Source organism: Dethiosulfovibrio russensis (genome assembly GCF_021568855.1).
GTDB classification, from domain to species: Bacteria; Synergistota; Synergistia; order Synergistales; family Dethiosulfovibrionaceae; genus Dethiosulfovibrio; species Dethiosulfovibrio russensis.
Genome location: NZ_JAKGUG010000010.1, coordinates 1 through 57,671 on the forward strand (window position 1 = coordinate 1; position 57,671 = coordinate 57,671).

The window sequence follows — 57,671 nt, forward strand, 5'->3', positions numbered from 1 at the left end:
CACACCGCAGGAGATCTACTTCGAAGAGGAAGACCTATAGCAGTCTGACCTAAACTAATCTAGGCTAAAAAATGGTCTTGACAATGGGGTCCACCATAATGATATGACCTCACTTTTTGGAGGTTGTCTTGAAGAAAGAATGTGGCTTTCTTTCGGGAGCATCTTCCGGTAATCCCTTTTCTTTTCTGGGACTGTCTTTTTTCTTGTGCCACTCGTACCAGCCGCCGTCGTAAACTCTTATATTATCCCAACCCATAGCGTAGGCGTAGAAATAGGTTTCGCTGGCTCGCCATCCGGTTCCACAGTGGAAAGAGACAGCTTTATCGGGAGTGATTCCCCATTTCTTCCATCTGTCTGCTATCAATTCGTAGTTAAACATGGTGTTGTCCAGGTTCCGATAGTCTTCCATAGCGTAAGGATCGGATCCGGCATATCCAAACCTGGATTTGGCGATATCTCCAGCTTCTCCTATATAGGTATAGCCGCTTATCTCGCAAAGATATTCGGGCCAGCTTCTTATGGAGGCGATGACGGCATCGGGGTTTTTCACCATGGCAAGCTCTTCGTCGTAATCAATCAAAACCTCGGGGTTTTGAGGAATTTGGACTCCAAAGTTATCAACAGAGGTCCATTCATTTTCGCCTTTTTCCAGCGGTAGGTTTTCAAGCTCCCAAAGAGGCTTGCCACCGTTCAAAAAACGAATATCCTTTACTCCGGCATAATGCATTATCATACCGGCTCTGTAGGCTGCGGTAGTTGCGGCTACGGAGCCGTAGAGAATTACCGTGGTATCTGAGGTAACGCCCATTGCCTCCAATTTTTTCTTTATATCGTCGTCGTTAGGGCGATTCCAAAACTTGAGCTGTTCCGTCATCGGAATGGACTGATAATCGGCTAGGATTCTGACCCCTCTGACGTGGTTGATAGTGTCGTCGACCGTTATGGCGCCGGGGATGTGTCCTCTGAGGAAATCGTCCTTCTCGAAAGGTAGATTAACCTCTACTACGCGAAAATCTCCGCCCTTAAAGGTCTTCGGAGACCGTCCGTTCACGAGTTCCTCGACCCATTCGGGATAGACGAGCCTCTCGTATCGGGCCATCTTTTTCACGGTATGCCCCGATTCGATCCACTTTTCGAGTCCTCCCTCGAGAATCTTGACGTGCTTGAACCCCGCGCCTACGAACAGATCGTAGGCGTCCGATCCTAGGGTGTCGTTACCGTACAGCACGGTGTCCATATCTTTCTTTAATTCCCGTCGGGTCAGTTCGTTGTCCAGTTCCTCGGGGCTTTTCGCCAGGTCGAACCAGCTGAGTGGAAAGTCTTTGGCTCCTTCTATATGGCCGCCCTTGCCTTTCTCGGTGTCCCATCCGATGAACTGATGTTCCGGACGAACGTCCACGAACTGTACCGGTTGGATTTTAGACGCCTCTTTTACCGAAATTAAGGGTAACGAGTCGGCAATAGCTCCTGTGACGGCGAAACAGATCATGGTTATCGATAAAAAGATTTTTATCATTCTAGATCTTATCTCCTTTTTTTATCTTTAAATATAGGGCTGTGAAAATCGAATAGGCTAAATAACATGAAAACATGTAGCTGAAAAAGGATGTCGCTATAGGGCCTGAGAGGTAAAATGCCATTTCGTCCGATAGCCAGCTCCAGTAACCTGTTGATATGCTAAATCCGCCAAAAAAATAGGCCAAAGTCGAACTGATGGGTTTTTGGACTGCGGCAAGGACCATAGCACAGATAAAAGGAGCCCACCAAGATTTTGATTCCCCTTTTAAGAAACAACCGATAAATGCCGCTTCTATGGCTTTAGAGAGCACAAGGTAGCCTATTATGCCGTTTCCCATCCTGAAAGTGCTTGAAATTAGGTTCAAAAAAATGGCCCATATCGCACCTGCTAAAGGTCCGAGGGCAATGGAGAAAAGAGCCGTCCCGGATATGTTGATGTTTATGAATACGGGAAAGCTGAAAAAAATCGGTCCTAAAACGGTCAGCACAGTTAGAGATGCCGAGAGAAACACGATAGCCGATGTGAAAAGAAGCTCTTTATTGTAGGTCATTGAATAACTGGTCTCCCCCCTATCTTAAGAACCATGTTTTGTCATCTCGGCGGATTTAGGATCGAGTCCTTGAGAAAAAACGGTAGTTTGTTCATGGCCCGAGGGGATTATACGTTAGCGTTCTAAAATTCTCAACGAGAATAGTAAATATGCCAATATTTTTGATGTGTTCTTTTGCGAAGCTGTAGGAGTTAGGAAGAACGTGATTTTTTAGAGGTGCTCGTAAATGAGACAGGCCCGGAGAAAATCTCCGGGCCTGTCTCATTTATATGGTTTTATTTATTTCGGGAGGGTCACCTCGAAGGTGGCTCCGTCCACGAATCTGGTCAGATCGATTCTGCCGTCGTGTCCCTCCACTATCCTCTTGGCTATGGCCAGTCCAAGGCCGTATCCTCCCTGTCCCCAGTTCTTTCTGCTTCTGGAGGGATCCCCTCTCTGGAACCGTTCGAAGATGGAGGAGGCCAGGCTTTCCTTTATACCCACTCCGTTGTCGGACACCGTGACCGTCCAGAGGTCTTCGTTCTCTTTCAGCTCCACGACTATCTTCCCGCCCGGTTCGTTTTCGAAGCGTCTTTTGACGTATTTCACGCCGTTGCCTATTAGGTTGCCCAGGGCCCGGTAGAGCTCGTCTCTTCGTCCCACCATTGGGGCCTTTTCTGGGGCTTCCAGAGTTATCTCTACCTCTGAAGCCATGGGGTGGGATCGGTGTTCCGATATCACCTCGGACAGGACCTCGGTAAGGTCGAGGGGCTCTCTTTTTTCCTTGGGAGGTTCGGCTTCCAACCTTGAGAGTAACAGCATGTCGTCCACGAGGGAGGTCAACCGTCTCTGCTGTTCCAGAATGGAGTTGAGGTATCGTTTTCTGGCGTCGACGTCCTCCTCGTCCATGAGGAACTCCGCCGTGACCCCTATGGAGGTCAGAGGGGTCTGGAACTCGTGGCTTGCGTCTGCTATGAAATTACGCCTCGCCAGGTCCAGCCTGTGTTCTTCCGTCATGTCCTGGAAGACCAGCAGTATGCCCGTCTCTATCGATTCGGCAGAAACGGTAAGGAACAGTCCCCTCTCCGGCAGGTCCAGAGTGACTGGGTCGGCTTGTCCGGACTGGGCCACCCTGTCTATCAGAGGGTGGAGGCTGCCGGGAAGGAGTACGCCGGTCTTCAGGTCCAACAGCTCTCTGGCGCAGCGATTTATCATCCTTATGGATTTTTTCCTGTCCAGAAGTATCAGTCCTACCGGCATGGATGCTATCAGGGTCTCCAGGTCGCCTCTTTCATGACGCAGTTCCTCCATGGTCTCGTGAAGCTGCTGGGACATGTCGTCCAAGGCTCCCGACAGGCTTTGAAGCTCCCTGTCTGCCATTATGGGGAACCGGGATTCCCTCCCTGTCGCTATGTCGTCCGCCGCCGCGACTATCCTCTCCAGAGGTCTGAAAAATCGCCTTATCATGAACTGGGCCAGGGCCAAAACGGCGAGGGCCGCCAGTATGGATAGCCCCAACAGTCTTTTGCGCCCTTCAGCCGCGGCCTGGTCCAAGGCGGACAGCCTGTAGGCCAGCCGGACCACCTGTAAGTTCCCGTCTACCGACAGGGCCCTGGCGGAGTAGACCATGGTGGAGTCCAGGCTTCTGCTGTATCTTATCTCCGATCCCGCTCCTGATGAGAAGGCCCTCTTTATCTCCGGTCTGTTGCTGTGGTTGTCCAGTCTCTCGACCGATGCCTCCGTGTCCCTAAGCACCGTGCCGTTTCCGTCTATCAGACTGATCCTGCATTCCAGCTCTTGGGCCAGCTCTTCGAGGTCGAGAGATCCGTCGCTTTCCTCAACCAGCCGGGCTACGAGCCCCGCCTGTCGGGACAGCTCTCGAACCGCCTCGTCGGCGATATGATCTTCCACTATCCGGCTCATCAGCAGCCAGGATCCGAAAAAGGTCAGCAACACCGCGGTCGCTGCGGCCAACAGTGTCTTACCCTTCAGGCTTTTCATTCGATTCCTCCACGATTATCCTGTATCCTCGGCCCCTGAGGGCCGTTATGGTAGGAGCCGAGTCTCCTCCGGCCTGAGCCAGTTTCTTCCTCAACCTTGATATGTGGACGTCCACGGTTCTAGTGTCGCCCCCGTAGACCCCCCATATCAAGGAGAGAAGTCTCTCCCTCGGGACAACCTGTCCCGGCCTCTCAGCCAGGGTTCGGAGCAGCCTGTATTCGGTCAGGCTCAGGTTGATCTCCTCTCCCTTGAACTTGGCTATCTGGCCCTCCAGGTCTATCTCCAGGTCGCCTACCGATACGGTCGGTTTGGTCTGGACGAGCTGGGTGCGTCTTATCAGGGATTTCACCCGGGCCATCAGTTCCACCAGGGAGAAGGGCTTCCGGATGTAGTCGTCGGCGCCCAGTTCTAGCCCCTGTACCAGATCTCGCTCGTCCCGTCTGGCCGTCATCATTATTATGGGGAGAGCCCGACTCTCCGGAGAGGACCTTATCCGTCGACAGACCTCCCAGCCGTCCATGCCGGGGAGCATCAGGTCCAGAAGCACCAGGTCGGGCAGCACGGGATACAGCATGTCCAGGGCGTCGTCTCCGTTGTCGGCGGTCATGACGTCGAAGCCGTATCTCTTCAGAGCCTGGGATACGACGTCCACTATGGAGGATTCGTCCTCCACCAATAAAATTCTCTTGCCCTGTAAGCTCACGGGCCGATCCCTCCTCCGATTATCGCCGTGTTTTTCCGTCTTCGTCTACGATATCGCTTCCCGGCCTGGGACGTCTGTAGCGGCTTGAACGTACGGTATCGCCGGTGCAGATATAGACGACTCTCTCGGCTATGTTGGTCACTCGGTCTCCCGCTCTTTCGAGGGTCCTGGCCACGGTCAACAGCTGGGATGCCTGTTCTATCCGCTCCGGCCGGGCCATCATGAGGAATAACAACTCCCTGAGTATCTGACTCTCCAGGTCGTCCATGTCGTCGTCCATAGGAAAGATAGCCTTGGCCTTCTCGACGTCGCACCGGTCGAAAGCCTCCATGCACTGGTCCAGCATCTGGGAGAACAGCTGGGACATCCTGGGTATGTCTATGAGAGGCTTTATGGGAAGCTGGTTCGACAGGTCCAACGCTACCCTGGCCACGTTGTCGCCGTAGTCGCCTATCCTCTCCATGTCGACGGCCATGTGCATTATGGACAGCACCGTCCTAAGATCCTCTCCCATGGGCTGGAAACGGGCCAGGAACTGGAGACATCTCTGGTCGATGGATCTGGTCAAATCGTCCATCTCGTCGTCTTTTCGGACGACCTCCAACGCCGCGTCCCGATCCCTTTCCTTGAGAGCCCACACCGCCCTGTTGAGCGATTCCCTCGCCAGGGCCGCCAGGTGGAGTGTTTCCCTCTTCAGGGATCCGAGTTCTTCCTCTATGTGGTTTCTCGAGTCTATGTTCATCATATCAGATAGCCTCCCCGACGGGTCTAGCCGAACCGTCCAGTTATGTAATCGCCGGTTTTCTTGTCCTCAGGCGAGGTGAAGATCTTCTCCGTGGGGCCGTATTCCACCAGGTCGCCCATCAGGAAGAAGGCCGTGTCGTCCGATATCCTGGCCGCCTGCTGCATGTTGTGGGTCACTATTACCACGGTGTATCTTTCCCTGAGCTGGCGGCAGAGTTCCTCTATGCGGGCCGTCGCCATAGGGTCCAGGGCCGAGGTCGGTTCGTCCATAAGGACCACCTCCGGCTCGGTGGCTATGGTCCTGGCTATGCAGAGCCTCTGCTGCTGTCCCCCTGACAGGCCGTTGGCCGGGGAGTGGAGTTTCTCCTTCACCTCGTCCCATAGGGCCGCCCCTCTCAGGCTCGATTCCACTATACCGTCCAAACGGTCTCGGTCCTTTATGCCGTGGATCCTGGGACCGAAGGCGATGTTGTCGTATATGGACATGGGAAATGGGTTGGGTTTCTGAAAGACCATTCCCACTTTTTTCCGTAGCTCTATAACGTCCGTTCCCTGGGAGTAGATGTCCTCTCCGTCGACCAGCACGGTCCCCTTGACCGATGCGCTGGGGATGAAGTCGTTCATCCTGTTAAGGCATCGCAGGAAGGTGCTTTTCCCGCATCCCGAGGGACCTATGAAGGCGGTCACGGAGTTCGCGTTTATGGACATGGATATGTCCTTCAAAGTATGAGCCGTTCCGTAGTGCAGGTTCAGATTTTTTATCTCTATCGCGGTATCCCTTCCGGTCATTGCCTTCACCTCTGAGTTATCGTCTGTTCCGGCGTAGCCGGGCCCTGAGGATTATCCCCAGGGAGCTTACTCCCATGACCAGGAGAATCAGCACCAGCACGGTTCCGTACTGTATGGGCCTGGTCTGCTCTATGTGGGTCCCGGCGGTTGCAAGGACCATTATGTGGTAGGGGAGGGCCATGACCTCGTCGAAGAGGCTCGTCGCCACCTTGGGGGTGAAGAACGCCGCCCCGGTGAAGATTATCGGTGCCGTCTCTCCCGCCACTCTTCCGACGCTGAGTATCGCCCCGGTCAGTATGGTTGGAAGGGCCGCCGGGAGCACCACCTTCCGGACTGTCTGCCACTTGTTGGCCCCCAGGGCGTAGGAGGCTAGCCTGAAGTCCTGAGGCACAGCCAGAAGAGCGGTCTCCGATGCCGTCACTATAAGGGGTAACGACAGACAGGCCAGTGTAAGCCCCGCCGACAGGAGGGAGGACCCGAAGTTGAGGAACACCACGAACAGAGAGAGGCCGAACAGACCGTATACCACCGAGGGGACCCCGGCCAGACATCTGACGCAAAGCCTGAGCGCCGTGGTAAACGGCCCCTCCGTGGCGTATTCGGCGAAGAATATCCCGGTGACGACTCCGACGGGAATGGCGAAGACCATTGAGACGATCACCAGCTGTAGCGTTCCTATTATGGGGGTGCTTATACCGCCCTTGGTCATGTTGTCCCTGGGAGGTTTGGTGATGAACTCCCAGCTCATGGACTCCGCCCCGTTGGTCATCAGGTAGGCCAGTATGGACAGCAGGCCCAGCACCAGAAGGGCCGCCGAGGTCCAGAGCAGTATGGATGCTCCTCTGTCCACCAGTTTTCTGCTCATGCCATCCAGCGCTCCTTTCCTTTTTTCTCTATCCACATGGAGATCAGGTTGATTCCAAGGGTCATTACCAACAGCAGAAGTCCGGCGAAGAACAGGGCGTGGTAGTGGGCGGAACCTACCGGGGTCTCTCCCATCTCCGCCGCTATGGCCGAGGTCAGAGGCCTTACCGGATCGAATATCGATATGGGAACCAATGCGGCTCCCCCTGCCGCCATCAGCACCACCATGGTTTCTCCCAGACCTCTCATTATCCCAAGCAGCGATGCGCTGAGAAGCCCCGGAAGGGCGGCGGGCAGGACTACCTTTCGGATCGTCTCCCATCTGGTGGCTCCCAGGGCGTAACAGGCGTCTCGCAGTTCTCTCGGCACGGCCTGAAGGCTTTCCTCCGCCAGGGAGGCCACTATGGGAACTATCATGGCCCCCATGAGCAGAGACGCGTTGAATAGGTTCAGTCCCGAGAGGAGGTCGAACCTCTCCTGAAGCCATGGGGCCAGTACCACCATGCCCAGGAATCCCAGGACTATGGACGGCAGGAAGCCCAGAAGTTCCAGCGCCGGTTTGAGTATCTCCCTGAACCAGGACGGAGCTACCTCGGACAGGAATATGGCTATGAGGAAACTGAAGGGGACTGCCATAACGGCGGACAGCAGCGTCACTGTCATGGATCCTACGATCAGAGGCGCCATCCCCAGAGCCGGAGGTTCCTCGGTGGGGTACCAATCGAAGCCCAGCAGTAGTTCCTTGAGGGAGACCTCTCTCAAGGTGGGTATCCCTTCCTGGAGGAGGAAGTAGATCAGGAAGAGTATTATGAAAAGGCTTACGCTAGCCGTAAGGGTGATCAGCCACCCCGGAATTCTTTCGTCCATCGACAAAACCTCTCGTGTTCTGGATATACTCCAGCCCGCCGCCATCTCGGGCGGCGGGCTGGAGTTCCTGGTATCCTAGTTTTCTCTGAATCCGTATCAGCGAAGAGGGATGTAGCCGGTGTTGCCTACGATCTCCTGTCCGGCGTCGCTGAGGACGAAGTTGATGAACTTGAGGGTGTCGCCGGTGGGCCATCCTTTGGTGAACATGTAAAGGTAGCGGGAGACGGGGTAATCTCCGTCCAGGACGGACTTGACCTTTCCCTCGACTCCTCCGACGGTCAGGGAGTTGACCGACTTGTCCAGGTATCCGAGGCCGATGTAGCCTATGGCCAGCTTATTCTTGGCGACGGTCTGAACCATGGCTCCGTTGGAGGCCACCACAAGGGCTCTCTGGGTCACTCTGTCTTTGTTCATGATCTTCTCTTCCCAGACCTCGTAGGTGCCCGAGCTGGTGTCACGTCCCACTACTGCGATCCTGGCGTCGGCTCCTCCGACTTCCTTCCAGTTGGTTATCTCGCCTTTATAGATTTTCTTGAGCTGCTCGATGGAAAGGTCCTTGATCTGGTTGGAGGGGTGCACCACCGGGATCAGAGCGTCCATGGCCACTGCGAAGGGTACGGGGTAGGTGCCGTTTTCCACCGCCGCCTTGACCTCTTTGTTCTTGATGAATCGAGATGCGTTGGCCACGTCGGTGGTTCCGTCGATTATTGCCTTGATGCCGTTGCCGCTTCCTCCGCCGGACACGGTTATTGCTACGTCCGAATTGCTCTCCATAAACTTCTCCGCCGCGGACTGAGCTATGGGAAGTACGGTGGTGGAGCCCTTGATTACCAGGTCGCCGGCGAAAGCCGATCCGACCAGAGACAGAGTTGCCGCCAGTGCCAGTGCGATAGCCGATTTTTTCATCTTATACGGATCCTCCTTGGATGATCTAGCGAGGGTACCTTCCCCTCGGTCTGTGACGTCAGTATAGGGCGGCTGTGTAACGGACTTATGTATTTGAGGTAACGATAAGGTAAAAGAGATGGCCCTCGGCAGGGGTGAAGATACGAACTTGAACGGCATGAACTTACGGAAGAGTTTCGTTGCTTCTTTGGGTATCGAGGCCCTTTTGCATCGTGTTTCTTACCCCTATAATTGAATGTAAAGTTATAAAAGAGGAGGTCGACCCCTTGGCCGAGGACATGCATTCTTCGCTGCTTCTTCAATCTCCCATACCGATATTGGTCCTGTCCAGAGAGCTGAAGGTCGTTCTGGCGAATCGGGCCTTCCTGGACATGTCCGGCTACGACGAGTCGGAGGTGCTTGGCGCCGTTCCTCCCTACCCCTGGTGGGGCCACGGAGAAGAGGATGTTCCTGTCCCGACCGTAGAGGATCAGAAGGTCCTTTACATGAAAGGCGTGTCCAGGCTGGAGAGACGATATGTGGGAAAAGGCGGCTCGTCCATATGGATCGAGCTCAGCGTTACCCCCATAACCGGGATCGACGGCATAAGATCTTACCTGTTGTCCATGGTTGACGTTACCGACAGAAGGGTATCGGACTCCGATATCAAGGACGGAGACGACCCTAGGCTGGAGGCCCTGGAGAGGGCCTACGCCGCACTTCAACAGGAGCTGGCGGAACGATCCGAGTGGGAGGAACGACTGGAGCTGGAGGTCGCCAGGAGAACCGAGGAGCTGGAGAAGAGCAAGAGCTTCTGGGAGGCTCTGTTTCAGGAGTCGCCGGAGGGGATCGCCTTTTTGGACGACCGGGACAGAATAATCCAGGTCAACGGGTCCTTCTGCCGTATGTTTCTGTGCGAAGCCGATTCGGTGCGGGGGACGGCCATAAACGACATAGTCGGAAAGGCTCCGGGAATACAGATAGACGCCGAGAGAATGACCAGAAAGCTCTTCAGCGGTGAGGCCTTCGTGTACGATACATACCGAACCAGGACCGACGGTACCGTGGTGCCTGTGTCCATCCACGCATCTCCCTTTCGTTTCGGGAATAAGACCTTCGCCTACTGTGGTTACAGAGATATAACGGAGAGAAAACGGGACGAGGAGAGGCTAAGGTATCACTCTACCCTACAGAACCTGCTCTCCAGGGTATCCTATCGTTTCGTTTTTCCCTCGAACGATATAGACGGCGCTCTGAGACAGGCTCTCGAGGACTTCGGGTCCTTTTTCAGGGCGTCCCACTGTAACCTAATACAGTTCGGTCCCGATGGAGAGGTCGTAAGGTCCATTTGGTGGCATGGAATTCCTATGGCTCCCGGTTGGGACCATTTTACGGAGAACTTTTCGTCCCGAGATATCCCCTGGCTTTGGAATCGCCTCCACGAGGACGACGTCGTTATGATAGCGAACGAAGATGCCATTCCCGCCAGGGCCTGTATGGAGCGAAGGTTGTTCGATCTCCTGGGTGGAGGAGAGGTCTACGTTTATCCCCTTTTTATCCGTGGTGAGCTAAGCGGCATGATTTCTCTTATACGATCCGAAAGGGACGACTCCGGTTCGGACAAAACCACCGACTTCTATGTCTTCAGCAGCATAATATCCGCCGCCCTGGAGCGTCACGAAGGGGAACGGTCCATAAAGGCCAACTACGAAGTTCTCCATCGGACTTTCGAGAGCAGCATAAAGACCATGGGGGAGATGTTGGCCGTCAGGGATCCCTACACGGCCCGGCATCAGAGAAACGTGGCGGTGCTGTCCGACATGATCTCCGAAAGGCTGGGCATGGACGAAGAGAGAAGAAAGGGATTGAGGATAGCGGCTTTGGTCCACGATCTTGGAAAGATAAGGGTTCCGGCGGAGATACTGAACAAGCCGGGACAGCTTTCCGATCTGGAGTTCGAGATAATAAAGGAACATCCCCAGTTGGGGGAGGAGATCCTCTCTAACATCGAGTTCCCCTGGCCGGTGGCTACGATAGTTTCGCAGCATCACGAGAGGCTCGACGGTTCCGGATATCCCAGGCATCTCGGTGGCGGCGAGATACTTCTCGAAGCCCGGATACTGGCCGTCGCCGACGTGGTTGAGGCCATGACCTCCCACCGTCCCTATCGGGCCGGACTGGGGCTGTCGGCGGCTCTGGACGAGATAAGGCGGGGTCGCGGATCTCTCTACGACCCCGACGCGGTTGGAGCCTGTCTGGACGTTCTCGAGGGAAGATCCGATCTGGACGATCTCTTCGCGGATCAGATCTGATCCGTTCGGGACTGGACGAAGGCCCCTGTGAGGGCGGTCAGAGGGGCCACCGTGACCAGGCCGAAACTTCCCACCATCGTGTGGAGTATCTCCGCCGCAACGTAGTTGACGTTCAATATGTTGGACATCGGTATTCCCTGGGCCATGAAAACCATCATCATCGTCAGGTATCCCCCCGAGTAGGCCAGCAGCAGGGTGGTGGTCATGGTTCCTATGACGGCTCTTCCCACCTTGAGCCCCGACTTGAAGAGCTTCCATCGGTCTATATCGGGCCTGTGCTCCTTGACCTCCGCCACGGCGGCGGATATGTCCATCGCCAGGTCCATGACTGCCCCCGATGAGGCCAGGAAGATCCCGGCCAGAAAGATCCTCGTCAGGTCCAGATGGGGATAGCCGGAATAAAGCAGCATCTCCGAGAAGGGCCTCACAGCTCCGTGGATCCCGAAGGGTCCGGAAAAGACTTCCGCCAGAATACAGGTGAGCCCCAGTCCCGCCATGGCGCCGATCCAGGCGGTGGCCCCTCTGCGGTCGAAGCCGGCCACCAGAAATACTATGGCGAATGTCAGTGCCGATACCACCCCGAAGGCCACGAAAACCGGGTCCCATCCCTTGAGGAACAGGGGAATCATGACCTTCCAGATCATGAGGGCCGAGAAGAGGAAGGACACCATGGCCTTCACTCCGGTGAAACCTCCCACCACCGCCAGAGTGGCCGCGAATAGCAGCAGCAGCAGTGCCTCCACTCCCAGCCTGTATTTCCCCGAAGCGTGTACGCCTACGATCTCGTCGTCGACGGTGGTGACGTCCAGAAGCACCCTGTCCCCCGGGGCGTAGAAGCTGTCCAGCTCGAGCATGCCGCTCAGTACGTTGCTTCCCTCCACGGTCCGGTCCTCGAAGGGGCCTTCCTCTATCTTCACTGTCAGTCCCTGGTCTCCGGTCTTGATTATGCCGCACTGCACCACCGTGGAGTTGTCGACGGCGATCACCCTGCCCTTGTGGTGTCCCACGTTTCCGTCCAGCTTGTCCTCGAAGCCGGTGGGCATAGTCCAGAGGGCTGCACACATAAGCGATACCATTGCGGTGAAGGCCAGGTCTTTCGCCGATGTGCCGTCCAGAAACCACCGGTAGAAATGTCTCAGCATGTTGTTTGCTCCTCTCGTGTTTTCTCCATAAGTAAAGGGAGGGACGAGCCATTCAGGCTCGTCCCTCCTCGTTCAGGGGGGAAGAAAAGGGGCTTAGAGGCCCATGGCGGATGTCATCTTGTGGAACACGTCGGTGTTGTCGTAGTAACCGTTGAAGGTCTCCTGTCCGATTCCGACGGCGCTTACAGGAACCGGTACTCCTGTGTGGGCGTAGCTGGTCCAAGCCAGACCGGCCCTGCGGTTGAGAAGATGGGTCAGGGCTATGGAGAAGGGCTCGTAGCCTCCGTAGAGGAGGTAGGTCTCCTGGTCCTCGGACCTCTTCTTGGATCCCTTCATGCTCTCGGCGAAGGCCTGCTTGAGGGATGCCAGTTCCGAGCCGGTTACGGCGTCCTGTCCCTTCAGGCTGAGGCCGAAGGCCTTTTCCACCTGGGGGAAGAAGGCCTCCAGAGATCCCTTGCCTTCGGTGGATTTTCTATAGTCGGCCAGGACGAGGTCGAACGCCTCGTAGGACATCTTCTGTCCGTCCAGCTTGCCGAAGAAGGTGTCGTACTTGGTTCCTGCGAAACCTATGGTGAGACCTCCGGTCTCGTGGTCTCCGGTCACCACCACCAGGGTTTCCTCGGGGTGATCGTTGTAGAAGTCGAGGGCTACCTTGACCGCTTCGTCGAAGGCTATGGTGTCGCCTATGGAGGAGACCGCGTCGTTGGCGTGGCAGGCCCAGTCTATCTTGCCGCCCTCGACCATCATGAAGAAGCCTTCGGGATTGTCCAGGAGCTCTATGCCCTTGGCGGTGAAGTCGGCCAGGGAGATGGACCGGTCCGTCTCGTCCACGGCGTAGGGCATGGCCTTGCCGGACCACAACACGGGGTTGATCGCCACGATCTTTCCGTCCTCTTTGGAAAGTTTCCGGAAGTCCTCGGTTGTCTCGGTTACCCTGTAGCCCGCCTTCTCTATGATTCCCATGACGTCGGGCTGATCTCCCTTGGGGCCCTTGGGTTTCTTGAAACCGCCTCCGGCGAAGTACTCGAAGCCGCTTTCGGGAAGCTGACAGGCCAGATCGTAGTAGTCGTTGCGGGACTCGTTGTGTGAATAGAAACAGGCGGGGGTGGCGTGTTCTATGGACACGGACGACACTATTCCGACCTTCATACCCCTCTTATGGGCCATCTCTGCGATGGTCTCGTGGGACTCCGTGCCGGTGGGGTTCATGGCTATGACCCCCGATTTGGTCTTGTTCCCCGTGGCCAGAGCCGTCCCTGCCGCCGCCGAGTCGGTTATGATCGAGTTGGTCGAGTAGGTGGTGCAGAACCCCTGGGCGGGAAGGGTGCTCATGGCCAGCTTGATTATTCCCGGTCTGGCGTCCTTCCCGGCCATGGAGGCCAGGTATATCTCCGCCGCGTTTCTCTGGGGCATGGCCATGCCGTCGCCTATCATCAAAAAGACGTACTTTGCCCTATCGGCCCAGGCTCCTCCCGCCAGGACCGTCACCATGACCGTCGCAAGGACGAACTTAGCTAAAAAGCGTCTCCCTCTCGTAAATATCACCGCGAATCACCTCTGAAAAAGAATGGGAACGGCCTCCTAGGAGGTCGTCCCCATTCTGTTCTCTCGACGTAACGACAGAGTTCCCTCAGCGTAACGATTTCATTCCATATGCCGCAAGGCAGCTCAGAGCGGCTATGAGGACTATGGCGGCCCCGGCGGTGACGTCGAACCGCACGGACAACCACAGTCCGGCCATGCAGAAAGTTCCCGCCGCCAGGGTGGATCGGATCATCATCGACGCCAGTGACCGGGAGCCCTTCTCGGTCAGAGCGGAGGGTATGGTGAAAAGGGCTATGACCAGTATCAGACCGACCACCCTTATAACCGCCACCACCGCCAGGGAGGTCAGGACCGTCAGGATCCAGTCCAGCTTGCCGACCGGGATGCCTCTGGTGGCGGCGTAGGTCTCGTCGAAGAGAAAGGCCTCGATGGAGGAATAGCGAAAGATCGTCAGTCCGATAGACGCCAGGGCCAGGCAGGCCATAACAGCCAGGTCCGAGGAGGACACGGTCAATATGCTGCCGAAGAGGTAGCTGGTCAGCTCGGTTCCGTATCCCGGGGTCAGGTCTGTGAAGATTATCCCCACCGCCATTCCCACCGCCCAGAGGATCCCCATGATCGAGTCGGATCTGTCCGGGGCCTTCCTGTTCAAATAGGTGGCGATTCCGGCCAGTATCAGGGCGGCGCCGTAGACCCCCGCCCTTGGTGGCCATCCCATGAACCAGGCCAGGCCGAGTCCGCCGTATGCGCCGTGGGCCACCCCTCCGGTGGTCATCACCGAACGCCTAATGACTGTGATGGGTCCCAGTATTCCCGATATAAGGCTGGCCAGGACCGCCGCCGCCAGGGCGTTTCTCATAAACTCGTATTGCAGAAGATCAACCATGGCGATGCTCTTCCAGCACTCTGTGGGGAAGGCCGTGCCCTATTATCTCCACCGGACAGGAACAGCTGGCCTTGAAAAATAGCTCCTCGGTCAGCTCCCCTCCGTCGTGGTAGTAGATGCTTCGGTCCACGCAGGCCACCGCGGAGGCGCAGGCGGGAATTATCGAGTAGTCGTGGCTTACCACTACGACCGTTCGTCCCTCTGCCACGTCGTTGAGGCTGTCGAAGATGGATTTTCTGGCGTCAGGATCGACGCTGGCAAGAGGTTCGTCCAAAAGCAGCAGCTTGGGCTCGCTGGCCAGTGCTCTGGCTATGAGGGTTCTCTGTCTCTGCCCCTGGGACAGGGACCCTACCGGTCTGTCCGAAAGGGGCACCAGGTCCATGGCTTCCATGGCCCGGTCGACCGAGTCGTTTCCTCCGGATCGGGCTCCCAGTCTGCCCATGGAGACCACCCTTCTTACCGTTACAGGCATGGAAAGGCCCTTCTCCACGTCCTGAGGGACGTAGCCCACCTCGGAGGTTCTGCCCGGAGGTTTGCCCAATACGTCGATTCTACCCTCCGACGGGGAGAGAAGCCCGAGCATAAGCCGGAGGAGGGTGGACTTGCCTCCTCCGTTGGGGCCGATCACCACCAGAAACTCCCCGGCTGGTACGGAGAAGGAGGCCCGATCGAAGATCGGGGCTCCCTCGTATCCGAACGAGACTCGGTCGAACTCTACGGAGTTCACCGCAGGGCCTTCCTGAGAGCCTTGGCGACCTTGCGGAGGTTGAAGTCCCAGTCTTCCGCAAGGGGGTCCATAGGGGCGACCTGCCCTCCGATAGTCTCTGCCAGAGTCTTGGCCGCGGCGGTGGAGAACTGAGGCTGTACGAATATAGTGTCTATTTTCTCATCCTTAGCCAGCTCTACCAGTCGTCCCAGTTCCGCCGGCTTGGGCTCCTTGCCCTCCAGCTCCACCGCTCTCTGTCTGAGTCCGTAGGCCCTGGCGAAGTAACCCCAAGACGGGTGGAACACCATGAAGGACCTCCCCTTCAGGGGGGCGAGTTCCTGGGCCAGGTGGCGGTCCAGATCCGCCAGCTCTGCGGCGAACTTTATGTAGTTGCTCATATAGACGTCGCTTCGAGGGGGGTCCGCCTCGGCCATGGCCATGGCGATGGATCTGACCTGGAGCATTACCTCCGGCGGGGAGAGCCATATGTGGGGGTCCAGGGCTCCGTGGCCGTGATCGTCGTGGTGGTCGGCTCCCTCTATGGGGTAGAGCTTGATTCCCTGGTAGGTGGGGACCTCCTCGAGATCCGGCAGGGCCGCCAGCAGCCTGTCCTTCTGGGCTCTCTCGAAGGGAACACCGATCGTGAACCAGAGTGAACAGCTGGACAGCTCGGCCATCTGGGAGGGCTTGGGCTCGTAGGTTGCAGGGCTTGCCCCTTTGGGAACCACGGTGGTCACGTCCACGTAGCTTCCCCCGATCTTCTCGACGAAGAATTTCTGAGGCAGTATGCTCACCGCCACGTGCAGATTAGGACTTGCCAAGGCCGCTCCGGCGGTCAGACATAGGATCGCCGTCAGGGACCATAGAAAAAATTTTCTCATAGGTTGTATCTCTCCTTTCCCGATGGTGCAGCCTTTAAGTATAAGAAGGTGCTAACTTTTTTGCAAGTCCTTTCCGAACCAGCGGCGTTCCAGTTCGTCTCGCTTTTCCTTTACCACTTTGGCTATAAGGTCATACAGATCCGAGGAGGTCGTCAGAGGCATGACCACCCCGTAGTTTTCCCGGTCCATCTGGGATCCCACCATGACGAGAGATGGGTCGTTAGATCCGTATTGGAGGAAGACCGGCGTCTCGACTATGGCGCCGTCGGCCTCGCCTGCTTTCACCGCCTGGAAGATGTCGTCCCAATTGTCCTTCTCGATGATTCTGCCGTCGGGGAATAGTTCCCGGGCCAGGTCGGATCCGGTGAGTCCTCCGTGAACCGCCAGGGTCTTGCCCCTGAGGTCTCTCAGATGGGTCAGTTCTCTGTCAGAGGTGGATACGGCGCACTGGCCGCTGGCGAAGGAAAGGGGCGAGAACAGGACCTTTTCGCCTCTTTCTACCGTCTTGGTCACGGCGGATGCCATGATGTGGACGGCCTTTCCCCAGAGGCCTCGGTTCAGTATCCCCGACCTGGTTCCGGCCTCGCCGTTTCCCTGGGGAACCGGCACTATCTCCAGTGGTACGCCTATCCTCTCCGCTATTGCGCGGGACAGATCGACGTCGAATCCCTTAGGGCTGCCGTGCAGGTCGAAGTGGAACAGGCCGTAGTCGGTGTCCAGCATGGCCACCTTGAGCCTTCCGTCGTCCAATATCGATCTCACCGAAGGATATCCATCTAGGGAGAGTTCCTCTCTCTCCAGGTCTCGGGCGATGGGGCTCAGCTCCGTGGTCCTCTTCTCCAGGCACCTCATTATGACCCGTTGTTCTCCTATGGCGGCGGCGAGAGACTCGACCCTGACCGATTCCTGGGTCACTACCGATGCGGTTTCCTGGAGGGACGCCACGAAGTTCTCAACTCCTTCGGCTTGGTCGTTCACGTTGGAGGACGCGGTTTCCAGGCTGTTTTGCACCTTAACCAGATCGTCCAGCATGGACTCCAGGTTGAGTCTGCTCTCTCTGGCCTGTTTTCCAGCCTCCGACACGGATCGATCCGCCTCGGAGATCCTTTCCTGTCCCCTTTGGGCCAGTTCCTCTATGGAGTGGGCCAGATCGCCGATCTGCTTGGCAGCCAGGGAGGATTCCTCCGCCAGCTTTCTAACTTCCTCGGCTACGACGGCGAAGCCTCTTCCGTGTTCTCCCGCCCTGGCGGCCTCTATGGCGGCGTTGAGGGCCAACAGGTTGGTCTGGGTGGCGACCCCTGCTATGACGTTTACGAAACGGCCTATGTCTCCGCTGACGGAGACCATCTTCTCTATAGCCTCGCCCAGCGCCCTGGCGGTCGTATCGACCCTTTCGTTGGCCTTCTCCGTGTCGACGGCGAGATCCCTGTTCTTCTCCGCCTTCTCCCTTACGGAGGCGCCTCCTTGGGCTATCTCCTTCAGTATCTCGGCGGAGCCGTGATGCAGTTCGCCTATTTTCGTTACCTCTTCGCTAAGTCGTCCCGTTATGCGGTCCAGCTCGCAGAGGGACTCGGCTATTCCGTCGGCGTGTTCTCCCACTTTGTCCATGGAACCGCTGCCGTCGGAGACCAGGGCCTCCAGGTCCTCCGAGAGGCCCTGAGCTCTTATGGAGAGGGATAGCCTCTCTATGGATCGGTCGTCTTCGGCGGGGCTGTGTGCCGTCTCGATCGATGGGCGTCTTGCCTCCGATTTTCCGAAGAGACTTAGCGGCATGAGTCCTCCTCTTTTCATCGTTCTTCCTCCTTCAGGTATTCCTCTATGACAGCCTCGTTTCTCGCCTGCTGATGGGCGTCGAAATCCCTGTGTTCGTTGTCGTATGGCAGGGATATCAGAGGCGAGGAGAATAGGAAGTCCGCCGAGGCCATGTTGCAGGCCATGGGGATGTTGTATAAGGTCGCTATGCGCAGCAGTGCCTTTATGTCCGAATCGTGGGCCTGGGTGTTGAGCGGGTCCCACAGAAAAACGATGGCGTCCAGCCTCTCGCAGGCTATTCTGGCTCCGAGCTGCTGATCTCCTCCGAGAGGTCCCGATTTCAGCTTGTCTATCGGAAGACCCAACGCCGCCTCCAGAAGGGCTCCGGTCGTTCCGGTGGAGCATAGCCGATGAGCCGCCAGCTGCTCCCTGTGTCTTTTAGCCCATCGTATCAGGTCCTTTTTCCTGCTGTCGTGGGCCACTAGGGCGAGTTTCTTGACTGCTTCCAAGGGTATCCCCTCCTATATAGGTGATATTCCATCGATATTGTACCTCCATGAGGTTATAATCGTGAAGATTGGTGCTTAAGTCGGGAGGTGTTTTTTTCATGGAACGAGAGGTGTCAGTTTCTGTTCCATTCGAGATCGCCATGATTCCAGTGGCGACCTCCGTGGTGGAAAGGTCCTCCGAGGCCTTCGGCCTGGACCGTAGAGGACAGCTGGGACTCGCCCTGGCGGCGGAGGAAATTCTGGCGTTTGCCGGTTCCTCCGGAGGGGGAGGAACCATGGAGGTGGTCTGTTCCGACAGAGGAGTCTCCATAAGGGTGGAATGCAGGGTCCCTCGGGAAAAGCTTCCCCTGGAGGCCTTCAACATGACCTCTAGAGCGGACGATCCGGACAGGATGGGTCTGGTTCTGGCGGCGAGATCGGCTCACCGGATGGAGGTTTCCCTGGAGAAGGGGAATCTGGCGGTCATATCCTTCGAGAGGGAGAGGGAGTACAGGGAGATCTCGGCGGAACCCCTCTATCCCGATCAAGACGAGTCGATGGATATAGGGATTCCCAGGCCGGACGAATGGCCTCATCTGGCGGCCCAGGTGGAGGAGCGTTACGGTTGCGGCGGAGATCTCAAAAAGGCGGGACTTATGGCCCGCTCCCTGGAGCTGGGCCTTATAGGGGCTCTGGTGGCCCGTTCCCCTAGAGGACGGCTGGGAGGACTCGTACTCTGGAGGCCTATGGGTAGGGTCATAGAGCTCAGAGGGCCGTTTTGTTTCTCGCCGGTGGGCAGAGAGCTGGTCGAGGAGGCTTTGAAGGTCCTGGGCAAGAGCGACGCCATGGGTATAGTGGTCGACCGGCCTGTTTCCGATGTGCCCGAGGGGTATTTCGAGCCTCTGTCCTCGTCGGGAGGGGTTCTTTTTCGACAGCTCAGGGAGGACAACGGCGCCCTTATCTGGGTGCCGAACGATCTTCGTCCCTTCGTGGAGGACGCCGTGGACCGTCTGGAGCTCCCGCGGGATATCCGTTCGGCGGAGCGACGGGAAGGACTGGACGAAAAGTCTCTCCTGGCCGTCTCCACCGAGGTGGACGGCTCGGCGGTGATAGAGCCTCTTTTGGCCGGTAACGACGTCGGTGAAAACCTCCTGGCCCATCTCGACGCCCTGATCGAGAGGGGCGTTCGGTCCGTATCTTTCCACCTGGATCTGGGACGGCCCGACTTCGCCTATATGGCCCAAAGCGCACTGGAGGCGGGTTTCGTTCCCAAGGTGCTGATCCCCTGGGGAGGCAGGGGAGACCTGCTCGTTATGGAGGGGTTGAGGTGAGGGTTCCCTTTCCCCCTCTGGATCGATTGGTGCCGGATCACGTCAGGGGATTCGAGGCCTATATACCCAGTCGTCCCGACGACGTCCTATGTCGTCTGTATCGTTGCGAGAGGCTCCACAGGCTAAACAACAACGAAAATCCGCTGGGCCCTCCCGAGGCGGCGAGGAAAGTGTTGGACGACTGGCCCCCTTCGGATGCCTCGATCTATCCCAGCGGCGACGCCTATCACCTCCGCTGCCGTCTGGGAGAGAGGCTGGGGCTGGATCCGGACTGTTTCATCGTGGGCAACGGCGCCAACGAGGTGATAGCCTTCGTCATCAAGGCCTTCTGTCAGGAGGGGGACAATATCGTCACGGTCGACAGGACCTTCGCCGTCTACGAGTGGGTGGCCCAGTTCTCCGGCTTCGAGGCGAGGGTGCTTCCGCTTAAGGACGATCGTTTCGACGGCGAGGCCATGCTCGCTGCGATGGACGAGAGGACCAAGGTCCTCTTCCTGTGTAATCCCAACAATCCCACCGGGACCTACTGGTCCGAGGACGAGCTCAGGTCCTTTCTGGACAGGGTGAACGGCCGGTGCATAGTCGTGGTGGACGAGGCCTACATGGAGTTCGTCGAGGCATCCGACTTTCCCAGGACAGTCTCCATGCTGGACGATTACCCCAACCTGGTGGTGTTTCGCACCTTCTCCAAGATGTACGGTCTGGCCGGACTCCGCATCGGCTATCTGTTCGGCGACAGGAGGGTGGTGGACGATATCCGGAGGACCTGCGTGGTCTACTCGGTGAACGGTCCGGCCCAGGTGGCGGCTATAGCTGCCCTGTCCGACGACGGACCCCATATAGAGGCCACCAGAAAGATGTGTCGCGAGGCCCGGGAATATCTACTGGAGGAACTGGCCGACATGGGGCTACCCCACACCGCGAGGGAGGGTAACTTCGCCGTTGCGTCCCTTCCCATGAGCGATACCCTGGCATACAGAAAACTGATGCGGAGGGGTATAATGATACGTTCCATGACGGGCTTTCGGGCTCCCAATCAGATAAGGGTAACCCTTTCGACCTTGCCTGTGATGGAGGAGTTTGTGAAGGCTTTAAGGGGGATAATAACTTGACGAGGAGGTGTATGGCTTGTCGGATAGACCGGAGATAAGAATAAGACGACTGGAAAAGAGCTCGGCCGGAGAGGTTCCGAATCTCTACAGGGCCATATACGGCGACGATTTCCCGGCACCGGTGGTCTACGATTCCGAGGCGATTCTCAAGGCCGACAGAGAGGGCGATCAGGTTACTTTGCTGGCCTTTTCCGGGGGTCGGGTGATCGGACAGGCAGTCGCGTCCAGGTCCGCATGGAACCCCGGCCTCTACGAGCTCATGGGGCTCATGGTTCTGCCCGAGTTCAGGTCCTCTCCTGCGGCTTCTATGCTTGCGAAGGCTATCACAGACGAGATTTTGCCCTCTCTGGGATGGGAGGCCCGCTATACCGAGAGCACCACGGCACATGACCGTTCTCAGAGGATCGATCTTCGAATGGGGCACCGTCACTGCGCTTTGGCTCTGGATCTTCTTCCCGGAAGGGCCTACGGTCACGACGAGCTGTTCTCCGTCTCCGGCAGGGTGAGCTGTGTCATGAGCTTCATGGAGAGACCGGGGCTCCCTCCTTTCGAATCGGTTTTACCCATCGGATATGCCTCGGCTATCGAGGCATTGGCCGAGGGTTTCCCCAGGACGTTCCGACGGGACGACTGTTTCCCGAAAGGGGAAGCCTGCCTCAGGTCTGCCGTTTTTCCTGTAGCCGGAGTGGCTTACACCACTGTGACCGATTTGGGCGAAAACCTGGCCGACAAGATGGAGGAATCTCTGGAGGAGATGGGAGATCTGGACGCGATCATGTTGCAGATGCCCCTCCTCCCGGGTATCGACCGATCGGTGGAGGTCGTTCGAGAGATGGGATTTCGCCTGGGGGGCTATCTTCCACGATGGTTCCAGGGGGCGGACGGCATTCTGCTTCAGAGAACCGGCGAGCCTAAGTGGGAGGAGATAAAGGTGCTCCCACCGCGGGGCACGATGTTGATGGATCTGGTCAGATCCGACCGGGAGGGATCGCTTTGATAGGCACTCTCTGTTCCGCCGGGGCGATGGTCACGGTCACGGCGGAGATACTTTCCCGATATTCCTACAGACACCGTTACGGCATACCCTACAGACCCAGGATCTACGGCGACTACAGATACAGGGATTTCGTCGTGAAGGACGACGGACCTCTGAACAGCAGGCTTCTGAGGGGATACCGTTCACGATGCGTCTCCATAAACCGTTGGGGCCTGAGAGGGCCTGAACCCCTGGAGGGCAGAAAAAAGCTGGTCGTCATAGGCGAATCGGAGATCTTCGGCGTGAAGCTCTCTCGGGAGGACATGGTCTGGCGCAAGGTGCTGCAGAACTCGTTGGACCGGAGTCGTCCGGGACGGTGGGAGGTCATAAACGGCGGCCATCCGGGCTACTCGTCGGAGCAGCATCGGCTTTTGTGGGATGGCGAGCTGATCGAGTCGATTCGACCGGACGTGGTGTTGTTGCGCTTCGGAGGCAACGACCTGTCCATGGCCTACGCCATGGGGCGGAGGTGGAACAGGGAAAGTCGCTGGCCTATAAAATTTCTATGGGGCATGAACTCCGCCCAGACACCTCTTCAGATTGCCATGATGCACAGCTGTCTCTATTATCAGGGGAAGGGGCGGGATTTCTACAGGAGGGCCTTCGGAGACGTCCTCAAGACCTTCCCCGAGGAGAAGCGGAACGAGGCCCTGGCGGTGGTCATGGACAATCACCGAAAAATCCTGAAGATAGCCGAGGCGTCGGGAGCCAAGGTGGCGGTCCTATCCGCCGCCGGATTGGAGCAGTGTCTCAGGGACGGGGAGGACAAGGGGCCTCTCGATGCCCTCAACGAAAACTGGAGGGCCTTCTCCGAGGGGTACGGTCCCACCCTGGACATATGCCAGGACCTCCTGAGGGACGATTTTTGTTCCGATGCCGGAATCCCTTTTTTGGACCTGAGGGAGCACCTTTCCCGGAGGGAGGATCTGGGAACGCTTTATTTCGACGGGGTCCACTGGAACGACAGGGGACACGCCGCCGTCGCGGAATACATGGAAAAGGCCCTGGAAGACCTGGGATGGCTCGACCTGGACCGTTGAATAAGGAGGAAAAAAGAGATGAGCAGAGCGGATATAGAGCTTAAGGTACGTCAGGCTGTGGCCACCGAGCTGGGCATGTCGGTGGAGGACATCCCGGCGGACGGCGATCTGGAGGCCCTCGGGGCCGATTCGATGAACGTGGTGGACATAGTGATGGAGCTGGAGGACGCCTACGGCCTCGAGGTTCCCGAGGAGGCCATGGAGGCGGTCAAACTTGTATCGGACCTAACCAACTACGTGGCGGCCCGGGTTTCGTGATATGAGAGGCCCCTTGGTCGCCGGGATCTCGGTGCCCAGGATCGAGGGTATGGCCAAGATCCGAGGCGAGGAACGCTACGCCTCGGACATAACCGGGCCTGGAATCCTATGGGCGGTAGCCCGCCGTGCCGGAACTCCATCGGGGATCCTACGATCTCTGGGGGGCGAGCCGGCCTCGATGGATGGGGTCGTAGCCTTCTGTAAGGCCGATTCGATAGGGGGAGAGAACCTCCTGGGGATACTGGAGCCGGATCAGCCGGTCCTGGTCCCTCTGGGAGGGAGGATAAGATATTGCGGAGACCCTGTCGCCGTGGTCGTTGCCGACACCAAAGAGAGGGCCGAGGCGGCCGCCAGGGCTTTGACCGTGGAGATCGACCCCCTTCCGGCGGTCTTCGATCCCCTGGAGGCCCTGTCCCCTGAGGCTCCCGTTCTCTATCCCGGCAGAGAGGGCGGCAATCTCCTGGCGTCGGGATGGGTCAGAAGAGGAGACGTCAAGTCGGTGTTGGAGGACTGCGATCTGGTGGAGGAGGACGTCTTTCGTTTCCCCATGCAGGAACACGCCTATCTGGAGACCGAGTCGGGGGTGGCCCTCTACGATGGAGACAATCTGGAGATGGAGGTGTCCACCCAGAATCCCTGGAGGGACAGGGACGAACTGTCCAGGGCTCTCGGCCTTCCCAGGGATAGGATAAGGGTCAAGGCCCCTTGTCTGGGCGGCGGCTTCGGAGGAAAGGACGGAGTGGTGATCCAGGGACTTCTCGGTGTCGCAGCCATGGCCTGCTCGGGCCGGACGGTGAAGATGGTCTTCTCCCGGGAGGAGAGCTTTCTCTGTTCTCCCAAGAGGCACTCCTCTGTGACCGAGATGACCTTGGGTTGCTCCTCCGACGGGACTATCAGGGCCATAAGGTGTCGCTTCACCCTGGACTCTGGAGCCTATGCGTCCATGTCCGTTCCGGTGCTCACCAACGGTCTGGACCACTGCTGCGGAGGTTATCGGTTCGAGGCGGTGGATCTGGAGGGTCGGGCGGTCTACACCAACAACCCTTTCGGAGGGGCCTTTCGAGCCTTCGGTGCCCCTCAGGTGATGGGTGCTCTGGAGCAGCTGGTGGACCGTCTAGCCAAGAGGCTCGAAGCGGATCCTTTGGAGTTTCGAAAAAAGAACGGCCTGGTTCGGGGCGATATGAACGGTTCCGGCGTGGTCCTCACCTCCACGGTAGGGGCCGTCCCCTGTCTGGACCGAGCTCTGGAACAGGAGATATGGAGATCCAGAGAGGAATGGCGAAACTCCGCACCGGAGGGCAAGGCTCGTTCCACCGGAGTTGCCCTGATATGTCACGGTCAGGGCTTCGGCCCGGGTATACCGGATTTCGCCAACGCCAGAATAGAGCTGACCGGGGAGGGGCGTTTCAGGCTCTACTCGGGAATACCCGATATGGGGCAGGGCAACGGTTCCACCTACGTCCACCTTGCGGGAGAATCTCTGTGTCAGGAGCGGGATAGATTCGACCTCGTACAGCCCGACACGGACAGGAGCCTCCGCTCCGGCCCTGCTGCCGCCAGCCGCACCACCTACATATACGGCAGGGCCCTCCTTTCCGCGGTGGACGAGCTGAAGAGACGCATGTACGTGAAGGCCGGAATGGTCCTAGGAGCGAGGGAGGACGATCTTGCCCTCCTTCCCGGCAGGGTGAGATGTTTTTCCTCCGGTAGGGAACTGCCCCTGGAGGTCCTCGCAGGTTTTATGGAGCCTCCGGAACGCTGCTTCGTGGCGGGGAGCTTGGCTCCGGTCTCCTTCCCTGGGCCGGAGACGGATTATGGTCCGAAAAGCTCCGGTTTCCCTCACTGTATCTTCTCCTGGGCGGTGCACGTCGCCAGGGTCGAGGTGGATCTCTTAACCGGCCAGGTGTCGGTTCCCCGTTATCTGGCGGTCACGGAGGCCGGGCGGGTGGTGAACCCTCAGATGTACCGTCAGCAGATAGAGGGCGGCGTAGCCCAGGGACTGGGATACGCCCTTTTCGAGGATTTCTCCGTTAAAAACGGCGAGGTTACGTCGAAGGATCTCTCCACCTACATAGTGCCCACCTCCATGGACCTTCCCGAGGTGGAATGTCTGGCTGTGGAGCTGGACGAGCCCTCCGGACCGAAGGGGCTGAAGGGATTGGGGGAGCTTCCTCTGATAGGGCCTCTCCCTGCTGTGGCGAACGGTCTGGCCCATATATGCGGCCCTCTGACAGTCTCTCCCTTCACCGCCGAGAGGGTGTTTTTCTCTTTGTCCGGAGGTGCGAGAGATGAAGATAGCGTTTAACCTGAACGGAGAACCCCTCTCCATGGATCTGTCCGGGGACGAAAGAGTTCTGGATATCCTGAGGGAGAGGGTTGGGATACCGTCCTGTCGGGAAGGGTGCGGTACAGGAGAGTGCGGAGCCTGCACCGTTCTGGTGGACGGGGAGAGTCGTCTGTCCTGTCTCATGGTCTCCGCTCAGCTGGACGGGAAAACCGTCACCACAGTGGAGGGGGTCAGAGACCTCCCCAGGTGGGCGCCCCTTTTCGATTCCTTCGATCGTCTGGGAGCGGTCCAGTGCGGCTACTGCACTCCCGGCATGGTGCTGGCCGCCGTCGACCTTCTGACCAGGAATCCCGATCCCTCCAGAGACGAGGTCAGAGTCGCCCTGAGCGGCAACATCTGCCGTTGCACCGGCTACAGGGCCATAGTCGACGCCGTCATGGAGGGGGCAGAGATAATGAGGGGGCTCCCCTCGTGACGGTATACAGTCCGATCACCGTCGGAGAGGCCCTGGAATGCCTGTCCGGCGGGGCTATCCCCATGGCGGGAGGCACGGATCTTTCGTTAAGGCTCCGATCCTCGGAAAAACGTCCCGATCTTGTCCTGCTCGACCGGATCGAGAGCATGAAATGGATCTCTCTCAGGGGAGACTATCTGGCTTTAGGGGCCTGTGCCACCTGGCAGAGGGTGATAGACAGCCCTCTCATAGCCGATGAGGTGCCCCTGTTGGCCATGGTCGCTTTCTCCGTGGGAGGTCCGGCCCTGCGTCACATGGGGACGGTGGGGGGGAATATATGTACGGCCTCTCCCGGGGCGGACGGCCTCTGTTCTCTCTGGGCACTGGGGGCTGAGGTCTGTATAAGGTCGGTCGACTCGGCCAGGTCCTTGTCTATAGACGATTTCATATTGGGACCGGGAAAGACCGCCCTGGAGCCGGGGGAGCTCCTGACGGAGATACTGGTTCCCCTGAGCCCCGGATGGCGTCCTTTTTTCCGTAAAGACGGCCTTCGGAGGGCCATGGCCATATCTGTGGGGTCCTGTGCGGCCATATGGAAACCCTCGGAGGACGGTGGGTCCGTGGAGGAGATACGGATGGTCCTGGGCTCCATGGGGCCGGTTCCGGTCAGGTCGCTTAGTGCCGAGACCGCCATGGCTGGAGCGAGCCTCTCCGACGAGGGGCTTTTTCGGTCCGCAGGAGATATGCTGAGCTCCGAGGTAAAACCTATAGACGACATTCGGGCGTCCAGGGCCTACCGGGTGGAGTTGGCGAGGAATTATCCTATGATCTTCAGGTCGTCCGCCGTCGTGGCCGATGTATAATCCTTGTCGGGAGGGATTTCATATGACGTTGAACTTTTCGGTTGACCGAGACTCCTTGGTTGAGACGGTCTGGGACGAGATAACCGAGGGGGTTACCCTGACCGACCGATCCGGGACCATCCTGGCGGTCAACAGGGCTTTCTCCGCCATAACAGGCTACGAGGCTCCCGAGGCGGTGGGGCGGAACCCCAGGATATTGAAGTCCCAGCATCACGACGACCATTTCTACAGGAACATGTGGCGGTCCATAAAGGACGAAGGACGATGGGAGGGGGAGATCTGGAACCGTCGCAAGGACGGAGAGATCTATCCCGAGTGGCTCTCCATAAAGAGACTCTCCGGCTCGGACGGTTCGATATATTACATGGCTGTCTTCTCCGATCTGTCCAGGATGAAGTCGATGAAGGAGGGCAAGTCCTTTCACGGCGCCAAGGATGCCCTGACCGGCCTGCCCGATCGTTTCGTCCTTATGGAACGGCTCTCGGCGTCGCTGGCCCGGGGAGAGAGGCAGGGCGAATCGGTAGGGCTGATAGTGCTGAACCTGAACCGCTTCAAAGACGTCAACGACGGCTTCGGCTATCTGGTGGGCGACAAGGTCCTGAGACATATAGGAGATCGTTTCCGGTCCATCGTGAAGGACCACGAGCTGGTGGCCCGGGTCGGCAGCGACGAGTTTGCCTTCGTTATTCCTCAGAACGGGAAATCCGACAGGATACGGACGGTTCTACGCTCGATCGGCGAGGTGTTCCGCAGCCCCATCTCCATCTCCGATGCGGAGCTCAATATTTCGGTCAGCGTGGGGGTCAGCGTATTCCCCGACGACGCTGCCAACGGAGACGAGATGATAAGAAACGCCGGGCTGGCCATGCACAGGGTAAAGAGAGAGGCCTTACTTGGAGGTTTCGCCCTGTACAACGACGAGATGGACCGCGACGCACGCCGCAGGGCCGCCCTTGAGCAGGAGATGAGGCTCGCCATGGATCGAGGCGAGTTCTTTTTGCAATATCAGCCTCAGGTCCTCATGGGAGGATCGGAGATCGTCGGGGTGGAGGCCCTGGTGAGGTGGAGGAAGTCGGACGGAGAGGTGGTCTCTCCCGGAGAGTTCATCTCCCTGGCGGAGGAGACGGGGATAATGATCCCTCTGGGGAGATGGATACTGGAAGAGGCCTGTCGTCAGGGGGTTCTCTGGGAGAGTGCGGGATTTTACCTGAAGATGTCGGTGAACGTTTCGCCGGTGCAGATATACGGAGACGACCTCTACGAAGCCGTGGCCTCCGTTTTAAAGGAGACGGGGTTCCCGGCGGAGCGGCTTACCCTGGAGATAACTGAAAATACCTTGAAGGACAACGGCGGCTATCTTCTCGACATATTCGACAGAATAAAGGAGCTCGGCGTAAAAGTCGCCATAGACGATTTTGGAACGGGCTATGCCTCTTTCGACTTTATAAGGAACTTCCCCTTCTACGGCATAAAGATAGACCGCTCCTTCGTGTTGGATCTGGAGCGGTCTCCCAGAAGCGCGGCAGTGGCGAACTCGGTGATAGCGATGGCCCGTAATATGGCTAGGGCGGTGGTGGTAGAGGGGGTAGAGACGGAAAGTCAGCTTTTCCACATAGGAGGAGATAAGACCGACCTCATAATTCAAGGTTTCGTCTACAGTCGCCCTCTGAACCCGGAGAAGCTGCCGGATTTCGTAGAATCCCTCAGGCCTCCTGTCTCCTGAGTTTTTTCGACAGGCCGGCCAGATCCAGCTCGGTGAGAAGGATGGAGAAAAATATCAGGCCACATCCCAGGGCGAGTCGGGACGTGAGGGGCTCGTCTAGAAAGACGATACCGACCGTCATGGCGAAGACCGACTCCATTATGAGCAGTATGCTGGCGTGGGTGGGAGACGTCAGCTGCTGCGATTTTATCTGTAGGGCGTAGGGGATCAGGGTGCACCCCACGACGAGATAGGCCATCCAGCCCACTACCGCCATCGAGCTGACCTGAGGCATCGGTTCCCATATGAGGGCTCCTACGACGCAGGCCACGGCGCTCAAGGCGGTCTCCACCATGGTGAGTGTGAGGGCGTCGCTTTCCTGGGCCATTCGGTCTATCACCACCAGCTGAATAGCGAATGCCAGGGCGCAGCCCAGGGTTAGAAGTTCCCCGAAACCTATGGCCATATTGACCCCGTCCAGAGTTATGGCCCCCATCCCCAAGAGGCATATGCCCGAGGCAACGAAGGCCTTGAATCCCGGGCTTCTTCTGTCGGCAGCCCAGGTTATGAAAGGGACTATCACGACGTAGCAGGCCGTTATGAAGGCCGACTTCCCCGTCGTGGTGTATTGAAGCCCTATGGTCTGGAGGGCCATGGCCACCAGCAGCAGAGAACCTATTATCCCTCCGACCTTGATATCCCTGGCGGTGAGTTTTTTCAGCCTCTTAGGGGACAGCCCCGCTATCAGCAGGAAACTGAAGGTAAACCTGAAGGCCAGAAGCCAAAGAGGGCCCATGTATTTCATGACCTCTTTGGTGGCGGCGAAGGAAACCCCCCATAGCAGCGCACATGTCAGAATGCCCAGATCCCCCAGGGCCATTTTCTTTTTGTCGTATATTCTCTCTGCCATATCCAGTCGGCGCGAACGCCGTTCCCCCCTTTTCCATAGCTGAACGGATACATCAAGTCAGGACACTGTATCATAAAATGACGGACTTTTGGACCTCCTCTATGGTAAGATCATCTTAATAGTGGTGACGATCGATGTACGGATTCATATTCCCGGGAGGTCAAAAAATGAAGAGAATGTTGTGGGCAGGCAAGAAGATCGCCTTGGCGGTGGTTATCCTGGTGGTAGTGGGATACGGAGGCATGGAGTTTGTGCGTTCCCGTCTCGGCGAGAAGGCCCCGGAGCCGGAGATAGTCCGTCCGATCCGTACCGAGACGCTTGCGCCGGAGGGCAAGGCCTTTCAGGGAATCTATCAGGGAACGGTACAGGCCTCCCAGAAGGTGGACCTTTCCTTTCGGGTATCGGGCCCCCTGGTGGAGTTCCCGATGAACAAGGGACAGGCGGTCAAGAAAGGCGATCTTCTGGCCCGTATAGACCCCAGGGATTTCAAGACCAAACTGGACAGCGCCGAGAGCCAGCTCAGGCAGTTACAGGCGAAACTGGCGGAGATGAAGTCCGGGGCCAGGGCGGAGGATCTGGCATCGGCTCAAGCATCGGTAAGCGCCGCCCAGGCCCAATATGCCGAGGCCGAGTCGAACTACAAGAGATTCAAGTCCCTTTACGATCAGGGAGCGGTCTCTCAGGTGCAGTACGAGCAGTATAAGACCGCCTACGACGTCGCTCGTTCGTCTCTTCGCTCCGCTCAGGAGTCCCTTAAGAAGGCCCGCTCCGGAGCCAGAAAGGAAGAGCTCCAGCAGCAGGAAGCGATCATACAGGCCCAGGAGTCGGCGGTCGAGGGTGCCCGTTCCGCCCTGTCCGATACGGAGCTTCGGGCCCCCTTCGACGGGGTCGTGGCGGATACCTTCGCCGACAACCACCAGTTCGTCCAGGCGAAGCAGACCATACTGAGCCTTCAGAACCTCAAGAACATAGAGATGGTGGTCCACGTGCCCGACGGAGACGTGGTCAGGATAAGGGAAAAACAGATCGGAGAGGTGAAGCTCTCCGCCACCCTGGACGCCATGCCAGGGCGGGTGTTCCATGTTACCTTCAAGGAGTTCTCCACCCAGGCGGATCCCTCGACCCAGACCTACCAGGCGACGGTCACCATGCCTTACCCGGAAAACGTGACCATACTTCCAGGAATGGCCGTTACTTTGAGGGCCAGCGGAGTTCTTGAAGGTCAGGACTCGAAGCTCGAGTCTCTTTTCTCCGTTCCGGTGGACGCCGTCTTCGCCGATCAGTCCGGCAACAGCTACATATGGCTTTACGAGGACGGTACTGTTCGGAAGGTCCAGGTGAAGACCGGCCCCTACATGGGCGACAGGCTTTCCGTGACAGGGGATCTCGAGATCGGAGACGTGGTCGTGACGGCCGGGGTCCATTTTCTGAGAGAAGGTCAGAAGGTCCGCCTGATGACCGCCGAATAGGTGGATGCCATGAACATAGCCGAACTGTGCATAAAGAAAAAAGTTATCGTCCTGTACATGGTGGTGGTCATAGCCATAGCGGGGTTGATCTCCTACTCCAAACTGGGCAAGCTGGAGGACCCTGACTTCACCATAAAGACCGCCGTGGTCACAACCATCTATCCCGGTGCGACCTCCCAGGAGGTGGAGCAGGAGGTAACCGACAGGGTCGAGGAGGCCATACAGAAGATGGGCGAGATCAAGATGGTCCGTTCTCTCTCGAAGGCCAACCTGTCCATAGTGTACGTGGATATAAGGGACGAATACACCGCAGGCGACCTCCCTCAGATCTGGGACGTTCTGAGGCGGAAGGTCAACGACGTCCAGGCGAACCTTCCTCCGGGCGTTCAGAAATCCATCGTGAACGACGATTACGGCGACGTCTACGGACAGTTCTACGCCCTGGTCGGAGACGGGTATTCCTACAGGGAGCTCAAGGATCACGCCGATAAGCTGAAAAAAGAGCTCCTCCTGGTGGACGGAGTCGGAAGCGTCTCCATAATAGGGGATCAGCCCGAGGGCATATACGTGGAGATATCCCGGTCCAAGATGTCGGCCATGGGAATCTCGCCTCAGGACATATACGGCGCGTTGAATCAGCAGAACACCCTCTCTCCTATGGCCCAGGTTACCGTGGGAAACGAATACATAAGGATCGATCCAACCGGAGCGGTCAAGTCGGTGGAGGATATCGGAGATGTGATGATAGGCGGCGGGCCCGGAGGGGTTATCCGTCTCAAGGACGTGGCGGTGGTCGAGAGGAAGTACGTCGATCCTCCCCAGAAGATCATGCGCTACGACGGCCGCCCCGCCCTGGGCATAGGCATCTCTACGGTTAAGGGCGGCAACGTGGTCGATATGGGCTTGGCGGTCGACGCCAGGCTCAGGGAGTTGGTGGAGATAACCCCGGTGGGTATGGAGCTGGAGCCCATATATCTTCAGGCCAGCGAGGTCACCACGGCGGTGAACGGATTCGTGCTGAATCTGATAGAGTCTCTGGTCATAGTGGTCGGGGTTCTGGTGGTGTTCATGGGCATGAGGAGCGGCCTTCTTATAGGGGGGATACTGCTTTTGACCATAGCGGCCACCTTCGCCACCATGCTCTACATGGGTATAACCCTCCAGAGCGTATCTCTGGCCTCTCTCATAATAGCCCTGGGGATGCTGGTGGACAACGCAATAGTCGTAACGGAAGGGGTCCTCATAGGGGTTCAGAAAGGCCAGGGCGGCCCTGCCGCGGCGGCCAAGACCGTGGCGGGAAACATCTGGCCCCTTCTTGGAGCCACCGTCATAGCCATAATGGCCTTTTCCGCCATAGGCTTGTCGCCGGACAGCACAGGGGAGTTCTGCCGCAGCCTATTCCAGGTGGTGGGGATCTCTCTGCTCTGGAGCTGGGTGCTAGGCATAACAGTAACCCCTCTGATAGCGGTCATGGTGCTAAAGGATCCCGAGGGAGAGCCGGACGACCCCTACAAGGGCAAGTTCTTCAGGGTATACAGGGGCTTTCTCTTCTCCGCTCTTAAAAACGGAAGGATATTCGCCGTTGTTATGGTGGTCCTCTTCGCCCTGGCTCTTTTCGGATTCCGTTTCGTCGATAAATCCTTCATGCCTCAGGACGCGTCTCCCCGTTTTACCGTGGATCTCTGGCGTGCCGAGGGGGCCGATATATACGAGACCTCCGAGAACATGGCGAAGCTTGAGGCCTATCTTTTGAGCCGACCGGACGTGGAGTCGGTGGCCACAACCGTCGGAGGGGGAACCCTCAGGTTTACCCTGACCTACACGGCGGAGGATCCCGACTCGGCCTACGGCCAGGCGGTGGTCAACCTGAAGGGCTCGGACACCCTCTTCGACGCCATGAAGGGGGCGGAGGATTTCGTGAGCAAGAACCTTCCCGGGGCCGTGGCTCAGTCAAGACAGTTCAGCAAGGGCGGTGGCTCGGAGGCTAAGATACAGGTCCGTTTTCAGGGGTCGAACCCTGCGGTATTGCGATCTCTGGCGGAACGGGCCGAGGCGGTCATAGCGGCCGATCCCAAGGCGGGTTTCGTCAGGCAGGACTGGCGTCAGTTGGCCAAGGTCATCAGGCCCAAGGTCATGACCAACCAGATGAGGAATATGGGGCTCTCCCGTCCACAGATAAACGAGGCCCTCATGAACAGCTATCAGGGAGACCCGATCGGGGTGTATCGGGAGGATAACAGGCTTCTGACCATATACTCCCGGCTTCCCGAGAGGGAGAGGGACGGAGTAGAGGGGCTGAAGCTGGTACAGATATGGAGTCCCCTCACAGGAAAGATGGTTCCTCTGGGATCCCTGGTCTCCGGGGTTGAGACCGTCTTTGAAAATCCCATCGTTCGACGGAGGGACAGAGAGAGGACTTTGACCGTGAAGGCCGACCCGATCATAGGGGCCAACAGCAACGCCCTATTCGAGAGGATCCGATCCGGCGTGGAGGCCATAGAGCTGCCTTTGGGCTATTCGATGGAGTGGGGAGGCGAGTTCGAGAGCAGCAGCGACGCCCAGAAGGGCATCAAGCGGATGCTGCCTCTCAGCCTTGTTGTCATGCTCTCCATCATAGTCATGCTGTTCAACTCTGTGAAGCAGTCCGCCATCATAGTGGCCTGTCTTCCCCTCTGCATAATAGGGGTTACCGTAGGGTTGCTGCTTTTCGGCAAGTCCTTTAGCTTCATGGCTCTGTTGGGGGTCCTGAGCCTGATCGGCATGCTGATAAAGAACGCCATAGTGTTGATAGATCAGGTCAACATAAACCTGGAGGACGGAATGATCCCCTTCGACGCCGTGATGGACTCCGGCGTCAGCCGTCTAAGGCCGGTCATGATGGCGGCTGGCACCACCATACTGGGCATGATTCCCTTGATCAGAGACGTGCTGTTCGGTCCCATGGCGGTGACCATAATGTGCGGCCTTGGTTTCGCCACCGTATTGACCCTTCTGTTCGTGCCGGTGCTGTTCGTGCTGTTCTATGGAATAGATGTGCCGGAAGGGGACCGGTAAAAAGCGATTAGCTAGACGATTTATTTTGTAATTCTTAACCCCATGAATTTTCTGCTTTTCGTTTGGCGGAATTTTCGTGGGTTTTTTTATGGAATCTCGCCCCTGTCTATGCTATCATCGAAGTGTGTTCGGAGTCTTCAATCGTTTTAGTCGTCTGTGATTGTAGGAAAACGGGTACAAGGAGAGAGAAGAAGGGATGTGTTGTGAGGATGAATAGAGGTTTTATGAAGAGGTGGGCGGTTTTTCTGGTCCTGATAGTGGGATCGGCCTTCCTGCTGGGAGGTTGCGGAAGCAGCGGTGACGATCCGGGGCCGACCCCTGCACCTACTACGTCGGGGGTAGTGTCTATCTCCGGTCAGGTTGCAAACTCGGTTCCGACGGAGATCTCTGTCGCTGCGACGGAGAGACTCAGTGCCATGAAGGTGTCTCGTATCAAGAGTGGATCTGGGCTTGCCGGAGTCGACATATCGGCAAAGATGGAAGGTTGGGAACTTAAAAAGACCTCCTCCGATAAATCCGGCTTTTACGCTTTCGATGTGCCGGTTCCGTCCGAGGGAGGACGATTGGTCCTTACCTTCTCCAAGGACGGCAGTATCACCTATCAGAAGGCGATAACTGTCAAGCCGGAAGAGAGCCATTCCGTCCACGCTACCCTTCTACCGGTGGCGGTGGATAAAGAGGTGAAATCAGGCGATATCGTATCCGACGATAACGGGCGTATAGCCATAGAGGCTCCGAAGGACGGCAATCTGACCTTGTTCGTTGGAGATCCCACCAGTGCCGACGGGGCCGCGGTTTTCCCCGGGGACTATATGGCCGCTACCAGTGCCGACGATGTTCCTCTGGTCAGCATGGCTTTCTTCGAGGCTACCTTGACCGACCCGAGCGGGGATAAGATCGAGAGGTTCGATCCCGTAGAGGTCTCCATGCTCTTGCCCGAAGACTATCGAAACGGTACGTTGAAGGACCCCCAAGGAAAGACCTACGTGGCCTCCGGCGACAGCAAACTTCTTTCCAGTCCCGACGAGTTCACCTGCAGGATAGAGTGGTGGTCCTACGACGACGATGGAGCCATGTGGGTTCAGGAAGACGCAATGACTCCCGGATCTCCTTCGGATCCCATGGAAAAGGCATGGATAACTTCCGGAGATGGAGGCAAGCTTTACGTCAACGCCAAGGTCAATCATTTCAGCTGGTGGAATGCCGACTACCCCCAGGAGTTCTCCTATCTCTGCGTCAAGGTGGTCGACGGAGACGGCGAGCCCATGGAGAACGTGGCGGTCTATTCCTCCGGCGTGACATACAAGAACACCTCTCAGACCAAGAGGACGGACAAGGACGGTTGGGCCAGAGGAATAGTGGTGAAGAAGTCCACCTCCAAGGCCGATCGGGAGAGAGCCCAGGTCTACGCTCTCGCAGGTAACGTCAAATTCTTCTACGATGTTAAATCCGACACGGAAGGGGTCGTGGCTTCCGACGATATCTACACCCCTTACGATGAAAATGAGTGCGAAAGGACCGATAAAAGACCCTCTATCGAGCTGGACGAGGTTATAAGGATAAGCTTCGAAGGGGTCGTAAAGGGCACTGTCACCAACGATTCCGGCAAGGCGCTGTCGGGAGTAAAGGTGTATTCCAGCGTGGGCGGAGTGGTCGAGACCGATTCCTCCGGAAGCTACAGCTTGAACGTGCCTGTAGGCGCCGAAGTGACGGTTTATATCGCCGGTGTCGAGGGAAAGGCCGCTACTGTAAGCGATAAGGACACCCCGAAGGTTCTGGATTTCACCGTGGCAAACCAGCCTCCGGTCATAACCAAACTGAGCAGAACTCCCGAGGGCAACATACCTGCAGGGTCGTCGACCACCTTTACCGGAGAGGCTATGGATCCGGAGGGTGGCACCGTGACCTACGGCTGGACCGCCTCCGAGGGGTCCCTTTCCGGAGCTACCGGAGCCTCCACAGTGTGGACCGCTCCTGCCGGTTCGGGCAGCGCTCAGGTGACCTTTACCGCCACCGATAGCGACGGAAAGACCAGCGCTATGACCGTTCCCGTCTCGTGGGGGAGCCTTCCTTCTCCCGGACGGTTGGTGGTAAACCTCAAGGACGACGACGGAGATCCCGTAGTTGGTGCCTGCGTGGTACTTCATAAGGATGACGGATCGGTCGAGGATTACAGGAATACCGATGCGAGAGGAAAGGCGAACTTCGGGGATATAGGGCGAAAGACCGCAACAGTCTCCTATGCTTACGAGTCTGATAGCGAGACCGTTACTGATTACGGTTATCAAAAGTATCTCAGCCGCAATATAGTGACCGCGGTAGGCGTCCCGGTCGCGGAACTGACCATAGTTACCGAGGTTCTGGGAGACGAGGTCGTAGAGGATAGGGAGGATCCTAACTATAACTTGAACATATCGGTAGACCCCTCCGATCTTTCCGACGAGACGACCGTCACCTGTCAGCCTCTCGAGCAGCTCTATTTCTACAGCTCGAGAACCAGTCAGGACAACGTTCCGGTCTATCCTGACGATCTGCAGAGCGACGGTAAATTGACCCTTCTTTCCATGGCCAAGGTTTGGGAAGACGAAACGGAGACGATGACATCCTGGGGCGTCCTTTACGACGAGACTCCCAAATCGGGAGATTCCTACACTTTGCCTCTGGATCGGTCACCCGTTAACCTGCCCTGGTCTTCCGAAAAGGACATCATTTCCCTTTCGGTCATGGCGGAAAGAAAGGGCGTCGAGTACGACCTGTTCAGTCTTTTCCAGCACGGGTTCACGATGGCTGGATTACCGAGCGAGTATCGTGAAATCGAGAAAAAGACTCTTCCCGAGATCCTGAACAGAGCATCGAAGTCCGGTACGGCACAGCTTCCCGATTTCGACGGCGATGTGTTCTTCCAGTCCGCATCGGCTCTCGTCAGAGACGAAACCATAAGCACCGATATCACCTCGGTGGAGGAGAACAAGCGTCTGGGTTCGTCTCTGCCCAAGGAGTTGTCCGTATCGCTTCCGGATTACTCCTTTACCAACGTCAGTGTTGACAGTTCGGGAACCACTCCCGAATTGACCTGGACTCTCAATACCACTCAGGACATAGACGCTATGAGTATGGGAGTGAAAGAAGAGGCCTATTCTTATGTCACCTCCGGTGATGAGACGGTGAACACGCGTACGCAGGTCAACTGGGATGTATTCTTCGAGAAGGGTAAAGGAACCCAAAGCTACGCCTTCCCGTCTCTTCCCAAAGACCTGGAGGCCTGGTTCGACGATATCGAAGGGGACCCGACTTTCACCGTTTCCGTCATAGATTACGATAACCTCACAGGATACAGTTCTCTGATGGACCTGGTCCTCAGTGGGCAGGATCCGGAGAAGTCGGCCTTGCGGATTCTGGAGGCGGAGTTTCCGGGAGCTCTCTACTGGTAACTGAGATATAAGATCCCGTTTTTGATCGAGAAAGGGACAGAGGATTTCCTCTGTCCCTTTCTCTGTTAGGTATAAACACACTTTCCCGCAAGGGGGCTTTGAGTTATATTATGACTCATATCTGGCCTTCTACAGGTCGTATCGACTTTTCTAGGCTATAGGATTGGAGCGGGTGAGATGCTTGAATCTCTGATAACGTCCAAGACGCGGGTGCGTCTTCTTCTAAAATTGTTTCTGAATCCCGGATCCTCTGGATACCTTAGGGAACTGGCCGACGAGTTTGGCGAGTCGACCAACTCGGTCAGGGTGGAGCTGAACCGCCTGGCCGAAGCGGGATTGCTAGAGTCCTCCACGGAAGGCAGGACCAAGGTCTATCGGGCCAACAGCGGACATCCGTTGTTCCCGGAGATACAGGGGCTCGTCCGAAAGACCATGGGAATAGATCGTCTGGTCGAGTCTGTCGTGGCCAAACTGGGTGACGTAAAACTGGCTTTCGTCACCGGCGATTACGCCAGAGGGGTGAACTCCGGGCTTATGGACCTGGTCCTGGTGGGATCCATCGACAGGGAGTACCTACAGGGACTGGTTTCCCGTCTGGAATCGGATCTGGGAATAAAGATAAGGTGGCTGGTTCTGGACGACGACGAGTTCGAAAGGCTAAAGGTTACCTTCGAGGGGCAGGATGCTTTGGTCATCTGGAAGAGAGAGGAGAACCGGTCATGAAAGGGAAAAAAGCCCTCGTAACGGGAGGAGCGGGTTTCATAGGGTCTCATCTCTGCGATCTTTTGATCGACAGAGGATGGACCGTATCCGTTCTCGACGATCTCTCCGGTACGGATGGTTCCAATATAGAACATCTAGAGGGTAAGGGAGTGGAGCTCTACAGAGGGGATATTCGGGATCTTGCTCTGATGGAACGTCTTCAGGCGTCGGTCGACGGGGTCTTCCATCTGGCCGCCATGGTATCGGTTCCCAGGTCCGTACGGGAGCCTAAGGAGTGTTACGAGGTAAACGTGACCGCCTTTTCCGATATGCTCGAGCTACTGAAAGACAGGCCCGTTCCGGTGGTATACGCCAGCTCCGCCGCCATCTACGGAGAGGGAGCCGACGACGGACCGAGACGGGAGACCGAGCTTCCTATGCCTCAGTCTCCCTACGGTGCAAGCAAGGCCATGGACGAGCTGGTGGCAGCTGCGGCTTCCCGCTGTTGGGGTATCCCTTCGGTGGGGCTTCGGTTCTTCAACGTCTACGGTCCCAGGCAGAATCCGGAGGGACCCTACGCCTCGGTCATACCTCGTTTTACCACGGCTCTTCTGGACGGTCGTGCCGTGACGGTATTCGGAGACGGAGAGCAGACCAGGGATTTCATCCACGTTAAAGACGTCGCCAGGGTTATGGTGAGGGCCGCCGAGGAGGCCCAGTCCATAGGCGGTTCGGTCATGAACGTGGGAAGCGGCCGCAGGGCGTCGGTGAACGAGGTCTACACGCTGTTGTCCCGATTGGTTCCGGAAAAAGAGTCTCCTTCTTTCGAGCTGGAGAGGCCCGGCGACATCAGGCACAGCTTCGCCGATCTATCCAGGCTTAGGAGCCTGATGGACCTTTCTTCCTTTCAATCCCTGGAGGGCGGCATAGACGACACAGTCTCCTATTATCGACAGAGAGGCGGCCTCTGATGGCGAAAGGCAGGAATAAGGTAGTCGTCCTGGCCTTCGGGACCAGGCCGGAGGCCATAAAGATGGCCCCGGTCTACAGGGCCCTTTCCATGCGAGACGGCCTGATTCCCAAGATACTGCTCACAGGGCAGCACAGGGAACAGCTTCGCCAGGCATTGGAGATCTTCGAGATATCCGCCGACGCGAATCTGGACGTAATGACAGACCGCCAGACCCTTCCGGATCTGGCGGCCAAGATTCTTCCCCAGACCGCCGAAGCCCTGAGGGAACTTGAGGCGGATTACGTCCTGGTTCACGGAGATACCCTGACCACCTTTGCCGTGGCCTGGGCGGCCTTTCTTGAGAGAATTCCGGTGGGGCACGTCGAGGCGGGGCTTCGCTCCGGATCCATGTCCGAGCCCTTCCCGGAGGAGGCCAACAGGGTGTTGACCGACGTCATATGCGATCTGTACTTCGCCCCTACCGAGACCTCAAGGGACAATTTGCTTCGGGAGGGAAAGAGGGAGGACCGTATAGTGGTGACCGGTCAGACCGGCGTGGACGCCATACTATACGCCGCCCGAAAGGGGACCCTGCCTGTCGAGATGCCCCGGTCGGAAAGGATCGTTACGGTGACCCTCCACAGGAGGGAAAACTGGCCCGTTCTGCCAGGCCTGGCCGAGGCGGTGGCCTCGATAGCCAGGGAGCATCGGGACCATCTCTTCGTCTATCCGGTCCATCTCAACCCTGCCGTACGTGAGTCGGTGTGGCCGATTTTGGAGAAAGAGCCCAACGTTCTTCTTCTGGATCCTCTGGGATACGGGGCCATGGCGGCGTTGCTGTCCGCCAGCCGTCTCATACTGACCGATTCGGGAGGGCTCCAGGAGGAGGGTGCTTCTCTTGGGGTTCCTGTGGCCGTCGCCAGAAACGTCACGGAGAGGCCCGAGGGGGTGGAGGCCGGCATACTGACTTTGGTCGGCAACGATCCTAAGAACCTGAAGGAGGCCGTGTCGTCTCTTCTGGACGACGATGTCCGTTTGGCCCGTATGGCGTCGTGTACCAATCCCTACGGGGACGGAAGGGCGTCGGAGAGGATAGCGAAAGCCCTCGACTGTATGGTCGAGGGCTAGCGAACGGGTCTGGCAGGCGTTCCCACCGCTGTGATGCCTCCCGGCAGGTCATACACGACGGTGGCTCCCGCTCCGACGGTGGTCCAGGCTCCGACTGTGACGCCTGGGACGGCTCGGCTTCCTATGCCCATGAATGCCCCCTCCTCCAGGGTCACGGCCCCGGCCAGGTTGCATCCCGGCGCCACGTGGACGAAGTTCCCTATGAGGCAGTCGTGGTCCACCGTGGCTCCGGTGTTTATTATGGCGTGGTTTCCCAGAACCGAGTTCGGCTGGATCACCGCCCCGGCGAAGACCACCGTGCCCGGTCCTATTTTTACCGAGGGATCGACGATAGCGGACGGGTGAACGGCGGAGATCCAATCCACCCCCTCCATTCTCCGGGCGATTTTTCGTCTGGTCTCGTTGATCCCCACTGCTATAACAGCCGAGGGGTTCTTAGATTCCCTGACGACATCCATAGGACCCGCTACGGTTATTCCCGATACCTCAGATCCCCACAGTTTTTCGTCGTCGTCCAGTACGGCGACCACTTGGTATCCCAGGGCCTTTAATGTGGCTATGACCACCTTGCCGTGTCCTCCCGCACCGAGAACGAAAACGTCTCTCATCGGGAGCCTCCGAAAGGCGGCATGGTGGCGTGGTCTCCCGAGCTTATGCCTTCCCTGAAGAACACCGATTTCACCGTCATGAAGAGTATCTTCCAGTCCAGTTTTCTGGACCAGTTGTCCACGTACCATATGTCCAGGGAGAACTTATCCTCCCAGGACAGGGCGTTTCTTCCGTTTACCTGAGCCCAGCCGGTTACACCCGGTCGGACCAGATGGCGTCTGGACTGTTCCGGGCTGTAGAGAGGTAGGTATTCGACCAGCAGAGGCCTGGGCCCCACCAGGCTCATGTCTCCCTTCAGGACGTTGAACAGCTCGGGCAGTTCGTCCAGGCTGGTGCTGCGGAGGAACCGTCCGAAGGGAGGAAGCCTCTTTTCGTCCGGCAGGAGCTCTCCGCTTTCGTCTCTGCCGTCGGTCATTGTGCGGAACTTTATCATGTGAAAGATCCGTCCGTTAAGCCCCGGCCTTCTCTGCTCGAAGAATATGGGACGGCCCAGCTTGATCCGAACAGCCAGGGAAACGGCTGCCAGTATCGGAGACAGTGCCACGATGCCGGCAGCCGCCAGGCATATGTCGACGGCTCTCTTGATCGGATCGGTTACGGATGGATGGGGATTTTTCACCGTTTCAGGGCCTTCTTTACCGTCTCTATGACCCTGTCTTGCTGCTGTTCCGTCATGGAGGTGCCGGAGGGAAGGCACAGGCCGTTCTCGAAGAGTCTGTCTCCGACGCTTATACCGTCGTCGTGGGAGGCGTAGCCGCAGCCCTCGAATACCGGCTGAAGGTGCATGGGTTTCCAGACCGGTCGGCTCTCTATGTTCTCGTCTCCCAGGGCCTTCCATATGTCCATGGCGGTGGTGCCGGTCTCGTCGGGATCGACGGTTATGGAGGTGAGCCACATGGAGGATCTTCCCTTCTTGGCCTCGGGCATCAGGGCGATTCCCGGAATGTCCGAGAATGCCTTTTCGTATCTTTTGTAGACGGCCCTTTTGGCCTCGACTCTCTCGTCCAGGTGGAGCATCTGCCCTCTGCCTATGGCGGCCAGGACGTTGCTCATCCTGTAGTTGTAGCCTATCTCGCTGTGCTGATACCAGGGAGCCTTGTCCCTGGCCTGGGTGGCCCAGAAGAAGGCCTTCTCCCTGGATTCGACGTCGTCCAGCAGGAGCATTCCTCCTCCGGAGGTGGTTATTATCTTGTTCCCGTTGTAGGAAAGAACCGAGTAGCGCCCGAATGTGCCGCACTTTCTGCCGTCGTAGTCGGCTCCCAGAGCCTCCGCCGAGTCCTCCAGCACCGGGATGTCGTGGCGGTCGAAGATAGGCATGAGTTCGTCCCATTTGGGGGCCTGGCCGTATAGCTCCGCCACTATGGCCGCCTTGGGTTTTATTCCCTTGGACGACAGGTCGTCTATGGCGCGCTCCAGGGCCCGAGGCGACATGTTCCAGGTGTCCTCGTCGGAGTCGACGAAGTAGGGCTTGGCTCCCATGAAGGTGACAGGACTGACCGACGCTATGAAGGTCAGACTGGAGCACAGCACCACGTCTCCGGTCTCTACGCCCAGAAGCCGCAGCCCCAGATGGAGCGCCGCCGTGCCCGAGCTGAGTGCCAGGGCCTGAGGCCTTCCTATGTAATCGGACGTCTCCCTCTCGAATGCGTCCACCTGAGGCCCCAGAGGGGCTATCCAGCCCGATTCGAAGGCTTCGTGGACGAAACCAAGCTCGTCTCCGCTCATGTGGGGCGGGGACAGTATTATTCGTTCCCGTTGCGTAGTCAAAAGGTCACCCTCTTCATTTTTGATTTAGACCGGTTTCGATCGATATTCTATCACGCTTTTACGTCCAGATGGCCGTGGACGATTATGGGCTTGCTGGGAGGCGGGGCTTTTTCCGGTTCCCGTTCCTCCTGCTCGTCCTTCTCCTCTTTTTCCTCGTCTTTTTCCCTGTCCTGTTCCTGTCGGAGCTCTTCCTCCAGGGCCTCTTCCCAGTCTTTTTTGCTTCCCTTTCCGTCCTTCCCTCTTCTCTCCACTCTCTTCAATTTAGTAGGGGCTATGGATTTTACCGGTCTTATGCTCTCTATCCTCTCGGTCATCGGATATCCCTCCTCCAGTAAATGGGTTCTCTTTATTTTTTCGTACTCCTCGGAGAGGTTCTGTAGTTGAAGATTTAAACTATAAACGAGTTTATTGGTGTACTTTATTTTTTGACGGCCTGTAAATCGAACGAAGGTTTTCTAAATCGAGGTTCATGGAAGCTGTTTTGGTTTATTCTGGTTTACTATGGGTTTTTAGGCAAGCCGATTTATCTGTGAAAAAGATCGCTGGTTTAGCCTTAAAGCCTTGATGTGGCTGTGTTTTTTGTTCTTGCTCGGAGGGGCGGTTCATTTTAGAGTTCCTGAACCTATTGACATATTTGGTTTATGATATAGACTTAAGCCGTAGAGCGAGATCCCGTTTGTTTCAGTTACACTATCCAATGTAAGGAGGAATATATATGAACCCGTCTCCTTTGAAAGTCTCTTCCGAGATCGGTCGTCTCAAGACGGTACTTCTTCACAGACCGGGTAAAGAGGTGGAAAACCTCACCCCCGATCTTATGGAGCGCCTTCTCTTCGACGACATCCCCTACCTGGAGGTCGCCAGACAGGAACACGATGCCTTCGCCGAGATCCTGACGGACAACGGGGTGGAGGTCCTCTATCTGGAGAACCTGGCCGCCGAGTCCCTGACGGATGTCTTCGTTAGAGACAGTTTCGTCGACGATTTCATCTCCGAGGCGAGAATTCCCGGCCGCGGCACCAGGGAAAGCCTCAAGGATTATTTTCTTTCCTTCGAGCCCAGAGAGATGGTGGACCGTATGATGGCCGGAGTCCGTTGGCACGAGATGGCCGATACCCGCAGGCTGTCTCTGGCGGATAAGCTCAGCACCGACGATCCCTTCGCGATCGACCCCCTTCCCAACCTCTACTTCACCAGAGATCCCTTCGCCACCATGGGCAGCGGGATAACCCTCAACCATATGCGTACCGACACGAGAAACAGGGAGACCTTGTTCGCCAAGTATATTTTCGAGAACCATCCCCGTTTTGCCGAGTGCGAGATTCCCATATGGTTCGATCGAGACGAGCATACCTCCCTGGAGGGAGGGGACGAGCTGATCCTCAGTCCGAAGGTGTTGGCTATCGGTATTTCACAGAGGACCGATGCCGCTTCGGTGGAGACCCTGGCGGAGAATATCTTCCGAGACGGTCAGACTTTCGAGACCATACTGGCTTTCAATATCCCCAAGAAGAGGGCCTTCATGCATCTGGATACGGTCTTCACCATGGTGGACAGGGACAAGTTCACCATCCATCCCGAGATAGAGGGGCCGTTGCAGGTCTTCTCGATAAGGAAGGACGGAGACGGCCTCAAGATAGAGGAGATGACCGCTACTTTGGAGGAGATCCTCAAGAGCACCCTGAAGCTGGACGACGTAACCCTCATCCGTTGTGCCGGAGGAGATCCGGTGGACGCCCCCAGAGAGCAGTGGAACGACGGTTCCAACACCTTGGCCATAGCTCCCGGCGAGGTGGTGGTCTACTCCAGAAACTACGTCACCAACGAGCTTCTCAGGGATAACGGCATAAAGACCTACGTCATGCCGAGCTCCGAGCTCTCCAGAGGACGTGGAGGCCCGCGCTGCATGAGCATGCCTCTGGTCAGGGAAGAGATCTAGTCTAGTCGACCGGTCCATTTCGTCTAACTTTATTCTTGCACTTCGTCTCGTTTTTTTCTTCGAAAGGTGGTCCGTTTCTTAAATGTCCGACGATAGAAAACTGGGCTTTTTCGCCCTCGTGGCTTTGGTCGTGGGGTCGATGATCGGTGGAGGGGTTTTCAGCCTCCCCTCCGACATCGCCCAAGGAGCTCATCCGGGAGCTATTCTGTTAGGATGGCTCATCACAGGCGTTGGTATGATCTCTCTCGCCTTGGTGTATCAGAGCCTGGCGTCCAGAAAGCCCGATCTGGACGGCGGAGTCTACAGCTATGCCAGGGCCGGTTTCGGCGAGTATATAGGGTTCAACTCGGCCTGGGGGTATTGGATAAGCGCCTGGTTGGGAACCGTGGCCTTCATAACCCTGCTGTTCGGCGCAATAGGATATTTCTTCCCCGTCTTCGGAGAGGGAAACAACCTCGCCTCGATTCTAGGAGGTTCTTTGATCCTGTGGGGAGTCCATTTTCTGGCCCTCAGAGGCGTTAGGGAGGCGGCTTTGGTCAATCTGGTGACCACTATAGCCAAGCTGGTTCCCCTTATCGTTTTCTTGGTCCTGGTCACCCTGGGCTTCAAGGCCGACCTCTTCAGCTCCGATTTCTGGGGCACCGGAGGGGCCTTCGAGTGGAGTTCCGTCATGGCTCAGGTCAAGAGCACTATGATGGTGACCCTCTGGGTGTTCATAGGCATAGAGGGGGCGGTCGTCGTCTCCGGAAGGGCCAAGAACCGCAAGGACGTCGGGACCGCGACTCTGGTCGGTCTGGTCGGGACCTTGATAATCTACGTCCTCGTTTCGATCACGTCTCTAGGGGTTATGGCCCGTGGAGATCTGGTGGGGCTGCCAAATCCCACCACCGCCTATATACTGGAGTCCGTCGTGGGGCCCTGGGGCGCCACCTTGATAAATCTGGGGCTGATAGTGTCCCTCCTGGGAGCCATCCTCGGCTGGACCCTCCTGGCCGCCGAGACTCCCTACGTGGCGGCGAAGGACGGCGTTCTTCCCAGGCTTTTCGCCAAGGAGAACGCCAACGGAGCCCCCGTCGCCTCTCTGTGGATAACGAACGGTCTGATTCAGATTTTTCTGGTGTTGATCCTCTTCTCCAGCGGGACATATCAGGCGGTGTATACCATAGCCAGTGCTGCCATCCTCATACCCTATATGTTCAGTGCTCTGTACCAGTTCAAGCTGGTCGTCACAGGCGAGACCTACGGTCCGGAAGAGTCTCGTGTCGGCGATCTCGCGATAGGGGCGATAGCCTCGGTTTACTCCTTCTGGCTGATCTACGCCGCTGGGCTGGACTATCTCTTGATGTGTGCCGTACTTTACGCTCCGGGGGCTTTTTTCTTCTGGAAGGCAAAGTACGAGTCGGGGAAGTCGGCTTTCTCTCCATCGAACTTCCTGATATCCGGAGGTCTGTCCGTCGCCGCCGTTTTGGCCCTGACCCTGATGTACAAAGGGGTCATAAGTCCTCTGTAGTATGTTCGATTTTTCTAGTATAATCGATGACGTAATCCTTTTAAATAACGGTTTCCTCTGTGATGGCGAGGCCGTTTTCGGAGATTTTATGTATCCGTGAAGGAGGACGATCTATTACGATGGAAAATCGAATAAGAGAACTGCTGTTGGATCTATGTTCGGTTAAGAGCGTGTCCGGAACGTCCGGCGAGTCGGAAATGGGGTGGAGAATCCATTCCATTTTGGCTAAGTTGTCCTGTTTCTCCGGCGAGAGGTCGGGGAACCTGAAAACGATAGACTGTGACGGTCGCCCCGCCGTGCTGGCCTTTATGGAGGCGTCCGGCGGATCTTCCGTCACGTTGGGGCTGACCGGGCATTTCGACGTGGTCAGCGCCTCCGTTTACGGTGACTTTGCCGAGGTGGCCTTCGATCCCGAAAGAATAACAGCCGATATCGCCATGAGGGAGCTTTCCGAGTCGGTCCGGAAGGATCTGGACGAGGGATGGCTTTTCGGGCGGGGAACCGCCGATATGAAGTGTGGCCTGGCCGTCCATATGGCGCTGATGGAAAAGTGGGATCGTGAGGGCGCCCCCTGTAACGTGCTGTTTCTGGCGGTCCCCGACGAGGAGAACCTGTCTCTCGGCATGAGAAAGGCCGTTCCCGAGGTAGCCCGTTTTCTGGAGGAAAGGGGCCTGAGCGTGTCGGCCTGGGTCAACGGAGAGCCCACAGTAGGTGCCAAGGGCTCTAGCTGGCCGGTTCACCGTGGGTCCATAGGCAAGGCCATGGGTTTCGTCCTTTCCGTGGGGGTGGGATCCCATGTGGGAGAGTTCTTCAAGGGAATAAGCGCCGTTCAGATAGCAGGTCAGATAAACTCCCATCTGGAGGGAGGCCCCGAGTCGGCTGATCGGTTGGGCGATCTGATTTTTCCTCCCGCCGCCTGTCTGGGACTGGAGGCGTTGAGGGACGGTTACTCCGTTACACTCTACGACAGGGTGATGGCCCGTTATAACCTTCTCTACTGTTCCCGTTCTCCCGAGGAGCTTTTGAAGGTTCTCCTGAGCTCCGCCAGAGAGGGGCTGGCCAGGGCGATAGATCTGACCTCATGGTCCGCCAGAAAACTGGGCGGCAGCCTGTCCCTTCCGGAGTCGCAGGTGATGACCCTTTCCGAGCTGAGAAAGGTCGCAGGAGAGGCCGATCCCGTCGGAGGGAACGTCTCGGGCTCCCCGGTAGACGTCGCCGCGGCGGAGGTGCTGTCTCTTCTGGACAAAAGCGGTCTGGAGGGGCCAATGGCGGTCGTAGGCTTTCTGCCTCCGTTATATCCTCCAACCGTGGCGGTCGACGACGAAGCCGAAGGGCGGTTGGATCGAGCTCTGGCGGCGGTGTTCGACCTCGCCAGGGAGAGGGGATACGAACCTGCGAGGGAGCCGATTTTCGAGGGCATCTCCGATCTAAGTTATCTCGGTCGTGCCGTCGGGAACGGCGATATGTCCGTCCTGAAGGAGAACATGGCGGGATGGGGCGATCTCTACGACGTGCCCTTCGAGGCCATGAAGGCGGTGCAGGCCCCGGTCTGCAACCTGGGACCCTTCGGCAAGGACGTACACAAGGCCACCGAGAGGCTGGAGCCCCACTTCGCCTTCTCCGTCCTGCCCGACCTGGTGGAGAGACTGGCAGTGGAGTTGGCTCGGTCCAGGGCTTGACAGGTCGTCTGGTAGCTGTATAATACGGTTCAAGTTATTTTCAATATGGCTAAAGGCGATGAACCGGAAGCTCACAGGACTGAACGCGTACGACCAGAGAGAAGCCTCCATCGGCTGGAAGGGGCTTTGGACGCTGTCTTTTGGGATAAGGCCCGGCGAGCCGGAACGGAAAGGCCCTTAGGCCGTAGTACGTTTCCCGGTTGACCTCCGTCAAAGGGTCCGAGCGGGGCGTTTAGACGTCCAAGCAGGGTGGTACCGCGGGTATTCAAGACCCGTCCCTACAGTAGGGACGGGTCTTTTTTTTATACTTTCGGTGGTGCTATGCTTGGGATGTAGACGTCCAAGCAGGGTGGTACCGCGTGTCTTTTACGAAGGCTCGTCCCTGAATGGGATGGGTCTTCGTTTTTTTGTTCCGATGGATTTTATCTTATCAGAGAGATGATGCGAGGTGGTGGGGTTTATGAGCGGTATGGTTTTCGACGGGTGCGACGTGACCGAGTTGGCCGAGAGGTTCGGCACGCCCCTTTACGTGATGTCCGAGACGGAGCTAAGGCGGAGGATGAGGGCGGTCAAGAGGGCCTTTTCCGAGAGGTACGAAGACGTGGAAGTTCTCTACGCAGGCAAGGCCTTTCTGCCCAGGGCGATGTGCGCCCTGGTGAAGTCCGAGGGGTTGGGGCTGGACGTGGTTTCCTCCGGCGAGATCCATACGGCGGTGAGCGTCGGTTTCCCCATGGAGCGGGCCTATTTTCACGGCAACAACAAGACCGCCGAGGACATGGCTATGGCCATGGACGTCGGAGTGGGACGTTTCGTGGTGGACAACCGGGACGAGCTGGACCTTTTGGCCAGTATGGCCGAGGAAAGGAAGACAGAGGTCTCCGTGCTGTTCCGCCTGGCTCCCGGGGTCAGCGGCGACACCCATCGCTATATCCAGACGGCCCACACGGACTGCAAGTTCGGTATGCCCCTTCTGGGTGAGGGACTGAGGGACTGCGTCGAGACGGCTATGAAGGCTCCCTACGTTAAGCTGCTGGGGTTCCACTTCCACGTAGGGTCCCAGCTGATGGAGAACAGGGCCTATCTGGAGGCCCTGGAGGTTCTGGGAGATCTTATGAAAACCCTAAGAGAGGAGATCGGCTTCGAGACTAAAGAGCTCAACGTCGGAGGGGGCATAGGCATACCCTACGGCAAGGATCAAAGAGAGGTGGACCTGGACTCCTTCCTGGGCTGCATAGTTGAGACCGCCGAGAGGATCTGTTCCGAGAGACGGATGCCAAGGCCCAAGTTGGTGATAGAGCCGGGCAGATGGATAGCCGGTCCGTCTGGCATAACCCTGTACCGGGTCGGTACGGTAAAGGAGATACCGGGGATAAGGACCTACGTCAGCGTCGACGGAGGCATGGCGGACAACCCCAGGCCCTCCCTGTATCAGGCCGAGTATCGATGTGTTCTGGCGAACAGGATGGACGATCCGGCCGATTCGGTGGTGACGGTGGCAGGCAGATGCTGCGAGTCCGGCGATATCCTGATAAAGGACGCCGAGCTGCCTCTCCCCGAAAGGGGCGACGTCGTGGCGGTATTCGACACAGGAGCCTATAACTTTTCCATGGCGAGCGGATACAACAGGCTCAAACGCCCGGCGGTGGTTCTGGTCAAAGACGGCGAGGCACGGTGCATCGTTGAGCGTCAGTCCTTCGACGATCTGATAAAAGGCGAATCGGTTCCGGAGGATTTGCTTTGATATTTCATTTTTTCAGGAGGTTATAGTTATGAGATCGATCTACCGTTTTTCTTCCGCCCTGGTCCTGTCTCTGGCATGGGCCCGGTGTGCTTTCGCCGCCGACGGCGTCGTTCCCGACTTCGGCGTGTTGTCCCTTCTTCCTCCCGTCATAGCCATAGGCCTGTGCGTGGTGACAAAGGAGGTAATCCCCGCCCTCTTCGTAGGTTCCTGGGTGGCCGGAACCATGTTGGCCGGATGGAATCCGGTGGTGGGCTTCGGCAACGCGGTCGAGTCGCTCTGGAACGGTTTGGGCGATCCCTGGGGGGCCAGGATAGTCCTTACCTGTCTCACCATGGGAGGCCTGGTCGGGGTCATGCAGGTCGGAGGAGGGGTGGACGCGGCGGTGCGGTGGCTCTCCAAGAAGATCTCCAGCAGCAGACGTGCCATGTTCTTCACCGAGCTGTCCGGGTTCGTCATCTTCTTCGAGGACTACGTCAACACCGCCGTGGTGGGGACGACGATGGCCCCAGTGTCCGATCGCTACAGAGTGTCCAAGGAGAAGCTCTCCTACATAGTGGACAGCACGGCGGCTCCTATCGCCTGTATAGCCGGGATCTCCTCCTGGGTGGCCTATATGGTGGGCCAGATAGGTATGCAGTTCAACGAGCTTGGCATAGAGGCGTCGGCCTACGTGACCTATCTGAAATCCATCCCCTTCGTCATCTACAACGTGGTGGCGCTGGCCTTGCTGACCTACGTGGTGCTCTCCGGCAGGGATTTCGGCCCCATGCTGACGGCGGAGAGGCGGGCAAGAAAGACCGGAAAGCTTCTGAGGGAGGGAGCTCAGCCTCTGAGTTCCACCGACGCCGACCCGGATCTGTCCCCTGCGGACGAGACTCCCAGGAGGGTGATAAACTTCGTCCTTCCCCTGTTTTTCCTTATAGGGACTATCTTCTCCATGCTGGTGATCACCGGAGGATGGCCCAACGTTGGTCTGGCAGAGGCCATTGGAGAGGGAAGCAGTTCCAAGGCCCTGGTCTACGGTGCCTTCGGAGGAACCTTCATGACCATAGTCCTCTACTCGCTACAGGGGTTGGCCCCTCTCAGCAGCATGTTCAGGGGCTTCATGAAGGGAGCTCAGTCCATCTTCGTGGGATCGCTCATACTGATCTTCGCCTGGGGAATAGGCTCGGCCATAAAGTCGGTGGGAACTGCGGGATACATAGTATCGGTGGCGGGAGATATCCTCAGCCCAGGCTGGATACCTCTTCTGACCTTCTTCGTCGGAGCGGTCATCTCCTTCTGTACCGGGACCTCCTACGGAACCATGGGCATACTGATGCCTATCGTGGTACCCCTGGTGGCGTCCGTTTCGGCCAACGGAGGGGTGGATCCCATGACCCACATGGTTCCCACTATAGGGGCGGTCTTCGCCGGGGCGGTATGGGGCGACCACTGTAGCCCCATATCGGATACGACGATAATGTCCTCCATGTTCAGCGGGGCGGACCACATGGATCACGTCAACACCCAGGCACCTTACGCCATGTTGGCGGCGGTTGGGGCCGGTGCCGGCTATGTCGGGGTCGCCATGGGGCTGGGTGCCCCTCTGTGTCTTCTTCTGGCCGTCACGGTGGCCCTGGTGTCCTTCCACGTGATATCCAGTCCCGTGGAGGATTACCGTCCGGAGCAGGCTTTCGCCCGATCGGTATCGACCGGTTCTGCCGATTGAGGATTAGGATGTATTATAGGGGTGGGGCGACCTGCCCCTTTCTATTTACGGTAGGGAGGTGATCCCGTTGAATTTCTGGAAGATGAACGGCAACGGGAACGATTTCGTGGTGATCGACAGGGACGGCATGGCCTACGGACAGCTGGTGGACCTGACCAGACGGGTCTGTCGTAGAAGGAGATCCATAGGAGCCGACGGGGTCTTGGTGGTTGAGCCGTCGGATAACAGCGATTTTAGGATGAGGGTGTTCAACTCGGACGGTTCGGAGGGCGAGATGTGCGGCAACGGTGCCCGCTGCATAGCCCGTTACGCCTTCGAGAGAGGGATAGCTCCTTTCGAGATGTCTTTCGAGACGATCGCAGGGATAATGAAGGCCAGAGTCGAGGGCAGCTTCGTCAACCTGGATATGGGCGAGGTCGATCTGGAAAAGGGATGGTTTGGTCGAAAGGTGCCTATGGATGGAGGAGAGGTGGAGGCGGATTTCCTGATCGTAGGGGTGCCTCACCTGGTGATCTATCTGGAGGACCCGGAAAAGGTCGACCGAGAGGACCTGATCCGATGGGGTAGGGCTCTCCGGGAGGATCGGGGGCTTTTCCCCGAGGGAACCAACGTGAACTTCGTCGGCCCTGTGGACCGGCGGTCTCTTAAGGTGTGGACCTACGAGAGAGGGGTGGAGGACCTGACCGATTCCTGCGGCACCGGTTCCTGCGCCTCTGCGGTGGCGGCGGTAAGACGGCTGGACCTGGAGTCGCCCGTGACGGTCTACAACCCCGGAGGGGTCAACATAGTGACGGCCAACTTCAGGGAGGATCTCTGCGATATAGTGCTGGGAGGCGAGACGGCCGTCGTCGCCAAGGGGACAATAGAGGAGGAGGCCTAGGCCTCCTCCTTTTCGTCTTTTTCTTCCTCCGAGGTATCGTCGCCCATCAGATCATCCAGGGATAGATCCAGCGAGATGTCGTGAAGTTTGTCCGCTACCTCTATGTTGTGAAGGAACAGCTTTTCCTCCGCCTGTCTTACCAGCTCGTTCTCTTCGGCCTCTCTTATGTCCGCCTGGAAGGTGACTGGGCAGTACTTGGTGGCTCCTGCCACCTCTTCGAAGACCTTCTTCTCCTTGCGCTCTTCTTTTTTGTCTTTTTCGTTTTGAGTCATCTCCGGAACACCCCCCCGATTTAAGTTCATCCTATAACAGAGAGCCCCGGCGGTCAACGCTTTCGTTACGTCGTCGTGCTATACTCGGGTCAGCACGATAGACATAAGGAGGGTGTGAAATGAGTAAAAAAACCGCTGTCGGACTTTCGTTAGCTGTTCTCGTGGTCGCGGCCGGATTTTTGCTGGCCGTGACAGACCTAGGCACGGGGGTCGTCAAGAGCCAGGCTACCAAGATACTCTCTCAGACTCTGGAGGCGAAGGTCTCCATGGGAGAGGTCTCGGGCAACCCGGTCAAGGGATACGATATCAGGAATTTGGATATCGTGAAGGACGGAGAGTACTCTTTAAAGGTCCCCTCTATAGAGATCAAGACCAATCTGATGGGTATTCTTGGAAAGGGGGCCCTGGTCAGGCGTCTTTCGCTGGTCGGACTGGATACCGATCCGGACCAGATTCAGGCATTGATCGACGGCCTTCCGAGGTCGGAGGGGAGCGAGCCATCTTCCATACCCGTGGAGATAGTCGAGCTCAAGGACTCCTCCTTGACTTTGCCAGGAGGGGATCTCGAGATATCCCTGCTATCCGCTGCCTTAAACCAGGGAGAGTTTCTGAACGTAGGGTTGAAACTCGATCTGTCCTATCTGGGACTTCCTGTGAAGGGCGATATATCCGCATTGTACGGAGGGTCGATGGCTACCATCGAATCCTCCAAGCTGTCGGTCGGTTCCGGCTCAGTGTCGGTGAAGGGCGATCTGCTGCCCGATCTGGCCGCCGACGGTACAGTCGACGGGCTTAAGCTGGAGGAGCTGGCCAAGCTGTGGCCTCCTCTGGCCGAAGGTGCCATGGAGGGATCGGCTTCCCTTGCCGTAAAGGCCGGAGGTTCTTTGACCGCTCCGGTACTGTCCGGAACCATGGGCTTCGACGGCAAGCTGGCCTCGGTCCCGGTCAAGGACTTGAAGGGTAACTGGAGCTATCAGGATATGTCCATTGAGGTCTCGTCTCTGAAGGCTGCCGTGGCGGGAGTCCCCCTCTCTGGAGGTTTTTCCGCTCTTTTCGGACCTGGCAAGCCCAAGGTAACACTCAAGTTGGACGCCTCCGATGCCGATCTTGGCAAGCTCAGGGGCACCTATTCTCAGATCCCCAAGGAAGTCTCGGGTGTGATCGATTCTATAGCGGTGGATCTCAGCGGCCCGGTAGACGGATTGAAGGGTACGATAAAGGCCCGAGCCGAGAGCCTTTCCCTCTGGGGCCAGTCCCTATCTCAGAGCTGGATCTCGGTTGTCATGGATTCCAAAGGGGTGGCCAAGCTGTCGTCAAAGACGGTTCTTCAGGGGCAGCCGGCCTATCTCGAGGGCACCGTTTCCTTCCTGGGCGATTCCCCTCAGGCCGACTTGCTTTTGAAGGCCAGAAAGGTCTCCACCAAGCTGGTGGCGGCCCTCTCCGGTGCGGATATACCGATGGAAGGGGATCTGGACCTGGACGTGACGGTCAAGGGACCTCTGTCCGGCCCCTCTATCAAGGGTAAGGTAAGCTCGCCCTCTTTGTCCGGATTCGGACAGACCATAGGAAAGCCTTCGGTCAGCTTCGCCCTGAAGGGATCCGACCTGGAGATCCCCTCCGCCAAGGCAGAGTGGTTCGGAGCTCCTATCACAGCTTCCGGTCTGGTCTCGACCGGGGGTAAGTCGCCTAAACTTTCCATGAAGGGGAAGCTGGGCGGTCTGGACCTCGCCAAGGTGGCTGCCGGATTCGACCTGCCCAGCGGCCTTCTATCCGGGTTGATCGACGGTTCGTTGAACCTCGACGGCCCTCTGGACGGCCTCGGGGTGGACCTGGCACTGTCTTCGGGAAAACTTTCCCTGGCGGGGGTGTCGGTGGAGAAGGTAGACCTAGGTCTTACCGGCGATTCGTCGGCTCTCAAGGTCTCCAGGGGGTCGGCGATGGTCTCCGGCGGCTCTGTTGAGGCGTCGGGCTCGATATCCCTGGTGGACGGTCCCGTTTTGGACTTGGCCCTGGAGGGTTCGAAGATAATGTTGGAGAAGGCCGTCGACCTGCCTCTCAAGGCAGCCGTTTCCGGTACCGTAAGGGCAAAGGGCCCCGCCGCCTCTCCGGAGGTGTCCATGGCTCTGTCCAGCCCCAAGGTCGTGGCCTGGGGCGTCGGAGTCGACGGGGTGTCGGCCTCTCTGGTCTATAAAGACGGCGTGGTGGACCTCAAGGAGGCTGTCGCCTCGGTTGGAGGAAGCCCTCTGTCCCTCAAGGGAAATATGAACGCCTCGGGGTCGGTGCCCAAGGGTAGTTTCGAGCTTTCCGGGCCGGACCTGGATCTCTCCAAGGCTACCAAGGACATCGTCGACGCCGACGCCTACGGAATAGGGGGCAAGCTGTCCGTGGTCTTCAAGGGAACCTTCGAGGGAGAGAAGGGCAGCGGATCGGGATACGTCAAGTCTCCTTCACTCACGGTCATGAACATGGCGATCAAGAACCTGAACTGTCCTCTCAAGCTGGCTGGGACCAAGCTGGATATTTCCGAGGCCACCGCCGATCTGTATGGCGGAAAGGTGAGCAGCTCGGGGTTGATCGACCTCGGCACGATGAAGTTTTCCAAGAAGGTTTCCCTGTCCGGAACCGACGTGGCTCCTCTCATAAAGGACTTCGCCGGTACCAAGGGAACGGTGACGGGAACGGCCAAGGCTAATTTTTCCGCATCAGGCGTTCTAAGTCCCTTCGCCATGAAGGGAGAGGGCACCCTTGACCTTGGCGGCGGCAGGCTGATAGGCTTCCCCATCGCCGATGTAGCGGCGTCGCTTCACGGTTCCGACGGCATCTCCTACGCCAAGGGGCACGGCGATTTTCGAGTGGTGGACACGGTGCTACACCTGGACAAGGGAACCCTGGTCACCGCCAGAGAGGGCGACCGGATATACAGGACCATGGCTGTGGTCGGGACGGTCGGTCCGGATAAGAAACTGAATCTGTCCTGCTCCGGAGAGGTCAACGTCAAGCTCCTCAACGCTGCTGTCGGAGCCGGTATCGGCGGTCTGGCCGGCGGCGGAGTCGGAACCCTGGCCGCAGTGGTAGGAGGGGTCTTAGGCGGAGCCCAGCAGGGCATCGCCAAGGACGACTTCAGGGATGTCTCCTTCCGAGTCGCCGGCACCATGGACTCTTCGTCCATAAAGGATCTCAAGGTAGGTCCCTCCAAGATAGCTCCGGAGAAGACCGAGGCCGCTCCTGCGGAGAAGGTACTCCCCTCGGTTCCTAAAGACGTCGTCTCCGGTGTCTCCGAGGACGTTCAGGAGCCCTCTCAGCCCAAGAAGCTGGAGGACCAGCTGAAGGAGGCCGTCGAGGAAGAGGCTGGGAAGCTGCTCCAGGGTATTCTGGGAGGCGGCAAGGACTGACGTCTTTCCGGTATCTTCGATCTTTAGAGGGGGGAGAGGGGGATCGCGCCTCTCTCCCCTTTTCCGTAGAGGTGTATAATTTCATCATCGCGACATATTTAAAACCATTGGGGTGAAAACCATGGACAGATCGGATCTTAGGGATTGCCGCAGGATAGTGGTAAAGGTGGGGACAAGCACGATCACCCATCCGACGGGAAAACTCAATCTTCTCCGGATGGAGCGTCTGGCAAGAGCCCTTTCGGACCTGCACAATCAGGGCAAGGACGTGCTTCTGATAAGCTCCGGTGCCGTAGGGGCCGGGGTGGGTCGGATGGGCCTCAGGGAGCGACCGTCGACCCTTCCCATGAAACAGGCCCTGGCGGCGGTAGGTCAGGCCTCTTTGATGCAGATGTACGAGAAGTTCTTCGGAGAGTACGGCCAGAACGTCGGACAGGTCCTTCTGACCCGTGACGCCTTCGACGATAGGCCTCGATATCTGAACGTCAGAAACACTCTGTGCGGGCTTCTGGAGCTGGGAGTCGTGCCGATAATAAACGAAAACGACACGGTGGCGGTGGACGAGATCAAGTTCGGCGACAACGATACCCTGTCCGCACTGGTCGCGGTGGTGGTTCAGGCCGATCTGCTGATAATACTGTCCGATATAGACGGCCTGTACGACCGTAATCCGAAGGAACATCCGGACGCCACCAGGCTGTCGGTGGTGGCCGATATCTCCGACGAGATCAGGGCCAACTCCACCGGCAGGGGATCCAGCTTCGCCAGCGGAGGGATGTACACTAAACTGGCCGCAGCGGACATAGCCCTTCCGGCGGGGATACCGATGGTGATAGCCAGCGGGGGAGAGGACAGGATCACCCGGAGGATACTGGAGGGGGAGGAGCTCGGCACTTTGTTCGTGCCCTACCAGACCGGCAGACACGCCAGAAAGCAGTGGATCGCCTCTGGGGCGAGGCCTCAGGGGGTTCTCGTCATAGACGACGGTGCCGTAGAAGCCCTTACAGAGGGAGGCGGAAGTCTTCTGCCCTCGGGGGTCATAGCGGTCAGAGGTGATTTCTCCAGGGGGCAGATCGTCTCCATCCAGGAGATAAAGGGAGACGAGATAGCCCGAGGGCTCTCCAACTACGACAGCTCAGAGATACTGGCTATATTGGGGCATCAGAGCGAGGAGATCGCAGATCTTCTGGGAGACAAGGATTTCGACGAGGTGGTCCACAGGGACAATCTCGCCGTTTTGTGAACGGCTTATTTTTGGAGGTATGAAAAGTGGAAAATAAATTAAAATCGATGGGACTCGCCGCTCGGGAGGCGGCTAGAAGCCTTGCCCTGGCTGGGAGGAAAGAGAAGGATCGAGCTCTGAGGGAGATGGCCTCGTCCATCCGTTCCCGCCGGGATTCCATCGTGGAGGCCAACGGCTTGGATCTGGAGGAGGGCCGGAAGGCCGGTCTGTCAGAGCCTCTTCTGGAGCGGCTGACCCTGGACGACGGGAGGATAGAGTCCATGGCGGCGGGGCTCGAGCAGATAGCGGTGTTGCCGGATCCGATAGGGTCCGGTCTTGGCAGCTATATAAACGAGGATGGCCTGGAGATATCCCGGGTCAGGGTTCCCCTCGGGGTCATAGGGATGATATACGAGTCCCGTCCCAACGTTACCGCCGACGCGGCGGGACTCTGCCTAAAGTCGGGAAACGCCGTGATACTGAGAGGTGGCAAGGAGGCACATCACTCCAACAGGGCCATTGCCGAAGCGATAGGAAAGGCCCTCGGGAATGTCGGTTTCCCCGCCGGAGCGGTACAGCTGTTGGACGATCCCGGCAGGGAGGCGAC

At 57.7% G+C, this 57,671-nt stretch carries 47 protein-coding genes (1 of these 47 running past the window's edge); 25 read left to right on the plus strand and 22 right to left on the minus strand.

Translation table 11 applies throughout. The features are described from left to right. Positions 1-109 precede the first annotated feature (109 nt). The 9 genes from L2W48_RS10600 to L2W48_RS10640 form a co-directional block, all read right to left on the minus strand. Positions 110-1,516 carry a rhodanese-like domain-containing protein gene (locus tag L2W48_RS10600; RefSeq protein WP_236099893.1) on the minus strand — a complete coding sequence of 469 codons (1,407 nt, stop codon included), beginning with the start codon at positions 1,514-1,516 and terminating at the stop codon, positions 110-112. A 1-nt stretch (position 1,517) separates the two neighbouring features. Continuing rightward, a complete protein-coding gene (locus L2W48_RS10605) occupies positions 1,518-2,069 on the minus strand; it encodes a hypothetical protein (protein ID WP_236099894.1) in 552 nt (183 codons plus the stop codon). Between the two features lie 279 nt (positions 2,070-2,348). Then, entirely contained in the window at positions 2,349-4,049 is a 1,701-nt protein-coding gene (locus L2W48_RS10610) for a sensor histidine kinase (RefSeq protein ID WP_236099895.1), read from the minus strand. Continuing rightward, entirely contained in the window at positions 4,030-4,752 is a 723-nt protein-coding gene (locus L2W48_RS10615; RefSeq protein WP_236099896.1) for a response regulator, read from the minus strand. Before L2W48_RS10615 ends, L2W48_RS10610 begins: the two co-directional genes overlap by 20 nt. Positions 4,753-4,771: 19 nt before the next feature. After that, positions 4,772-5,497: a phosphate signaling complex protein PhoU gene (phoU, locus tag L2W48_RS10620; RefSeq protein ID WP_236099897.1), complete on the minus strand. Its 726-nt coding sequence runs from the start codon at positions 5,495-5,497 to the stop codon at positions 4,772-4,774. 23 nt (positions 5,498-5,520) lie between these two features. Further along, a complete protein-coding gene (pstB, locus tag L2W48_RS10625) occupies positions 5,521-6,285 on the minus strand; it encodes a phosphate ABC transporter ATP-binding protein PstB (RefSeq protein WP_236099898.1) in 765 nt (254 codons plus the stop codon). A 16-nt stretch (positions 6,286-6,301) separates the two neighbouring features. Then, positions 6,302-7,150: a phosphate ABC transporter permease PstA gene (gene pstA / locus L2W48_RS10630; protein ID WP_236099899.1), complete on the minus strand. Its 849-nt coding sequence runs from the start codon at positions 7,148-7,150 to the stop codon at positions 6,302-6,304. Beyond that, a complete protein-coding gene (gene pstC, locus L2W48_RS10635) occupies positions 7,147-8,016 on the minus strand; it encodes a phosphate ABC transporter permease subunit PstC (protein ID WP_236099900.1) in 870 nt (289 codons plus the stop codon). Before pstC ends, pstA begins: the two co-directional genes overlap by 4 nt. A gap of 96 nt (positions 8,017-8,112) precedes the next feature. After that, positions 8,113-8,922, minus strand: coding sequence for a phosphate ABC transporter substrate-binding protein (locus L2W48_RS10640; protein ID WP_236099901.1), 810 nt, complete (start codon positions 8,920-8,922; stop codon positions 8,113-8,115). 266 nt (positions 8,923-9,188) lie between these two features. Here L2W48_RS10640 and L2W48_RS10645 point away from each other — a divergent pair, with 266 nt between their 5' ends. Then, positions 9,189-11,213 (plus strand): HD domain-containing phosphohydrolase, encoded by a 2,025-nt coding sequence (locus tag L2W48_RS10645; RefSeq protein ID WP_236099902.1) that lies wholly within the window; start codon positions 9,189-9,191, stop codon positions 11,211-11,213. Here the strand turns inward: L2W48_RS10645 and L2W48_RS10650 are convergent. The 7 genes from L2W48_RS10650 to L2W48_RS10680 all read right to left on the minus strand — a co-directional run bounded on the left by L2W48_RS10650 (position 11,204) and on the right by L2W48_RS10680 (position 18,634). Continuing rightward, positions 11,204-12,355, minus strand: a complete 1,152-nt coding sequence (locus tag L2W48_RS10650) for a YibE/F family protein (protein ID WP_236099903.1) — start codon at positions 12,353-12,355, stop codon at positions 11,204-11,206. The genes L2W48_RS10645 and L2W48_RS10650 overlap by 10 nt on opposite strands. 93 nt (positions 12,356-12,448) lie before the next feature. Further along, positions 12,449-13,900 (minus strand): alkaline phosphatase, encoded by a 1,452-nt coding sequence (locus L2W48_RS10655; RefSeq protein ID WP_236099904.1) that lies wholly within the window; start codon positions 13,898-13,900, stop codon positions 12,449-12,451. Positions 13,901-13,985: 85 nt separating this feature from the next. Next, complete coding sequence (locus L2W48_RS10660; protein WP_236099905.1) at positions 13,986-14,786, minus strand: metal ABC transporter permease; 801 nt, start codon at positions 14,784-14,786, stop codon at positions 13,986-13,988. Further along, positions 14,779-15,513, minus strand: coding sequence for a metal ABC transporter ATP-binding protein (locus L2W48_RS10665; protein ID WP_236099906.1), 735 nt, complete (start codon positions 15,511-15,513; stop codon positions 14,779-14,781). Before L2W48_RS10665 ends, L2W48_RS10660 begins: the two co-directional genes overlap by 8 nt. Further along, a complete protein-coding gene (locus L2W48_RS10670) occupies positions 15,510-16,373 on the minus strand; it encodes a metal ABC transporter solute-binding protein, Zn/Mn family (protein WP_236099907.1) in 864 nt (287 codons plus the stop codon). The genes L2W48_RS10665 and L2W48_RS10670 overlap by 4 nt, the downstream gene beginning before the upstream one ends. Positions 16,374-16,424: 51 nt before the next feature. Continuing rightward, entirely contained in the window at positions 16,425-18,164 is a 1,740-nt protein-coding gene (locus tag L2W48_RS10675) for a methyl-accepting chemotaxis protein (protein WP_236099908.1), read from the minus strand. After that, positions 18,161-18,634 (minus strand): methylglyoxal synthase, encoded by a 474-nt coding sequence (locus L2W48_RS10680; RefSeq protein ID WP_236099909.1) that lies wholly within the window; start codon positions 18,632-18,634, stop codon positions 18,161-18,163. The genes L2W48_RS10675 and L2W48_RS10680 overlap by 4 nt, the downstream gene beginning before the upstream one ends. 98 nt (positions 18,635-18,732) lie before the next feature. Here L2W48_RS10680 and L2W48_RS10685 point away from each other — a divergent pair, with 98 nt between their 5' ends. Genes L2W48_RS10685 through L2W48_RS10725 form a run of 9 tightly spaced genes read left to right on the plus strand, consistent with a single transcriptional unit; the run spans position 18,733 to position 28,717 of the window. After that, complete coding sequence (locus L2W48_RS10685) at positions 18,733-19,944, plus strand: hypothetical protein (protein WP_236099910.1); 1,212 nt, start codon at positions 18,733-18,735, stop codon at positions 19,942-19,944. Then, positions 19,941-21,056: a histidinol-phosphate transaminase gene (gene hisC / locus L2W48_RS10690; RefSeq protein ID WP_236099911.1), complete on the plus strand. Its 1,116-nt coding sequence runs from the start codon at positions 19,941-19,943 to the stop codon at positions 21,054-21,056. The genes L2W48_RS10685 and hisC overlap by 4 nt, the downstream gene beginning before the upstream one ends. A gap of 16 nt (positions 21,057-21,072) precedes the next feature. Further along, positions 21,073-22,053 carry a GNAT family N-acetyltransferase gene (locus L2W48_RS10695; protein WP_236099912.1) on the plus strand — a complete coding sequence of 327 codons (981 nt, stop codon included), beginning with the start codon at positions 21,073-21,075 and terminating at the stop codon, positions 22,051-22,053. Next, positions 22,050-23,132 (plus strand): SGNH/GDSL hydrolase family protein, encoded by a 1,083-nt coding sequence (locus tag L2W48_RS10700; RefSeq protein WP_236099913.1) that lies wholly within the window; start codon positions 22,050-22,052, stop codon positions 23,130-23,132. Before L2W48_RS10695 ends, L2W48_RS10700 begins: the two co-directional genes overlap by 4 nt. 18 nt (positions 23,133-23,150) lie before the next feature. After that, on the plus strand, positions 23,151-23,390 hold the full coding sequence (locus L2W48_RS10705; protein WP_236099914.1) for an acyl carrier protein: 240 nt from the start codon (positions 23,151-23,153) through the stop codon (positions 23,388-23,390). 1 nt (position 23,391) lies between these two features. After that, positions 23,392-25,695, plus strand: a complete 2,304-nt coding sequence (locus tag L2W48_RS10710; RefSeq protein WP_236099915.1) for a xanthine dehydrogenase family protein molybdopterin-binding subunit — start codon at positions 23,392-23,394, stop codon at positions 25,693-25,695. Further along, positions 25,679-26,152: a (2Fe-2S)-binding protein gene (locus tag L2W48_RS10715; RefSeq protein WP_236099916.1), complete on the plus strand. Its 474-nt coding sequence runs from the start codon at positions 25,679-25,681 to the stop codon at positions 26,150-26,152. Before L2W48_RS10710 ends, L2W48_RS10715 begins: the two co-directional genes overlap by 17 nt. After that, on the plus strand, positions 26,149-26,994 hold the full coding sequence (locus tag L2W48_RS10720) for an FAD binding domain-containing protein (RefSeq protein WP_236099917.1): 846 nt from the start codon (positions 26,149-26,151) through the stop codon (positions 26,992-26,994). The genes L2W48_RS10715 and L2W48_RS10720 overlap by 4 nt, the downstream gene beginning before the upstream one ends. Before the next feature lie 22 nt (positions 26,995-27,016). Continuing rightward, on the plus strand, positions 27,017-28,717 hold the full coding sequence (locus tag L2W48_RS10725; protein ID WP_236099918.1) for a putative bifunctional diguanylate cyclase/phosphodiesterase: 1,701 nt from the start codon (positions 27,017-27,019) through the stop codon (positions 28,715-28,717). On the opposite strand, the gene L2W48_RS10730 is transcribed toward L2W48_RS10725, so the two are convergent. Continuing rightward, complete coding sequence (locus L2W48_RS10730) at positions 28,698-29,606, minus strand: DMT family transporter (protein WP_236099919.1); 909 nt, start codon at positions 29,604-29,606, stop codon at positions 28,698-28,700. The genes L2W48_RS10725 and L2W48_RS10730 overlap by 20 nt on opposite strands. A gap of 167 nt (positions 29,607-29,773) precedes the next feature. On the opposite strand from L2W48_RS10730, the gene L2W48_RS10735 reads away from it, so the two are divergent. From L2W48_RS10735 to wecB, 6 genes are all read left to right on the plus strand, one after another. Beyond that, the gene (locus L2W48_RS10735) at positions 29,774-31,075 is read left to right on the plus strand and encodes an efflux RND transporter periplasmic adaptor subunit (RefSeq protein ID WP_236099920.1); all 1,302 of its coding nucleotides are present in this window, start codon (positions 29,774-29,776) and stop codon (positions 31,073-31,075) included. A gap of 9 nt (positions 31,076-31,084) precedes the next feature. Further along, positions 31,085-34,129 (plus strand): efflux RND transporter permease subunit, encoded by a 3,045-nt coding sequence (locus tag L2W48_RS10740; RefSeq protein WP_236099921.1) that lies wholly within the window; start codon positions 31,085-31,087, stop codon positions 34,127-34,129. A 209-nt stretch (positions 34,130-34,338) separates the two neighbouring features. Beyond that, positions 34,339-37,560, plus strand: a complete 3,222-nt coding sequence (locus L2W48_RS10745; RefSeq protein ID WP_236099922.1) for a carboxypeptidase-like regulatory domain-containing protein — start codon at positions 34,339-34,341, stop codon at positions 37,558-37,560. A 177-nt stretch (positions 37,561-37,737) separates the two neighbouring features. Continuing rightward, positions 37,738-38,283 (plus strand): winged helix-turn-helix domain-containing protein, encoded by a 546-nt coding sequence (locus L2W48_RS10750; RefSeq protein WP_236099923.1) that lies wholly within the window; start codon positions 37,738-37,740, stop codon positions 38,281-38,283. Beyond that, the gene (locus L2W48_RS10755) at positions 38,280-39,233 is read left to right on the plus strand and encodes an NAD-dependent epimerase/dehydratase family protein (protein ID WP_236099924.1); all 954 of its coding nucleotides are present in this window, start codon (positions 38,280-38,282) and stop codon (positions 39,231-39,233) included. The genes L2W48_RS10750 and L2W48_RS10755 overlap by 4 nt, the downstream gene beginning before the upstream one ends. After that, a complete protein-coding gene (wecB, locus tag L2W48_RS10760) occupies positions 39,233-40,342 on the plus strand; it encodes a non-hydrolyzing UDP-N-acetylglucosamine 2-epimerase (RefSeq protein WP_236099925.1) in 1,110 nt (369 codons plus the stop codon). Before L2W48_RS10755 ends, wecB begins: the two co-directional genes overlap by 1 nt. Here the strand turns inward: wecB and L2W48_RS10765 are convergent. From L2W48_RS10765 to L2W48_RS10780, 4 genes are read right to left on the minus strand one after another with little or no spacing between them, the layout of a single operon-like run. Beyond that, positions 40,339-40,950 (minus strand): acetyltransferase, encoded by a 612-nt coding sequence (locus L2W48_RS10765; RefSeq protein WP_236099926.1) that lies wholly within the window; start codon positions 40,948-40,950, stop codon positions 40,339-40,341. The two genes, wecB and L2W48_RS10765, sit on opposite strands and share 4 nt — an antisense overlap. Next, positions 40,947-41,570 (minus strand): sugar transferase, encoded by a 624-nt coding sequence (locus L2W48_RS10770; protein ID WP_329604258.1) that lies wholly within the window; start codon positions 41,568-41,570, stop codon positions 40,947-40,949. Before L2W48_RS10770 ends, L2W48_RS10765 begins: the two co-directional genes overlap by 4 nt. Next, complete coding sequence (locus tag L2W48_RS10775; protein ID WP_329604259.1) at positions 41,567-42,718, minus strand: DegT/DnrJ/EryC1/StrS family aminotransferase; 1,152 nt, start codon at positions 42,716-42,718, stop codon at positions 41,567-41,569. The genes L2W48_RS10770 and L2W48_RS10775 overlap by 4 nt, the downstream gene beginning before the upstream one ends. Positions 42,719-42,768: 50 nt before the next feature. Then, a complete protein-coding gene (locus tag L2W48_RS10780; protein WP_236099927.1) occupies positions 42,769-43,032 on the minus strand; it encodes a hypothetical protein in 264 nt (87 codons plus the stop codon). A gap of 401 nt (positions 43,033-43,433) precedes the next feature. On the opposite strand from L2W48_RS10780, the gene arcA reads away from it, so the two are divergent. The 6 genes from arcA to dapF all read left to right on the plus strand — a co-directional run bounded on the left by arcA (position 43,434) and on the right by dapF (position 52,178). After that, positions 43,434-44,657 (plus strand): arginine deiminase, encoded by a 1,224-nt coding sequence (arcA, locus tag L2W48_RS10785; protein ID WP_236099928.1) that lies wholly within the window; start codon positions 43,434-43,436, stop codon positions 44,655-44,657. Positions 44,658-44,739: 82 nt separating this feature from the next. After that, positions 44,740-46,167, plus strand: coding sequence for an arginine-ornithine antiporter (gene arcD, locus L2W48_RS10790; protein ID WP_236099929.1), 1,428 nt, complete (start codon positions 44,740-44,742; stop codon positions 46,165-46,167). Positions 46,168-46,286: 119 nt separating this feature from the next. Continuing rightward, positions 46,287-47,846 carry a M20/M25/M40 family metallo-hydrolase gene (locus L2W48_RS10795; RefSeq protein WP_236099930.1) on the plus strand — a complete coding sequence of 520 codons (1,560 nt, stop codon included), beginning with the start codon at positions 46,287-46,289 and terminating at the stop codon, positions 47,844-47,846. A 460-nt stretch (positions 47,847-48,306) separates the two neighbouring features. After that, positions 48,307-49,587: a diaminopimelate decarboxylase gene (gene lysA, locus L2W48_RS10800; protein WP_236099931.1), complete on the plus strand. Its 1,281-nt coding sequence runs from the start codon at positions 48,307-48,309 to the stop codon at positions 49,585-49,587. 28 nt (positions 49,588-49,615) lie between these two features. Beyond that, the gene (locus L2W48_RS10805; RefSeq protein WP_236099932.1) at positions 49,616-51,298 is read left to right on the plus strand and encodes a Na+/H+ antiporter NhaC family protein; all 1,683 of its coding nucleotides are present in this window, start codon (positions 49,616-49,618) and stop codon (positions 51,296-51,298) included. 58 nt (positions 51,299-51,356) lie between these two features. Continuing rightward, positions 51,357-52,178: a diaminopimelate epimerase gene (dapF, locus tag L2W48_RS10810; protein WP_236099933.1), complete on the plus strand. Its 822-nt coding sequence runs from the start codon at positions 51,357-51,359 to the stop codon at positions 52,176-52,178. Here dapF and L2W48_RS10815 read toward each other — a convergent pair. After that, positions 52,175-52,450, minus strand: coding sequence for a hypothetical protein (locus L2W48_RS10815; RefSeq protein WP_236099934.1), 276 nt, complete (start codon positions 52,448-52,450; stop codon positions 52,175-52,177). The genes dapF and L2W48_RS10815 overlap by 4 nt on opposite strands. Positions 52,451-52,569: 119 nt before the next feature. Here L2W48_RS10815 and L2W48_RS10820 point away from each other — a divergent pair, with 119 nt between their 5' ends. The 3 genes from L2W48_RS10820 to L2W48_RS10830 all read left to right on the plus strand — a co-directional run. Then, positions 52,570-55,842, plus strand: a complete 3,273-nt coding sequence (locus tag L2W48_RS10820) for an AsmA-like C-terminal region-containing protein (protein ID WP_236099935.1) — start codon at positions 52,570-52,572, stop codon at positions 55,840-55,842. A 121-nt stretch (positions 55,843-55,963) separates the two neighbouring features. After that, a complete protein-coding gene (proB, locus tag L2W48_RS10825; RefSeq protein WP_236099936.1) occupies positions 55,964-57,085 on the plus strand; it encodes a glutamate 5-kinase in 1,122 nt (373 codons plus the stop codon). A 26-nt stretch (positions 57,086-57,111) separates the two neighbouring features. Next, positions 57,112-57,671, plus strand: the beginning of a protein-coding gene (locus tag L2W48_RS10830) for a glutamate-5-semialdehyde dehydrogenase (protein ID WP_236099937.1). The gene runs 685 nt beyond the window's last position; 560 of the gene's 1,245 nt are visible here — the first part of the coding sequence; its start codon is at positions 57,112-57,114; the stop codon falls past the right edge of the window.

Excerpts from the sequence above, each read along its gene's own strand:
- L2W48_RS10735 (WP_236099920.1), top strand. The coding sequence starts at position 29,774 with ATGAAGAGAATGTTGTGGGCAGGCAAGAAGATCGCCTTGGCGGTGGTT.
- L2W48_RS10660 (WP_236099905.1), bottom strand. The coding sequence starts at position 14,786 with ATGGTTGATCTTCTGCAATACGAGTTTATGAGAAACGCCCTGGCGGCG.
- proB (WP_236099936.1), top strand. The coding sequence starts at position 55,964 with ATGGACAGATCGGATCTTAGGGATTGCCGCAGGATAGTGGTAAAGGTG.
- arcA (WP_236099928.1), top strand. The coding sequence starts at position 43,434 with ATGAACCCGTCTCCTTTGAAAGTCTCTTCCGAGATCGGTCGTCTCAAG.
- L2W48_RS10675 (WP_236099908.1), bottom strand. The coding sequence starts at position 18,164 with ATGAAAAGAGGAGGACTCATGCCGCTAAGTCTCTTCGGAAAATCGGAG.
- L2W48_RS10750 (WP_236099923.1), top strand. The coding sequence starts at position 37,738 with ATGCTTGAATCTCTGATAACGTCCAAGACGCGGGTGCGTCTTCTTCTA.
- phoU (WP_236099897.1), bottom strand. The coding sequence starts at position 5,497 with ATGATGAACATAGACTCGAGAAACCACATAGAGGAAGAACTCGGATCC.
- L2W48_RS10610 (WP_236099895.1), bottom strand. The coding sequence starts at position 4,049 with ATGAAAAGCCTGAAGGGTAAGACACTGTTGGCCGCAGCGACCGCGGTG.
- L2W48_RS10755 (WP_236099924.1), top strand. The coding sequence starts at position 38,280 with ATGAAAGGGAAAAAAGCCCTCGTAACGGGAGGAGCGGGTTTCATAGGG.
- L2W48_RS10795 (WP_236099930.1), top strand. The coding sequence starts at position 46,287 with ATGGAAAATCGAATAAGAGAACTGCTGTTGGATCTATGTTCGGTTAAG.
- pstA (WP_236099899.1), bottom strand. The coding sequence starts at position 7,150 with ATGAGCAGAAAACTGGTGGACAGAGGAGCATCCATACTGCTCTGGACC.
- L2W48_RS10805 (WP_236099932.1), top strand. The coding sequence starts at position 49,616 with ATGAGATCGATCTACCGTTTTTCTTCCGCCCTGGTCCTGTCTCTGGCA.
- wecB (WP_236099925.1), top strand. The coding sequence starts at position 39,233 with ATGGCGAAAGGCAGGAATAAGGTAGTCGTCCTGGCCTTCGGGACCAGG.
- L2W48_RS10685 (WP_236099910.1), top strand. The coding sequence starts at position 18,733 with ATGGAACGAGAGGTGTCAGTTTCTGTTCCATTCGAGATCGCCATGATT.
- L2W48_RS10780 (WP_236099927.1), bottom strand. The coding sequence starts at position 43,032 with ATGACCGAGAGGATAGAGAGCATAAGACCGGTAAAATCCATAGCCCCT.
- L2W48_RS10745 (WP_236099922.1), top strand. The coding sequence starts at position 34,339 with ATGAATAGAGGTTTTATGAAGAGGTGGGCGGTTTTTCTGGTCCTGATA.
- L2W48_RS10710 (WP_236099915.1), top strand. The coding sequence starts at position 23,392 with ATGAGAGGCCCCTTGGTCGCCGGGATCTCGGTGCCCAGGATCGAGGGT.
- L2W48_RS10725 (WP_236099918.1), top strand. The coding sequence starts at position 27,017 with ATGACGTTGAACTTTTCGGTTGACCGAGACTCCTTGGTTGAGACGGTC.
- L2W48_RS10765 (WP_236099926.1), bottom strand. The coding sequence starts at position 40,950 with ATGAGAGACGTTTTCGTTCTCGGTGCGGGAGGACACGGCAAGGTGGTC.
- pstC (WP_236099900.1), bottom strand. The coding sequence starts at position 8,016 with ATGGACGAAAGAATTCCGGGGTGGCTGATCACCCTTACGGCTAGCGTA.
- pstB (WP_236099898.1), bottom strand. The coding sequence starts at position 6,285 with ATGACCGGAAGGGATACCGCGATAGAGATAAAAAATCTGAACCTGCAC.
- L2W48_RS10815 (WP_236099934.1), bottom strand. The coding sequence starts at position 52,450 with ATGACTCAAAACGAAAAAGACAAAAAAGAAGAGCGCAAGGAGAAGAAG.
- L2W48_RS10640 (WP_236099901.1), bottom strand. The coding sequence starts at position 8,922 with ATGAAAAAATCGGCTATCGCACTGGCACTGGCGGCAACTCTGTCTCTG.
- arcD (WP_236099929.1), top strand. The coding sequence starts at position 44,740 with ATGTCCGACGATAGAAAACTGGGCTTTTTCGCCCTCGTGGCTTTGGTC.
- L2W48_RS10820 (WP_236099935.1), top strand. The coding sequence starts at position 52,570 with ATGAGTAAAAAAACCGCTGTCGGACTTTCGTTAGCTGTTCTCGTGGTC.
- L2W48_RS10730 (WP_236099919.1), bottom strand. The coding sequence starts at position 29,606 with ATGGCAGAGAGAATATACGACAAAAAGAAAATGGCCCTGGGGGATCTG.
- L2W48_RS10740 (WP_236099921.1), top strand. The coding sequence starts at position 31,085 with ATGAACATAGCCGAACTGTGCATAAAGAAAAAAGTTATCGTCCTGTAC.
- L2W48_RS10600 (WP_236099893.1), bottom strand. The coding sequence starts at position 1,516 with ATGATAAAAATCTTTTTATCGATAACCATGATCTGTTTCGCCGTCACA.
- L2W48_RS10650 (WP_236099903.1), bottom strand. The coding sequence starts at position 12,355 with ATGCTGAGACATTTCTACCGGTGGTTTCTGGACGGCACATCGGCGAAA.
- L2W48_RS10715 (WP_236099916.1), top strand. The coding sequence starts at position 25,679 with ATGAAGATAGCGTTTAACCTGAACGGAGAACCCCTCTCCATGGATCTG.
- L2W48_RS10605 (WP_236099894.1), bottom strand. The coding sequence starts at position 2,069 with ATGACCTACAATAAAGAGCTTCTTTTCACATCGGCTATCGTGTTTCTC.
- L2W48_RS10705 (WP_236099914.1), top strand. The coding sequence starts at position 23,151 with ATGAGCAGAGCGGATATAGAGCTTAAGGTACGTCAGGCTGTGGCCACC.
- lysA (WP_236099931.1), top strand. The coding sequence starts at position 48,307 with ATGAGCGGTATGGTTTTCGACGGGTGCGACGTGACCGAGTTGGCCGAG.
- L2W48_RS10670 (WP_236099907.1), bottom strand. The coding sequence starts at position 16,373 with ATGAGAAAATTTTTTCTATGGTCCCTGACGGCGATCCTATGTCTGACC.